Annotated in this window: 63 protein-coding genes and 1 other annotated feature (1 of these 64 running past the window's edge); of the genes, 28 read left to right on the top strand and 35 right to left on the bottom strand. The window is 37.8% G+C overall.

From position 1 onward, the window contains the following. From ACHUE4_RS13360 to ACHUE4_RS13350, 3 genes are all read right to left on the bottom strand, one after another. Window positions 1-197 carry the beginning of an amino acid ABC transporter permease gene (locus ACHUE4_RS13360; protein ID WP_394190846.1) on the bottom strand. It extends 514 nt beyond the left edge of the window, so the window shows 197 of its 711 coding nt (coding positions 1-197); the start codon lies at window positions 195-197; the stop codon falls past the left edge of the window. A gap of 51 nt (window positions 198-248) precedes the next feature. Continuing rightward, a complete protein-coding gene (locus ACHUE4_RS13355; protein ID WP_394190891.1) occupies window positions 249-1,001 on the bottom strand; it encodes a basic amino acid ABC transporter substrate-binding protein in 753 nt (250 codons plus the stop codon). 684 nt (window positions 1,002-1,685) lie between these two features. Further along, window positions 1,686-3,701, bottom strand: a complete 2,016-nt coding sequence (locus ACHUE4_RS13350) for a penicillin-binding transpeptidase domain-containing protein (RefSeq protein ID WP_394190844.1) — start codon at window positions 3,699-3,701, stop codon at window positions 1,686-1,688. A gap of 213 nt (window positions 3,702-3,914) precedes the next feature. Between ACHUE4_RS13350 and cysK the strand changes: the two genes are divergently transcribed. Further along, window positions 3,915-4,832: a cysteine synthase A gene (gene cysK, locus ACHUE4_RS13345; RefSeq protein WP_394190842.1), complete on the top strand. Its 918-nt coding sequence runs from the start codon at window positions 3,915-3,917 to the stop codon at window positions 4,830-4,832. A gap of 85 nt (window positions 4,833-4,917) precedes the next feature. Here the strand turns inward: cysK and ACHUE4_RS13340 are convergent, their stop codons facing one another. From ACHUE4_RS13340 to ACHUE4_RS13325, 4 genes are all read right to left on the bottom strand, one after another. Next, the gene (locus tag ACHUE4_RS13340) at window positions 4,918-5,373 is read right to left on the bottom strand and encodes a GNAT family N-acetyltransferase (protein WP_394190840.1); all 456 of its coding nucleotides are present in this window, start codon (window positions 5,371-5,373) and stop codon (window positions 4,918-4,920) included. A 25-nt stretch (window positions 5,374-5,398) separates the two neighbouring features. Further along, the gene (locus ACHUE4_RS13335; RefSeq protein ID WP_394190838.1) at window positions 5,399-6,670 is read right to left on the bottom strand and encodes an MFS transporter; all 1,272 of its coding nucleotides are present in this window, start codon (window positions 6,668-6,670) and stop codon (window positions 5,399-5,401) included. A gap of 539 nt (window positions 6,671-7,209) precedes the next feature. Next, window positions 7,210-7,503, bottom strand: coding sequence for a DUF2087 domain-containing protein (locus ACHUE4_RS13330; protein ID WP_394190836.1), 294 nt, complete (start codon window positions 7,501-7,503; stop codon window positions 7,210-7,212). A gap of 47 nt (window positions 7,504-7,550) precedes the next feature. After that, window positions 7,551-8,207: an HAD family hydrolase gene (locus ACHUE4_RS13325; protein WP_394190834.1), complete on the bottom strand. Its 657-nt coding sequence runs from the start codon at window positions 8,205-8,207 to the stop codon at window positions 7,551-7,553. A 476-nt stretch (window positions 8,208-8,683) separates the two neighbouring features. Here ACHUE4_RS13325 and ACHUE4_RS13320 point away from each other — a divergent pair, with 476 nt between their 5' ends. From ACHUE4_RS13320 to ACHUE4_RS13290, 7 genes are all read left to right on the top strand, one after another. Beyond that, the gene (locus ACHUE4_RS13320; RefSeq protein ID WP_394190832.1) at window positions 8,684-9,019 is read left to right on the top strand and encodes a DUF378 domain-containing protein; all 336 of its coding nucleotides are present in this window, start codon (window positions 8,684-8,686) and stop codon (window positions 9,017-9,019) included. Window positions 9,020-9,296: 277 nt separating this feature from the next. Continuing rightward, on the top strand, window positions 9,297-10,112 hold the full coding sequence (locus ACHUE4_RS13315; protein ID WP_394190830.1) for a CPBP family intramembrane glutamic endopeptidase: 816 nt from the start codon (window positions 9,297-9,299) through the stop codon (window positions 10,110-10,112). A 62-nt stretch (window positions 10,113-10,174) separates the two neighbouring features. After that, the gene (locus ACHUE4_RS13310) at window positions 10,175-10,411 is read left to right on the top strand and encodes a hypothetical protein (protein WP_394190829.1); all 237 of its coding nucleotides are present in this window, start codon (window positions 10,175-10,177) and stop codon (window positions 10,409-10,411) included. A 12-nt stretch (window positions 10,412-10,423) separates the two neighbouring features. Beyond that, window positions 10,424-10,738: a TIGR04104 family putative zinc finger protein gene (locus ACHUE4_RS13305; protein WP_394190827.1), complete on the top strand. Its 315-nt coding sequence runs from the start codon at window positions 10,424-10,426 to the stop codon at window positions 10,736-10,738. A 203-nt stretch (window positions 10,739-10,941) separates the two neighbouring features. Continuing rightward, window positions 10,942-11,361: an RDD family protein gene (locus tag ACHUE4_RS13300; protein ID WP_394190825.1), complete on the top strand. Its 420-nt coding sequence runs from the start codon at window positions 10,942-10,944 to the stop codon at window positions 11,359-11,361. 595 nt (window positions 11,362-11,956) lie between these two features. Beyond that, window positions 11,957-12,502 carry a hypothetical protein gene (locus ACHUE4_RS13295; protein WP_394190823.1) on the top strand — a complete coding sequence of 182 codons (546 nt, stop codon included), beginning with the start codon at window positions 11,957-11,959 and terminating at the stop codon, window positions 12,500-12,502. 637 nt (window positions 12,503-13,139) lie between these two features. Next, window positions 13,140-13,538, top strand: coding sequence for a hypothetical protein (locus ACHUE4_RS13290; RefSeq protein ID WP_394190821.1), 399 nt, complete (start codon window positions 13,140-13,142; stop codon window positions 13,536-13,538). 394 nt (window positions 13,539-13,932) lie between these two features. On the opposite strand, the gene ACHUE4_RS13285 is transcribed toward ACHUE4_RS13290, so the two are convergent. Beyond that, entirely contained in the window at window positions 13,933-14,388 is a 456-nt protein-coding gene (locus ACHUE4_RS13285; protein ID WP_394190819.1) for a GNAT family N-acetyltransferase, read from the bottom strand. A 206-nt stretch (window positions 14,389-14,594) separates the two neighbouring features. Between ACHUE4_RS13285 and ACHUE4_RS13280 the strand changes: the two genes are divergently transcribed. Beyond that, window positions 14,595-14,933 (top strand): YunG family protein, encoded by a 339-nt coding sequence (locus tag ACHUE4_RS13280; protein WP_394190818.1) that lies wholly within the window; start codon window positions 14,595-14,597, stop codon window positions 14,931-14,933. A 63-nt stretch (window positions 14,934-14,996) separates the two neighbouring features. Further along, complete coding sequence (locus ACHUE4_RS13275) at window positions 14,997-15,347, top strand: hypothetical protein (protein ID WP_394190816.1); 351 nt, start codon at window positions 14,997-14,999, stop codon at window positions 15,345-15,347. Window positions 15,348-15,810: 463 nt separating this feature from the next. On the opposite strand, the gene ACHUE4_RS13270 is transcribed toward ACHUE4_RS13275, so the two are convergent. Further along, entirely contained in the window at window positions 15,811-15,939 is a 129-nt protein-coding gene (locus ACHUE4_RS13270) for a hypothetical protein (RefSeq protein ID WP_394190814.1), read from the bottom strand. Window positions 15,940-15,951: 12 nt separating this feature from the next. Then, entirely contained in the window at window positions 15,952-17,169 is a 1,218-nt protein-coding gene (locus ACHUE4_RS13265; RefSeq protein WP_394190812.1) for a tetratricopeptide repeat protein, read from the bottom strand. 207 nt (window positions 17,170-17,376) lie between these two features. Between ACHUE4_RS13265 and ACHUE4_RS13260 the strand changes: the two genes are divergently transcribed. After that, the gene (locus tag ACHUE4_RS13260) at window positions 17,377-18,639 is read left to right on the top strand and encodes a S8 family peptidase (protein WP_394190810.1); all 1,263 of its coding nucleotides are present in this window, start codon (window positions 17,377-17,379) and stop codon (window positions 18,637-18,639) included. A gap of 309 nt (window positions 18,640-18,948) precedes the next feature. Next, a complete protein-coding gene (locus tag ACHUE4_RS13255) occupies window positions 18,949-20,166 on the top strand; it encodes an MFS transporter (RefSeq protein WP_394190808.1) in 1,218 nt (405 codons plus the stop codon). Window positions 20,167-20,246: 80 nt separating this feature from the next. On the opposite strand, the gene ACHUE4_RS13250 is transcribed toward ACHUE4_RS13255, so the two are convergent. Continuing rightward, window positions 20,247-20,432 carry an aspartyl-phosphate phosphatase Spo0E family protein gene (locus tag ACHUE4_RS13250; protein ID WP_394190806.1) on the bottom strand — a complete coding sequence of 62 codons (186 nt, stop codon included), beginning with the start codon at window positions 20,430-20,432 and terminating at the stop codon, window positions 20,247-20,249. 222 nt (window positions 20,433-20,654) lie between these two features. Continuing rightward, entirely contained in the window at window positions 20,655-22,580 is a 1,926-nt protein-coding gene (locus ACHUE4_RS13245; protein WP_394190804.1) for an endonuclease MutS2, read from the bottom strand. Window positions 22,581-23,152: 572 nt separating this feature from the next. Between ACHUE4_RS13245 and ACHUE4_RS13240 the strand changes: the two genes are divergently transcribed. After that, a complete protein-coding gene (locus ACHUE4_RS13240) occupies window positions 23,153-24,310 on the top strand; it encodes a CapA family protein (RefSeq protein WP_394190802.1) in 1,158 nt (385 codons plus the stop codon). A gap of 3 nt (window positions 24,311-24,313) precedes the next feature. Here ACHUE4_RS13240 and ACHUE4_RS13235 read toward each other — a convergent pair whose 3' ends face one another. The 4 genes from ACHUE4_RS13235 to ACHUE4_RS13220 form a co-directional block, all read right to left on the bottom strand. Beyond that, entirely contained in the window at window positions 24,314-24,601 is a 288-nt protein-coding gene (locus tag ACHUE4_RS13235) for a hypothetical protein (protein WP_394190800.1), read from the bottom strand. Window positions 24,602-24,784: 183 nt separating this feature from the next. Next, window positions 24,785-25,066, bottom strand: a complete 282-nt coding sequence (locus ACHUE4_RS13230) for a DUF6509 family protein (RefSeq protein ID WP_394190798.1) — start codon at window positions 25,064-25,066, stop codon at window positions 24,785-24,787. An 83-nt stretch (window positions 25,067-25,149) separates the two neighbouring features. After that, window positions 25,150-25,479, bottom strand: coding sequence for a VOC family protein (locus ACHUE4_RS13225; protein ID WP_394190796.1), 330 nt, complete (start codon window positions 25,477-25,479; stop codon window positions 25,150-25,152). Window positions 25,480-25,509: 30 nt separating this feature from the next. After that, on the bottom strand, window positions 25,510-27,156 hold the full coding sequence (locus ACHUE4_RS13220) for a M20/M25/M40 family metallo-hydrolase (RefSeq protein ID WP_394190794.1): 1,647 nt from the start codon (window positions 27,154-27,156) through the stop codon (window positions 25,510-25,512). Window positions 27,157-27,265: 109 nt separating this feature from the next. Between ACHUE4_RS13220 and ACHUE4_RS13215 the strand changes: the two genes are divergently transcribed. Beyond that, window positions 27,266-27,562: an MGMT family protein gene (locus tag ACHUE4_RS13215; protein WP_394190792.1), complete on the top strand. Its 297-nt coding sequence runs from the start codon at window positions 27,266-27,268 to the stop codon at window positions 27,560-27,562. A gap of 381 nt (window positions 27,563-27,943) precedes the next feature. Here the strand turns inward: ACHUE4_RS13215 and ACHUE4_RS13210 are convergent, their stop codons facing one another. Next, window positions 27,944-28,510: a M15 family metallopeptidase gene (locus ACHUE4_RS13210; protein ID WP_394190790.1), complete on the bottom strand. Its 567-nt coding sequence runs from the start codon at window positions 28,508-28,510 to the stop codon at window positions 27,944-27,946. A 127-nt stretch (window positions 28,511-28,637) separates the two neighbouring features. Here ACHUE4_RS13210 and ACHUE4_RS13205 point away from each other — a divergent pair, with 127 nt between their 5' ends. Next, window positions 28,638-29,945 (top strand): globin-coupled sensor protein, encoded by a 1,308-nt coding sequence (locus ACHUE4_RS13205; RefSeq protein WP_394190789.1) that lies wholly within the window; start codon window positions 28,638-28,640, stop codon window positions 29,943-29,945. A gap of 204 nt (window positions 29,946-30,149) precedes the next feature. Beyond that, the gene (locus ACHUE4_RS13200; RefSeq protein WP_394190787.1) at window positions 30,150-31,124 is read left to right on the top strand and encodes an NAD(P)-dependent alcohol dehydrogenase; all 975 of its coding nucleotides are present in this window, start codon (window positions 30,150-30,152) and stop codon (window positions 31,122-31,124) included. 55 nt (window positions 31,125-31,179) lie between these two features. On the opposite strand, the gene ACHUE4_RS13195 is transcribed toward ACHUE4_RS13200, so the two are convergent. From ACHUE4_RS13195 to ACHUE4_RS13185, 3 genes are all read right to left on the bottom strand, one after another. Continuing rightward, window positions 31,180-32,136, bottom strand: coding sequence for an ABC transporter permease (locus ACHUE4_RS13195; protein WP_394190785.1), 957 nt, complete (start codon window positions 32,134-32,136; stop codon window positions 31,180-31,182). Beyond that, the gene (locus ACHUE4_RS13190) at window positions 32,105-33,028 is read right to left on the bottom strand and encodes an ABC transporter ATP-binding protein (protein ID WP_394190783.1); all 924 of its coding nucleotides are present in this window, start codon (window positions 33,026-33,028) and stop codon (window positions 32,105-32,107) included. The genes ACHUE4_RS13195 and ACHUE4_RS13190 overlap by 32 nt, the downstream gene beginning before the upstream one ends. 243 nt (window positions 33,029-33,271) lie before the next feature. Next, window positions 33,272-34,009 carry a sulfite exporter TauE/SafE family protein gene (locus tag ACHUE4_RS13185; RefSeq protein WP_394190781.1) on the bottom strand — a complete coding sequence of 246 codons (738 nt, stop codon included), beginning with the start codon at window positions 34,007-34,009 and terminating at the stop codon, window positions 33,272-33,274. A gap of 113 nt (window positions 34,010-34,122) precedes the next feature. Between ACHUE4_RS13185 and ACHUE4_RS13180 the strand changes: the two genes are divergently transcribed. Further along, window positions 34,123-34,644, top strand: coding sequence for a GNAT family N-acetyltransferase (locus ACHUE4_RS13180; protein ID WP_394190779.1), 522 nt, complete (start codon window positions 34,123-34,125; stop codon window positions 34,642-34,644). Between the two features lie 40 nt (window positions 34,645-34,684). Here the strand turns inward: ACHUE4_RS13180 and ACHUE4_RS13175 are convergent, their stop codons facing one another. The 11 genes from ACHUE4_RS13175 to ACHUE4_RS13125 form a co-directional block, all read right to left on the bottom strand. Continuing rightward, window positions 34,685-35,071 (bottom strand): hypothetical protein, encoded by a 387-nt coding sequence (locus ACHUE4_RS13175; RefSeq protein WP_394190777.1) that lies wholly within the window; start codon window positions 35,069-35,071, stop codon window positions 34,685-34,687. 317 nt (window positions 35,072-35,388) lie between these two features. Next, complete coding sequence (locus tag ACHUE4_RS13170; protein ID WP_394190775.1) at window positions 35,389-35,865, bottom strand: acyl-CoA thioesterase; 477 nt, start codon at window positions 35,863-35,865, stop codon at window positions 35,389-35,391. 81 nt (window positions 35,866-35,946) lie between these two features. Then, window positions 35,947-36,909 (bottom strand): ABC transporter ATP-binding protein, encoded by a 963-nt coding sequence (locus ACHUE4_RS13165; RefSeq protein ID WP_394190773.1) that lies wholly within the window; start codon window positions 36,907-36,909, stop codon window positions 35,947-35,949. Continuing rightward, a complete protein-coding gene (locus ACHUE4_RS13160; RefSeq protein ID WP_394190771.1) occupies window positions 36,906-37,847 on the bottom strand; it encodes a C40 family peptidase in 942 nt (313 codons plus the stop codon). The genes ACHUE4_RS13165 and ACHUE4_RS13160 overlap by 4 nt, the downstream gene beginning before the upstream one ends. Before the next feature lie 14 nt (window positions 37,848-37,861). Continuing rightward, the gene (locus tag ACHUE4_RS13155; RefSeq protein ID WP_394190769.1) at window positions 37,862-38,962 is read right to left on the bottom strand and encodes a dipeptide epimerase; all 1,101 of its coding nucleotides are present in this window, start codon (window positions 38,960-38,962) and stop codon (window positions 37,862-37,864) included. A 16-nt stretch (window positions 38,963-38,978) separates the two neighbouring features. After that, window positions 38,979-39,902 (bottom strand): S66 peptidase family protein, encoded by a 924-nt coding sequence (locus ACHUE4_RS13150; protein WP_394190767.1) that lies wholly within the window; start codon window positions 39,900-39,902, stop codon window positions 38,979-38,981. A 231-nt stretch (window positions 39,903-40,133) separates the two neighbouring features. Beyond that, on the bottom strand, window positions 40,134-41,771 hold the full coding sequence (locus ACHUE4_RS13145) for a peptide ABC transporter substrate-binding protein (RefSeq protein WP_394190766.1): 1,638 nt from the start codon (window positions 41,769-41,771) through the stop codon (window positions 40,134-40,136). 123 nt (window positions 41,772-41,894) lie between these two features. Then, window positions 41,895-42,905 carry an ABC transporter ATP-binding protein gene (locus tag ACHUE4_RS13140; protein ID WP_394190889.1) on the bottom strand — a complete coding sequence of 337 codons (1,011 nt, stop codon included), beginning with the start codon at window positions 42,903-42,905 and terminating at the stop codon, window positions 41,895-41,897. 122 nt (window positions 42,906-43,027) lie between these two features. Then, window positions 43,028-43,981, bottom strand: a complete 954-nt coding sequence (locus ACHUE4_RS13135; RefSeq protein WP_394190764.1) for an ABC transporter permease — start codon at window positions 43,979-43,981, stop codon at window positions 43,028-43,030. After that, window positions 43,981-44,916 (bottom strand): ABC transporter permease, encoded by a 936-nt coding sequence (locus ACHUE4_RS13130; RefSeq protein WP_394190762.1) that lies wholly within the window; start codon window positions 44,914-44,916, stop codon window positions 43,981-43,983. The genes ACHUE4_RS13135 and ACHUE4_RS13130 overlap by 1 nt, the downstream gene beginning before the upstream one ends. A 12-nt stretch (window positions 44,917-44,928) precedes the next feature. Beyond that, window positions 44,929-45,753: a M55 family metallopeptidase gene (locus ACHUE4_RS13125; RefSeq protein ID WP_394190760.1), complete on the bottom strand. Its 825-nt coding sequence runs from the start codon at window positions 45,751-45,753 to the stop codon at window positions 44,929-44,931. A gap of 544 nt (window positions 45,754-46,297) precedes the next feature. Then, window positions 46,298-46,509: a binding site (T-box leader), on the top strand. 72 nt (window positions 46,510-46,581) lie between these two features. On the opposite strand from ACHUE4_RS13125, the gene trpE reads away from it, so the two are divergent. The 10 genes from trpE (at window position 46,582) to ACHUE4_RS13075 (ending at window position 54,543) form a co-directional block, all read left to right on the top strand. Further along, window positions 46,582-47,949, top strand: a complete 1,368-nt coding sequence (gene trpE / locus ACHUE4_RS13120; protein WP_394190758.1) for an anthranilate synthase component I — start codon at window positions 46,582-46,584, stop codon at window positions 47,947-47,949. Continuing rightward, window positions 47,946-48,518 carry an anthranilate synthase component II gene (locus tag ACHUE4_RS13115; protein WP_394190756.1) on the top strand — a complete coding sequence of 191 codons (573 nt, stop codon included), beginning with the start codon at window positions 47,946-47,948 and terminating at the stop codon, window positions 48,516-48,518. Before trpE ends, ACHUE4_RS13115 begins: the two co-directional genes overlap by 4 nt. Before the next feature lie 17 nt (window positions 48,519-48,535). Further along, window positions 48,536-49,567: an anthranilate phosphoribosyltransferase gene (gene trpD, locus ACHUE4_RS13110; RefSeq protein ID WP_394190754.1), complete on the top strand. Its 1,032-nt coding sequence runs from the start codon at window positions 48,536-48,538 to the stop codon at window positions 49,565-49,567. Next, the gene (trpC, locus tag ACHUE4_RS13105; protein WP_394190752.1) at window positions 49,564-50,355 is read left to right on the top strand and encodes an indole-3-glycerol phosphate synthase TrpC; all 792 of its coding nucleotides are present in this window, start codon (window positions 49,564-49,566) and stop codon (window positions 50,353-50,355) included. Before trpD ends, trpC begins: the two co-directional genes overlap by 4 nt. Then, entirely contained in the window at window positions 50,352-50,966 is a 615-nt protein-coding gene (locus ACHUE4_RS13100) for a phosphoribosylanthranilate isomerase (RefSeq protein WP_394190750.1), read from the top strand. The genes trpC and ACHUE4_RS13100 overlap by 4 nt, the downstream gene beginning before the upstream one ends. A 2-nt stretch (window positions 50,967-50,968) precedes the next feature. Beyond that, on the top strand, window positions 50,969-52,177 hold the full coding sequence (gene trpB, locus ACHUE4_RS13095; RefSeq protein ID WP_394190748.1) for a tryptophan synthase subunit beta: 1,209 nt from the start codon (window positions 50,969-50,971) through the stop codon (window positions 52,175-52,177). After that, window positions 52,170-52,952 carry a tryptophan synthase subunit alpha gene (gene trpA, locus ACHUE4_RS13090; protein ID WP_394190746.1) on the top strand — a complete coding sequence of 261 codons (783 nt, stop codon included), beginning with the start codon at window positions 52,170-52,172 and terminating at the stop codon, window positions 52,950-52,952. Before trpB ends, trpA begins: the two co-directional genes overlap by 8 nt. 191 nt (window positions 52,953-53,143) lie before the next feature. Further along, on the top strand, window positions 53,144-53,701 hold the full coding sequence (locus ACHUE4_RS13085; RefSeq protein ID WP_394190744.1) for an MEDS domain-containing protein: 558 nt from the start codon (window positions 53,144-53,146) through the stop codon (window positions 53,699-53,701). Between the two features lie 235 nt (window positions 53,702-53,936). Next, window positions 53,937-54,356 (top strand): hypothetical protein, encoded by a 420-nt coding sequence (locus ACHUE4_RS13080; RefSeq protein ID WP_394190743.1) that lies wholly within the window; start codon window positions 53,937-53,939, stop codon window positions 54,354-54,356. Window positions 54,357-54,375: 19 nt separating this feature from the next. Continuing rightward, complete coding sequence (locus tag ACHUE4_RS13075) at window positions 54,376-54,543, top strand: hypothetical protein (RefSeq protein ID WP_394190742.1); 168 nt, start codon at window positions 54,376-54,378, stop codon at window positions 54,541-54,543. A 62-nt stretch (window positions 54,544-54,605) separates the two neighbouring features. Here ACHUE4_RS13075 and ACHUE4_RS13070 read toward each other — a convergent pair whose 3' ends face one another. The 4 genes from ACHUE4_RS13070 to ACHUE4_RS13055 all read right to left on the bottom strand — a co-directional run bounded on the left by ACHUE4_RS13070 (window position 54,606) and on the right by ACHUE4_RS13055 (window position 57,264). Next, the gene (locus ACHUE4_RS13070) at window positions 54,606-54,830 is read right to left on the bottom strand and encodes a hypothetical protein (protein WP_394190740.1); all 225 of its coding nucleotides are present in this window, start codon (window positions 54,828-54,830) and stop codon (window positions 54,606-54,608) included. Window positions 54,831-54,870: 40 nt separating this feature from the next. Continuing rightward, entirely contained in the window at window positions 54,871-55,437 is a 567-nt protein-coding gene (locus tag ACHUE4_RS13065; protein WP_394190738.1) for a hypothetical protein, read from the bottom strand. A 96-nt stretch (window positions 55,438-55,533) separates the two neighbouring features. Further along, complete coding sequence (locus ACHUE4_RS13060) at window positions 55,534-55,692, bottom strand: RNA-binding protein (RefSeq protein WP_394190736.1); 159 nt, start codon at window positions 55,690-55,692, stop codon at window positions 55,534-55,536. A 24-nt stretch (window positions 55,693-55,716) separates the two neighbouring features. Beyond that, window positions 55,717-57,264: a collagenase gene (locus ACHUE4_RS13055; protein ID WP_394190734.1), complete on the bottom strand. Its 1,548-nt coding sequence runs from the start codon at window positions 57,262-57,264 to the stop codon at window positions 55,717-55,719. A 200-nt stretch (window positions 57,265-57,464) separates the two neighbouring features. On the opposite strand from ACHUE4_RS13055, the gene ACHUE4_RS13050 reads away from it, so the two are divergent. Next, complete coding sequence (locus ACHUE4_RS13050; RefSeq protein ID WP_394190732.1) at window positions 57,465-57,614, top strand: hypothetical protein; 150 nt, start codon at window positions 57,465-57,467, stop codon at window positions 57,612-57,614. The last annotated feature ends 57 nt before the right edge of the window (window positions 57,615-57,671 follow it).

The following is a 57,671-nucleotide window of genomic DNA, read 5'->3' as shown; positions in this document are numbered from 1 at the left end:
CTAAAGAAATCTACATAATATTTACTCGGATAATATATCCACTTCTTTTTCGATAGTTTTCCCATTCCTAGAAATAATCCTAAGACAATTCCACCTAGATACCCAACAATGGTAAGACCCAATGTAATCCAGATCCCTCGAATAAATAACTCTCTATAGTTCCAAATAATGTCCCATCTGATATCTGGAAAATCCAACTCCATCACCCCCATTCCCTTGTCAGATGTAAAATGTTTTCTATGAAATTGTTACTCTACATCAAAACCAGTGATTTCTTTTAATTTTCCATTGTCTTTTAATTTTTGAATTCCTTCATTTAATAATTCAATTAGTTCCGTATTTCCTTTTTTGACCATTAATCCATAGTATTCTTTTTCAAAAGCAGAATCTTCGACTGTTTTCAACTTCACTTTTGGATTGTTCTTTTTATATTCATTAATAACGGCGTTATCACCAATTGCCGCATCTGCATTTCCATTAATCATTTCACTAATAGCAAGAGGCATAGTTTCAGTTGCCACAATTTTAGAGCTTGTCATTCCCAGTAACCCTTTAACTACTTCATGTCCCGTTGTATTAATTTGTACGGATACTTTGCTATCTTTTAAATCTTCAAACTTCTCAACCTCTGAATCTTCTGGAACAAGAATTAATTGATTCGCTGCATAGTAAGGCTCTGAGAAATCGAATGTTTGTTTACGTTCATCAGTAATTGTGATTGATGAAACCGCAAAGTCCACTTCCCCATTTTGTACGGCTGTAAATAAAGGTTCCCACCCATAATTTTTGAATTCTACCTCAATATCTAATTCCTCAGCAATCGCATTCACGATATCAATATCAGTACCAACGATGTTACCTTCGTCATCCATATATTCCATTGGAGCATACGTTGCATCAGTTGCAATTACATACTTTTTACTGTCGTCATCTCCACCCGCACCGTTCGATGAATCAGTCCCGCAGCCAAACAACGTTAAACTTGCCAATAATAAAATCATTCCAAATGAAGATAAAGATTTTAATGGTTTCAATGAAATACCCCCTAGATTATTTTTATTCCTAAATGAATGTTCATAATTATCTGAATATACAGGATAATTATCCTTAGTATATAGGAACTACATGTGCCCTACAATAAAAATTTCTGGAGTGAAGGATTGGAGAATCAGCTTTAATTTAAGGAAATTAATAATTACTCCTTATACATGCATATAGTGGTTTAAAGGAGGTTAGTACGTGAAAAACAGAAAATATGATTGGTTTCCTGTCCTTTTCCTTTCCTTAGTCTTTCAATATTTGACGCAACACTTATTACTTTTTATTGAAAACTCCGTCAATCACTCGATATCCTGGGCACTACTTATTAAAATCAACTTTTTTATTATTGCACTTGTGGGTGGGATCATAGCTATGCATTTCTATATGAAACACTCGCCTCATATCGGAGGTATATGCGCCACACTTTACATCATTCTTAGTCAGATATACATCGGTAACATGACCATTACCGTTAATGGGTTTTTCATTTTGTTACTCGCATACTTGGCGGGCTATGGAGGGTGCCTGATCTATTCGAAATATCTTTATAAACGTTTCCGTTGAATGAACAATTCTCACAAAAACTAAAAAAACCATCCATGCGATAGCAATTGCATGGATGGTTTTCACTTTAACTTTTGTTTTTAATAATCATATTTAAAAATATCCGCAACTCGTTCGGCGACATATGCACTGCCGTCATTATCTTCTACACTCTCGATCATCATCGCAATAATAAACTGCGGGTCTTCTGAGTCATAGGTAACAAAAAAACCATTTTGCTTTCCATCTTCTTCTCCAGCAGCTTTCAGTTCGGCTGTACCCGTTTTACCTGCAAGAGGAACGTTCGGAAGATTTGCCGCTTGTGCGAAACCATCTACAACCACATTACGCATACTCTTACGGAGAGTGGTTGCTTGTTCGGCATTAACCAAACCTTCCTTCCATACTTGTGCTTTTTCTTCATCCAAAAATAATGTAGGTTTGTACATGGTCCCATCGTTTAGGAAAACTTCATACATCGAAGCGAGATGAAGAATATTCGTCAACATTTGTCCTTGTCCAAATGAAGTATCAGCTAGCTGACCTTCTGAACTAATCGTTCCTTCATTAGATATTTGCGAAGTCTTCATGCCATAGGCAAATGGAATTTCTTCACCAAAACCAAAGCCTGTTAAACCTTCAACAAGTTGTTCCCTCCCCATATCTAAAGCTTCTTGTGCGAAATAAATGTTATCTGAATAGATCATCGCTTTATTCAAATCAATCGGGTTTGGCGCTTCAGGATGAACACGAGTTACACGATAGTCACCCCAAGAGGCATCCTTTTGCCACGTTTCTCCGTTAATCGTTCTACCTTCAGCCGGATTAAGAGTTCCTGCTGCCAAACCGATCGCAGCGGTTACAGGTTTTATTGTCGAACCTGGCGCATACGAAGCTTTAAAACGATTAAATAAAGGATTTAACGGATTTTCACTTAATTCCTTTAGCTTATCCCCACTCATTCCTAACATAAATTCAGTTGGATTAAATCCTGGCGAGCTAACTAAAGCAAGCGTTTCTCCTGTTTTAGGGTTCACAGCAGCACTAGTTCCCGCTTCCCCTTTCATCGAATCATAGGTTAATTTCTGCAATTCAGCGTCAATCGTCAATCTAACGGTTTCTCCGTGTACAGCTGGTTTCTCTGCAACGGTTATTGGTTCAATCCCTTCAACCGCCTTATCAATATAAATGCGGATTCCATCAGTTCCTCTTAAACGCTTTTCAAGTAGCAACTCTAGCCCTTGTCTTCCAACAATATCACTTTCTGTATAGCCCTCTTTTGCCCATTTTTCTAGTTGTTCACCCGTAATATCGCCAATATATCCTGACAAATGCGACAGAGCTTCGCCATAAGGATATTCACGCATGGCTGTGTCCATCCGTGTAACCCCAGCTAATTGAGCGATTTGGTCTAATAACTCTGTGTTACTTTTCGCTACATAACCAACTGGTACAAATAAGTTCGGTTTGACCCAGCCCTGATTCAGCTGTTTATCTATTGTCTCAGTTGAGATTCCTAGTAAATCAGCTAACTTCACCTTATTGTTCTCGTCTGTAAGTTTCTCAGGAACAATGCCAATCTCATAGCCAGTCCCATTTATCGCAATTGGCAATCCGTTTCGATCTAAGATCTCGCCTCTCAACGATTTTGATGTTTGTATACGAATGGCATCTCCTTTCGCCAGTTCAGGAAAGATGAAGGAAGGATTCCACTCGACATACCAGTTCTCTGAATCTTCACGTGTTTCGTGGACTAACGTGATTTTATGTTCAAATTCAACTGGTCCAGCTATTGTTTCCATTTTCACTTGGATCGGAAACGTTGCAGGTTTTTCAACATCCCATTCGTTATCTTTAGAAGCCTTTTTATAGGAAACTTTCACATCTTTTATCCCTAGGTCGCCATATAACTTCTCTTGACGCTCCACAAAATCTTCTGTTTTGAATGTGTTCTTCGTTTCTTTATTTAAGTAGTTACTATACATTTCTGCGAACTCTGCTTTATTCCAATGCTTCACATATTCCGCTAACCGCTCCTCTGGTGTCACCTTTTCTTGACAACCCGAAAGGAGAACTAGGAACAGCAATACCACTAAAGCCCATATGCCTCTTCTCATTCAAAAAACATCCTTTCTATATCCCTAATGATTTGTATATTAATGGTAACATAGTTTCACTAATCCAATTCAAATATACATCTTCGATCAAACCTTCCTTTGGGTAATAAAGAATAAAGCTGTACCGGTTTCGAAGTTCCGCTGAAGATACAATTCCAACGGTTTTTGCTACAATAGAAAGTACCAGTAAGGAACACGAAAGGTTGTTATATGATGAAACCAGTTAACAATATAACTGATTTGATTGGCAATACGCCTGTCGTCAGATTGAATAAGATTGTGCCAGAGAATGCAGCAGACGTTTATGTGAAGTTAGAAATGTTTAATCCAACGAAGAGTGTAAAAGATCGTGCAGCGAATAATATGATTAAAATGGCGGAAGAACAGGGGTTAATTCAACCCGGCGATACGATTATCGAGCCTACGAGTGGAAATACAGGCATCGGTCTTGCAATGGTAGCCGCCGCAAGAGGTTACCGTGCCATTCTTGTACTCCCAGATAATGCAACTCAGGAACGCATTAATCTCTTGAAAGCTTTTGGCGCAGAAGTCGTGCTAACCCCGAATGAGGAAAAAATGCCTGGAGCTATTAAAAAAGCGCTGGAACTAAAAGCAGAAATCCCAAATAGTTTTATACCACAACAATTCGAAAACACAGCGAATCCTGATGTTCATCGTACGACAACAGCACTTGAGATCTTGGAGCAAATGAATGGTGAATTGGATGCATTCGTTGCTACAGCTGGAACAGGTGGAACGATTACAGGAACGGGAGAAACATTAAAAGAAAAGCTTCCGAATTTGTATATTGCCGTGGTTGAACCAAAAGGGTCTCCCGTATTATCCGGAGGAAAACCTGGTAAACATAAACTCGTTGGTACTAGTCCAGGTTTTATTCCAGATATCTTAAATACAAAAGTTTACGATGAAATCATGCAAATAGAAGATGATGAGGCAGTGGAAATCTTTAAAAAACTGGCTCGCGAAGAAGGCGTTTTTGTCGGTCCTTCAGCAGGCGCAGCTGTTTTTGCTGCTATCGAAATTGCCAAGAGATTAGGCAAAGGGAAAAAAGTATTATGTATTGCCCCTGACACTGGCGAACGCTACTTGAGCATGAATTTGTTTGATTGACCAACTAATCTGATATGTAAATAAAGGCTGTTAAATCCCGTGGGATCTAACAGCCTTTTTGTTGTTCATTTTAAATTAAAGGTTTTTATTCATTCACATTTTTTACTACAGCCATTTCCTTACCGAAACGATCTCCATTATCGATAAAACCTAGACTTGCGTAAAGGTTATGTGCACCCTTGTTCTCAGGATGATATCCGACTACTAATTTTTTAATATTAGGCTGTTTGGCCATCTCAGATATCATTAACTTCGTTGCCGCTTTCCCTATACCTTTGCCTTGATAGTCTTTATCGATCATTATTCGATATATCCAATTCCCTTCAAGCTCCTCTTGAACGGAGTTGTACATTAAAAAACCGACTACTTTTTCTTCAAAACATATGGCATATGGTTTTAATGTTGGTTCAAACTTTGACTGAGCTATTGATACAGCATTTGACTCTATGTATTTTGATTGACTAGGTTCAACTTCTAGTCCACAACAGTCGTACCAGTTTTCCGCATTTAGTTCTTCGATTTTTACATGATCTAAATTCATGAAGAGTCCCCTTTATTGTAAACATTTACTTTGCGTGTTTAATGGATTGAATCACTACTGGTATTAATAATATGGAAAGAAACCCACCAGCAAGTGAAAGTGTGGCGTAACTCGTTTGAGCGACAACCATTCCTGAAAGTCCTGCACCTGACGCTCCCGCTAATGCAACTAATACATCTAGCGTTCCTTGAGTTTTAGCGCGGTTGGATAAATTAGTTGAGTCAACGATTAGCGCTGTCCCACTTATTAATCCAAAGTTCCATCCTAGACCGAGGAGTGCAAGTGACGTAATCATGACGAATAAAGAGCCTCCAGAAGCGAAAGCAGCTACAATCCCTGCTGACATTAATGTAACTCCAGCAGCTATTGTCATCGCCAGTCGACCAAATCGATCCACGAGTACACCAGTAATCAGTGAGGGTAGATACATCGCAGCTACATGGATACTGATAACCATCCCTACAGCATTCAAACCATGTCCATGGTCTCTCATATGTACAGGCGTCATTGTCATAATGGCAACCATCACAACTTGGGTAATGACCATCACAGTTGCTCCTAAAGCTATGCCTGATCTATCGCTAGATGGCGTCCCTTCATAGATCTCCGTACTAGTTCCCTTGTTCTCCTCTTGTGCTTCAGCAATAAATTTAGCAACGATTAAAGGATCTGGGCGAAGTAATAATAAAAGTACAAAACCAGCAACAATGAATGCGAATGCTGCTAAAATGAACGGACCGGCTAAGGTAGGAACGCCGATTGATAAAGCAAAATCGCCCATGACTCCAACCAGATTTGGTCCTGCAACTGCACCAAGGGTAGTTGAAACCATTGCGATACTAATTGCCTTTCCTCGCTGTTTCACATTTGCTAAATCAGTACCTGCATACCGTGCTTGCAAGTTGGTTGAAGTCCCTGCACCATAAATTAATAAAGCCGCAAAAAATAGAAATACGTTATTGTTTACTACTGCGAATATGACACCAATTGCCCCTAATCCCCCTGCAAAAAATCCTGACGCAAGTCCAATTCTTCGACCAAAGCGTTGGGATAAACGGCCAACAGCTAAAGCCGCCCCTGCCGAACCGAGCGTCAGTATTGCAATTGGTAATCCAGCAAATCCATCCGTTCCCAGCATATCTTTTGCAATAAGGGCTCCGACAGTAATTCCTGCTGCAAGACCAGCTCCTCCAAATATTTGGGACATAACCACGATCCACAAAGTTCTTTGATACAGCTGTTGTTGTTTCTCTGGTGAATCTACGTAACTTTGAAAATCATCTGATTGTCGAGACATGATTGAACTCCTTTTTAATTGAAAAAACTATGTATACATCTATTAATCAGTATATCTCTCAATACATTAAAAGAATACGACTTATATTACGCTATGATTTTATGGTACACATTTTAATTCAAACAGAAATGGCTGATTTACGCCGTTTCAGACGGACGCGTTCCGCGGGCATGGCTTCAGTCTCCTCATCACTTCGTTCTTCCGGGGCCTTCAGCTCATGCTATTCCCGCTGGAGTCGCCGTCTTCCACTCCAATCCCTTACCGCAAAAATATAAATTCATAAAAAATGCAGACAAACAACAAAGAGAACCGAATTGACCACCTTTAAAAGAGCTTGTCAGAAAAACAAGTATTACTTTCCAAAACAAGTAGAGAGAATTCGATTATTCCTCACTATATATTTTTTTATTGAATACTTGTTGTAAAGGAATCTTTACCTCAGATTAACAAAACAATGAGTGTATATCTCTCATTCATTGAAAAGTTCCAGAGCACACAAAACGTTGTTTTGGCATTATGGAGTTCATAGCCAATTACATTTATAAAGATTTATTAACCCAATACTCTTTTCCATCTGTGCTTCGTTCGAGTAGTTTAAAATCGATTAAGTATCTTCGTATAGTTGCAAAATCACCATGGATGGCTTTAATTACTTCATTTACCTCTTTCTCACTGTAAATTCTGTTTTCATCAAAAGTCTTAATTAACTCTAAAAAGATGATTACTTTTCGTTTTTCTTTCTTAGGCAACTTCACTAATTGACCATCTTGAAAAAACGTTTCGAGCGTATGTTTTTTCTCTTCTTCAGTAAATTCGATTGAGTTTATGTACATGTTCATCAATTCCTTTGTTTAAATTGATTTTGTTTAGAAATTCATACTTAACTCTTTTCTATCAACTCAATTACCTCACTCAAACTTTTTTCTGACATTGATTTCAATCGTAGAGAGTAGTTTTCGAAAGCTGATAATTCGGTCACGGGATTTGGAACAATTACACATTTTAGCCCTGCAGTCATTGCCGCTATTGACCCATTTAAAGAATCTTCGAATGCTATTGCTTCAGAAGAATTTATATTCAAATCTTTAATAGCTTTTAAATAAAGATCTGGAGAAGGTTTCACTTTTTTGACATCATCACGCGTGACAATTACTTCAAAATAATTTATCAATCCAAGTTCTTCTAGATATTTTGTAACCCATTCTTTTGAGGAGCTCGAAGCAAGTCCAATTTTGTATCCAGTTTTATTAGCTTCTTGCAAATAATCTAATACACCAATACGTGCTTCAGGAGAACTCATTTTAGTTTTATAGATATCAAAGGCACGCGTTTCAATTTCGTCAACATTGCAACTTTCTCCTAAATTCTTTTTAAAATATGTATTTAGGACAGTTTCATCGGATCCGATACATTCTCCAAATTCCGCAAGTGGTAGGTCAAACTGATAACTTTGTAGAGTTTCTTTATAAGATTCATACCAAACGCTCTCTGTATCTATAATTAATCCATCAAAATCAAATATGATTGCTTTTATCAAAGTGTTTACCTCTTCTCATTTTAAATTCGGACCATCATTTGTTGAATAAATTCTTATAAGAACACCAGATTCTATGTAAAATCATTCATTTTCCCTATATATCCAAGATGAAAAACTTTAACTCACGCTTCTCCATTAATGGTAACATATTACACCTATCTGTTTTATGTAATTAATTATACGGTTTCATAATTTCTCTTTTACCAAAAGATTCTAGAGAAGTTTTTACATTTGAATTCATTCAACAACCTCTTTAAGAAGTCCGCAAAAAAAGTGATTAAAAAGAAGTATCCGAAGTATTAAATAGACGTTTTGGTAAAAGATAAGTACGAATCAATAAGCAATTACCGATAAGGTTTTTGGGTGTTGCATCGTACCTATTCAGAGGTTGATATACCTGATTTAAAGTATTGGTACTAATCTTTTTTAGGTAATTACGGATTCAATTAAATTCTAATTCAAGGAGGAATTAATGTATGAGTGGGCTTTCACGAATCGCGCTAGCTCTAGTTATTATCGGTGCACTTAACTGGGGGTTGATCGGACTTTTTCAATTTGATTTAGTTGCAACGTTATTTGGTGGTCAAGATGCATTCTTGTCTAGGGTGGTCTATGGTCTTGTGGGGATTGGAGGCCTTCTATGTCTTGGTTTATTATTTAAACCAAGTGAAGAGATCGACACGGTTAGAGACCGACATTCATCTTTATCCAATCCTACTTTAAGGACAGAATTCGGCGAGGAACCGGATTTTACAAAAGAGCAGGACGTTAAATTGAAAAAGAAGAATAGTGGTATGAATAATGTAAATTAATTGCAACAGGAATACAGCTCTCTGTTTCAGGTGGCTGAGTGCCAAATAGAAAATAAGTTAGAAGAGTCTAATTCGATTATGAATTAAACTCTTCTTTTTCAATTCCAAATAGTTGACTATGTAGGACGGGATTAGGAACATGCATGATTAACGAAAAATAGAATTTTAAAGATAATTGCAATCGTGGACATCGTTGGACTAATTATTCTATTTTCTCACTGTAAACGAAACCATTTCTTACCAATAAACGTATTACTGAGTAGATAGGAGTGGTGAAATGTTTGAAGAAATGAAAAATCGGCATTTCTTCAGTATCACTATATTGTTTATCATCTTGTTCATAGTAGTAGCGACTTTATTTTCTGAAAGTGAGGATGTTTCTGGTCTTGCATTCCAATTTGCTTTGTATATCGCTGCACCCGTTGTTTACTTTCGATACCAATTTAATAAACATAGAGTTTCTTTAAGTGATGTAGTTTTTATAAAGGGTTCAAAACAATGGGTTCCTTCCGTTTTAGTTTTTGTCGCGATTTCCATTCTCTTTTCACTTAGCATTTCTTGGCTAGAATTTATCACTCTTAATTCTTTTGCTCCAAGGTTAGTAGACCTGGTCTTTGAACCCTTTCTTCTCCCTGAAAATCCAGTCTTCTTAGCCCTTACAATTCTTTTCATATGTATTATTGGTCCTATTGCGGAAGAGTTTATTTTTCGAGGATTGTTACTAAAACGAATGATTTCGAAAACCTCGGTATGGGGCGGCATTATGATCTCAAGTTTTTTATTTGGAATCTTACATATGGATATCATTGGCTCAACTATTTTCGGAATCATAGCTGCATTATTGTATTTAATAACGAACAATTTAGCTATCCCTATATTATTTCATATAGCTAATAATTCCTTTGCGATGATTATGGCTTACTTAAATCCTACATGGCCTGAATGGCTCTTATTAAACACCAAAGCGGATTTATACACTCAAATCCCTTTGAAAATTGGAGCGCTTATCATCGGTACGACGTTAATTTGGTTTGTAATTCGTCATTTGAGAATTGTACTAAGAAATTCTACCGTTAAAGAATTAGGCTTGTAGGAATTCACTTAAATAATTATCCTTTTTCACAACAGTTAACGATAATTTAGGGGGACCATTGAATGAGAAAATTTTCATTTTCTATACTAGGTGGAATCATAATCGGTTTGATCTTATCTTTTGTTCTTATGGATTATGAAGTAATCAAGTATGAAATAAGAGATCAAGCGGGTATTGAGTCACGTTGGGTTTCAGAGATGGATTTCAATTTCGTGTTCAACGCATCTATGTTGGTATTCGGAGTGGTTATTTTAATCTTCATTGTATGGAGTTTTGTTGAAAGAAAAATTGCAGATTAGGGGCGGTGTCTTATGGGATTACCAAAATGTGATCAATGTCGAACTACGTTTTCTTGGGGTCAAGTAAGTAAATCATTGAGTTTGTTCTATCGACCAATTATTTGTCCTATGTGTAAAACAGAAAACCGAATTACATTCCGTTCAAGATTATTAGGATCAGTGATAATTATGCCGATAATTATCATCGGTTCTATATCGACTATTATTTCATTATCACTTCCAGTAACCATCACGTTAATTGTCGTAACAGGTCTCATTGCAATACTGATTCAACCGTACTTTATGAAATATAGTTCTGATGAAACTGAAACTAATATAGCGATTTAAAGCTATGAGAATTCTGTTGGTTTTCATTTGTTGATTTATAGCAAAATCGCAAATTATTATTTAAAAAGGCTATGTTAAAATTAACGGTTGCTTTTTCGTAAGGTGGGATTGTTTGTGAAATTTTACACTTAAACTAACGCAGCAGGTTATTTCAATGAAAAAAATGGTATAATTTATAAAAAAAGTATATTTGGAGGAGTTAGATGGATTCAAAAAAACCAGCAGGATTTGGTATAAGGTTTTTAGCAAGTATTATATATTTTTTAATTATTTCGACAATACCTGGAATTGTATATTATATCATTAACGGTAATTACTCTATTGAATGGACAAAAGGATTTACTTTTCGATTTTTTTATACTTTTTACTTGACTGTAACTCCTATTCTGTGGGTCGGATACATAATCGGTAAGCGGATTTTCAAGATTAAAATAAAACGTTTTAAAGATGATGAAAATTTAACGATACTCAATATGGTTATGAGAGAAGTGGTTGGTAACTATATCGTTGTTTTAGCTACCTTTGGAATATCAGTATTGGTTAGTGGACTACTGGTTATATTTCGAAAAGACAAGAGAGGCATTCATGATTTCATTGGTGGGACCTATGTTAGTAGGGAATAAATTTTTCTTCATCTACCGGGTGCTTTAGTGACTTTAGTTGAACAACGTTTATAGCACTAACTAGGCAGGTTAGTTCAATAAGAAAAAGAGTTATGGTTAGAATACGGGTAAGGAGTTGACATTGGATGTTTAATATCGATGATGAAACCAACTTTGTGATGGCAATTCTCTTTATCCAAACAATATAGATAAAAAATAAGGTAGGAGTTCAAACTCCTGCCTTTTCACTTGGAGGTTTTTGGATGTATTACCAATACTATTATAGTTTTTTTGTAGAGAATCCACCAGAAAGGAAGGATTTTGATCTATTATTTCAAAAATATAATGTTCCAAATAACCCTAAAGAATATGAATTATTCCCAGTCGTTTATTATGAATTTTTTTAAGTGAAAAAATTCCAAATGTACTTGAATTCAATAAGGATTTAATTAGATTAATAAAACGTCTGAACATCGCAGATGATTTTGAACCCGAGCCTAGATTATTCTTTGAAGAGAAAGATTATGACTCCTCCCCTTTCTTTGTGTTGCGGGCAACTGGAAATACTCAAAAGGCCTTTTTAGAAAGTAAAGGGAGTAAACAAGAAAAGGTCTATATGTGTGATGAATGTGGCGTTCACTATAATAAATTATTATCTCCACTGGTAGTCAATACTTCAAAAATCGGAAAACGAAAAATGGTAAATGTAAACCAAGAACATTGGGTTATTACGGAAAATTTTGCTGAAATGTTGTATAAGTGGGGATTAACTGGCTATTCCTTAGAAGAAGTTATTTCGAAAAGTAGTATGAAAGACAATGAAATTGTATATAGGCTGATTCCAACAACTACTATGCCTCCCTGGAATGGAAAAATGAAATTTTTTAATCGACATCCATTCAATCCGTGTACTAAATGTCAATTAAGAAATTGGGTACCCCTTCCGTATCATTATGAAGCGGATGTTATAAACCTGGAAACAGACTTTGCAAATACAAATGAGTGGGTGATATCTGGTGACCTGGCTTACAAACCCCTCTTAGTAAGTGCAAAGTTTAGAGAATTATTGATTGAAAATAAGATTACAAGGGAAGTTATTAACGCTTCCGATTCCAATTATCGCTCGAATGATTGGTTATTTGAACCAGTTTTTATCTCCTAACCTGTAGTAGAACATTAAATTGCCAGACTCCCATTAATGCATAGGCACATGCAACATTATTGTTGGAGTTCTAAATCGAGTAAAAAACATTTTGATATACCAATTTATAAAGGAGGTTTTTTTATGAAGTTTTGGGTGAAAAACAATTGTCAGAGAAGGTCGGTCTTTTTTATTTGCCTAAAGCCTAAATAATTAAATCTATGTTATAAGCGAAATCGCCAAATGCCCGTTAGCTAAACGATGTATTTTGGGTGAATAAACGAACGGTATGGCTTTATCCTTCTAGGTGTTTTTTGGATAATTTTGTTAATGTCACTATGCACTATGAAGAATGAGGTAAAAAGAGATATGGCAACATTCTTAACCGAAAAAGATAAAAAGTTAACTGACTAATATGATCTATCCCTAGAATATTGTTCAATTAAAGGGCGCAATTGTTTAATAAGCGTCTCTTTTCTTATTCAACTCCCATGAAAGAACGTAATATTCTTTCATTATCTGTGGTGTAGATATTATTTTTGAGATACATGGATGGCTAACGGGTGCTTTTATTTCAAGAAGGAGTAAAGCATTTTTCTTATTAAACTAACGAAGCAGGTTAGTTGAATAACGAAATAATTTAAATGGAGGGAAAATGATGGGTAGAATTTCAGCTAAATTGGAAGTTGCGGTGGGAATATTAACTTTTTTAACAGGGCTACTTTATTTATTTCGAGTATTTGGTCCATCGGAATCAGAAGTTGTTACCTGGGGAATATTAGCGGTCTTGTTAGGTGGGGTTTTAATTTTATTGAGAACTAACAAATATAAACTCACAAATTTTATAAAAATGATCTTTGTATTTTTACTTGTGTTACTTCAAATTCCAGCAATTATTTTATGGTTTTCATTTAATGGCAACGGAATATCTGATGGTACACCACAAAGTAATTTTGTAGCTCATTGGATATTCGCTTTTCCACATATGATGATTGTATTCTTAGGAATACTTTTAATTGTTTCTTTATTTAAAAGAAATACAGCCCTATTAAACTAAAGGGTGTTTGAGTTGAAGATCTTTGGGCTGTGTATGTAGCTCTGTTTCTAATTGAACTAACGCAGCATTTAGTAAAAAATATGTTTTAGTGTTGTTCAACAATCTGGCCATATTATTGAATAACATTTTTTGGGGGTAGCGTCAGAAAAGATTCAGATTTCGCTGATAAGAAATAGAAATTAATGAACATGGCCAGCAAGTATAAAAGCTACTGCATCAACTATTAGTGCAATTTGTATGAAAGCTGTATAAACAATATTACTTGCGAAAAGGCACGAACGTTTATTTAAGAACGTTTGCGCCTTTCTGGTGTATTCCCGAACTCTTATTTGGGAAAGTTAATTAAGTTTATTTTTTATGTTTATACAAAAATGAAATTCCTTTTAAATCACATTTATAAGTCAATTTCCATAAACACACTGTTTGGGTCATCCGTATAGTCGTAAAAAGGGTTACAGTATTTGAATCCAAAACTTTCGTATAGACGATGAGCTGGTTTGAATGCATCCATTGAGCCTGTTTCTAGACTTAATTTTGTGTAACCCCGTATTTTTGCTTCATTTATAATATGTTTTAAAATATCTCTAGCTACACCTTTTCTCAAATGCGTCTTTGCAGTTCTCATGGACTTTACTTCTCCATGCTTTGGTGTTAATTCTTTTAAAGCTCCACACCCCATAATGTCATTAATATTCCACGCACTATAAAAAGTAACATTATCTTGTTTTAGTGCTGCAACATTTAAAGCATGTATACTCTCAACAGGCGAGTTTTCAGCCATACCAGCTAAGTGTGTATTAATAAGTTCCTGTGTGCGAATATCTGTTAAGTTATCTATTTTTATTTCCATAATCATCCTCCTTTATTTGATTATAAATAAAAAAGATAAATAAGAAACGAACAGTTTAAATAAGCAGGTTATGTTCCTAAAGTGTCATTTGGGATCGTTATTCGCTAGCCCTCCAAGATCGGGCGCGATTGTTCAACATGACTAGTCGCTGCTCTCCATATAAGGTAAGGGAAGTATATTAAGTGTTTTATGGAAGGAGAAACAATATGGAAATAGATAGAATAGTGAATGCTTTGTCTAAATCCTGGTCTGTAAAATCAAGTACAAAATGGCGCAAGGATAATCCCTTGGCGGGGCAATGTGGAGTTACTGCATTAGTTGTAAATGATTTATTGGGCGGTGAAATAAAAAAAACTAAACTACCTGATGGGTGGCACTTTTATAATTTCATTAAAAACAAAAGATATGATTTTACAGCTTCTCAATTTAGAGAAGAAATTTTATATATGGACATTCCCTCTAATAGAGATGAAGCATATGCAGATACTAATGAAAGTCAGTACACCTATTTAAAACAAAAATTTTTAGATTTTTTGTTCAACTAACGCAGCAGGTTAGTTGAACAAGATTCGAGATTTTATATCTACGTTAACTTATAGGAGGGAATTATGAAGCATTTTATTAATATAATCCTAGTGATAAGTTTCTTCTCCCTAATAGCAGGTTGTACTGGTATTCCAGGTGCAGATACGCCAGGTTATTTATCTAAAGAACAAGTGTTGAAGGCAGAACCCGAAGCAGATTATTTCGAACTCAATAATAAAATTTATGTAAAAGAAACCGGCTGGGTAGAGGATGTAAAACTAACCAAAGATGAGGTTGTTGGAGAAATAGAAGATGGTATGGCAAGTCATTTACCTTTAGGAACAAAAATTATTGCACCAAAAGAGAGAAGAGATATTCTCATAGCAGATAATAGAGGAGTAGAAGTAAGATATTTACTTCAAATCGGAGAGTAAAATACTTCTTCTTAAACTAACGAGTGCTTTAGTAAAAAAGAATAACCAAATACAATGGGTTTGGAGATGGATCTCCAAGCTCATTTTTTATGCGATTTTTCCCTTTATCTTTAACATAGCCCTTTATAAAACAATTTAAGTTGCTTGGAGTGAAGGCGCGAGAAAAATATCTGCTCCTGCATCGCTACGCTAGCTTCGTCGCAAAGAATACACCAAATTATCTTTGGTAGTATTCTTTCCTGCGGGAACAGCGCGAGCTGAAGACCCTGCAGTGAGCGAAGCGAATGAAGCGGCTGAGGCCGTACCCGCGGAAAGCGAGCACCGAAACGAAAGACACTAGGCTCACAGCATTGCACCAAGTGTATTATAAAAAATCACACACAATGTAAATCTATTTATTTATCTACAAACAAAAACTCCCAAGAGTAATATTCTCGGGAGTTTTACCATTAAAATTATGAGATCAAACTGGCGGACGAATTGCTACTGTATCTTGAGTTTCAACAGGTTCTACGGCTAAAACTGCACTCACATCGTTACTAACCAAACTTGCAAATCCGATAATTAATAATAAAATCAATGTTTTTTTCATCATTAACACTCCTTATAAAATGTATTTAACTGCTTTTTCATATTTACCTTCGTTTTTATAATACTCAGCAAGAATCTTACTGAAGTATCGATAAAACTCTTTTTGTTCGTCAGCCTTTTCTATAGAAGGAAGTATCTTTTCTTCTAAGAAAGTCATGGCTTTTTGTTTTTTATCATTTAAAAGAAACAAATAATACGATGAATATAGTTGGTAAGGCGAGACTTTCATTTCTTTTGCTTCTTTATTTAATAAAGTGAAGCTGATTTTACTATCATCCCATTTTTCTAGTTTGAACTCGGTCAAAGCTAAATTGTATAAACAGAGAAGATAGTTTTCGGTTCTTTCTTGGAAGATGACCGCGCTTTTCTTGAAATAATGCAAAGCTTGTTCATAATCACCCATACGATGTCTTAAGTCACCAATGTTGTGATAAATATGAGGCAATAGGGCGGTCTCTTTCAGCATTTCTGTGTTCCTTACGAGATGTTGATAATTGTCCAAAGCCTCATCATAGATTTTGGATTGCGAGTAATTGATGGCTAAAGACATTTGAACATGGAGAATTCTTTTGAAATTGAAGTGATCTTTGAAAAAATTCAATGCTTTCTTTCCATAATTAATCGCATGACCGGATTGATTCATATACCCTTTAACCAGTGCAAGATGATAATAGATTTCTCCTTCAAATGTATTTGTTTCATAATACTCTTGAAGTATTGCTGAGATTTTCTCATCCGCTTCCTCATATTTCCCCCTTAAGATTAAAAATATCCCAGTAAAATAGGAAAGTAAATAGCTTTCATGTTGGGAAAAATTTTGCCGTTGAGCATTGAGCCATTTTATCTGTTCATCGGCAGAATCTAGGTCTTTAGTGAACAAGTAATATCTTAATTTGTAAATTTCGTATAGGTAGATGTGTTTGGTGAAAGGTACCATTTCTTTATACATCTGTAGCTCTAGAAAAGTACTCGCTGCTTTTTCTGTTTCAAGGTAGAGCATATTTTGAAGCAGCTGATTAAGTAAAACCTCAACTTTCACTTCACTTTCTTCCACATCGTGCAGGTCAATTTCTAGACGATCGAGCACCAGTCTGATGGTCTCAACATTGGCTTCCTTGCTATTGTTCTCTATCTTACTCAGATGTGGCACCGAGCATATTCCTTCAGCAAGTTCACTTTGTGTCATCTTTTGCTTTGTCCGATGATATTTAATTAATGAGCCTATTTGCATATCTTCACCTACTCACAAAGTTTGTAGACTCATTATACGTAGAGATGTCTATTTTCTCAATTTTTAATAAATTAGCAGAAATTCACAATTCAGCAATTCTCTTAAGTTTTCATTTGATTTCGAATTAATTTTCCCAATAATCAAAATATACTTTGTGTGCTAGATTTGGTTTAGTAAGAAAAATACACAAGAAAAAGGAGCACACAAATGAACAAGTCGAAAAAAATCTTGATGAGCTTTTTACTTACAGCAAGTCTAGCAATGCCAACTGTTGGTGCAAATGCAGCAACGACAACTAGCAATGGTGACGAGAAATTCCGAGTTTATGTGGAAGCTTCCGATTCATCAACTAAATCTTCACTTAAAAGTAAATACAAAGCACGCTGGGAATTAACCGAAAATGGTTTCTCAACAGAAATGAACGAAAAACAATTTGTCGCACTACAAAAGAACAAAAATATTACGGTGACTAAAGTTCAGCAAGTTTCACTTGATACGGATATTCGAGCAAACCAGTTCGAAGTAACAGCAGGTGAATACCCTTCTCATCAAACACCTTGGGGAATTAAAGCAATCTATAACAATAGTAGCCAAACAACAACTTCTGGTGGACAAGGCATTAACATCGCTGTCCTTGATACTGGCGTTAACGTAAATCATTATGATTTAGAAAATACAGTTGAACAATGTAAAGACTTCACGCAAGCCACTTCACTAGTCAATGGGGTATGTAATGATGCCCACGGACATGGTACGCATGTTGCAGGATCAGCATTAGCTGACGGTGGTAGTGACGGTGCTGGAATTTATGGTGTTGCGCCAGATTCAGATTTATGGGCATATAAAGTTCTTGGTGATAATGGATCAGGATACTCAGATGATATTGCAGCAGCAATTCGCCATGCAGCAGATCAAGCTACTTCAACAGGAACTAAAACGGTCATTAACATGTCTTTAGGTTCTGCTAGTAGCGATAGTTTAATTGCAAGCGCTGTAACGTACGCATACAACAAAGGTGTTTTAGTTGTAGCGGCGGCAGGAAATGAAGGTCCTTATCAAGGATCGATTGGTTACCCAGGAGCTCTAGTAAATGCAGTAGCAGTTGCGGCACTTGAAAATGTTCAACAAAACGGTACCTACCGAGTTGCTGACTTCTCTTCTCGTGGTTATGCTTCTACAGATGGAGACTATTATATTAACCAAGGAGATGTAGAAATTTCTGCACCTGGTGCGTCGATTTATTCAACTTGGAATAATGGTGGGTATAACACTATTAGCGGTACTTCTATGGCAACACCTCACGTTGCCGGTTTAGCTTCCAAGCTTTGGTCTCAAAATCCTAGCTGGTCAAATGCAACATTACGTGCCAACTTACAAAATCGTGCGAAGAATTACGATATTAAAGGAGGTTATGGAGCAACAACTGGCGACGACTATGCGTCAGGTTTCGGATTTGCACGTGTTCAATAATTAATAAACACATATTAAAAAGAGTTATCGATTGCCTTTTTAAAAGGGAATTGATAACTCTTTTTCCTATTGGTAAATGGATTTTTATTAGCAATAAAAGTGAATGATACGGTTCTGAATACCCCCTCTATGTCAGGATTTTCACGGACTAAATGATGGAACATGACTTTTGCCCAAAATGGTTCTAGGTCCATTCAACCCAATTTTTCCATTACGAATATTTCGTGTCACAAAGGACTTGTATTCTTTTTGAACAGGTATATAATTCAAAGCGTAACATCAAATTTATGAAATTATGCGGAGATTAATATGCGTCCATATAACGAAAAAATAAGTATCTATAATGGCATGGCATCGACTGTGGCAATGAATTTTTCAAATAACTTTTTCCCAATATTTGCGATTACCATTTTAAGCGCAACGAATTATCAAGTCGGGTTAATTAGTTCTCTTCCCCCTCTAATGGCATTGCTTATGACGATACCGGCTGCCATCTTACTTAATCGGGCTCACGAACATAAGAAGCTTGTCGCCCTTTCCATTCTGTTAGCGAGAATCATGTTTTTATTTATCGTTGTTGTCGTTTATATCCCTTCCGAATCGATGCAAGCGTGGGCATTTCTGATTATTGTCGCTTTAATGAGTGTACCGAATACTGTCGCCAATATTGGGTGGCAAACATTAATTAGTGGGATGATTAGTGAATCGAGACGCGGGGAATTCTTTAGTGATCGAAATCGTTTATTAACAATGGTTGGATTAGTTTCAACCTTAGTTATTGGGATTGTGATGAAAGATCAATCTAATAATGTAACGGCATACCAGATTTTATTTGCCATCGCATTTGGTTTTGGATTACTAGAAGCTTTCATTTTGATGAAGCATGATGAGCCCCGCACTTCTGGAAGCGGTCCATTGGTTAAAAAGAAATTGATGGAGTGGTCCATTTTTAAACACTCAAGTTTTGTGTGGTTTTTAGCGGCTGCGTTATTCTTTAATTTTGCCTGGCAAATGGCGTGGGGAATTTTCAACATCTACCATGTTCGGGTTGTCGGTGCGACTATCTTTTGGATTAGTATGTTTTCGGTGGGAAATATGCTTATGCAAATTTTGACGTTCCCTTTGTGGAAAAAATGGGCTGAGCGGAAATCCAACGTTCGAGTATTTGTTTATGCAGCAATCGGCATGGCGAGCACGCCATTTTTGACCGTGTTATCGACCAATTTGTATTACTTAACAATCGTACAAACAATGTCTGGTTTCTTCCTATCTGGCGTGGTGTTGCTATTGTTTAACCTTTTACTTGAACAGTCTCCTGAGGCGTCACGTACCTACTGTATTACAACGTACAATGTATTGTTGGCACTCGTTGCTTTCCTTGCTCCTCAAGTTGGCATCTGGCTATTGAACTCTTGGGGTGTTGAAACTGCGATGTACATAAATTCAGGGTTGCGTTTGCTCAGTGCTGGCTTGTTCTTTTTAGTGTATATGCTCTATGCTCGAGAACCGAAAGAATCTTTATTATAAGTAATTACAGTGAATATAGAAAAAGGCAGAAGATTAGGCGTGGAGCCCATTCTTCTGCCTTTTTAATTAGAGGTATTGGATTAAACAACATCTTTGTATAAATGAATCCCTTGATACTGATTTAGTAACACATCTAATTGTTGGCTACACTTCACAACTGTAGGATGTGTTCGACCATACCGTTTTGCTTTCAAGATCATTTCTTTCTTTTTAATGTTTATGAGCATCAATGTCACGCTTCTCTTACTCAATGACTTCATTTTCATATTCCCATCCCCCATACCCATATGATTTTGTGATGCACATATTTAAAGGAAATAAAAACTGGGTTACATATTGCAGAGAAGTGTTTCACTAAGAAGTATTTAGTACTGAAACGAAGAACTTTATATCTTGTATTTATTATATGATTGCAGCCCTTAAAAATCAATATATAGTGTGTTAATTTTATATCGACACAATATGTTGTATTATTCCTTATTTTGCACTTAATCTTCTTCTAGAGTTAGACCTTCTACAGACTTTCGATCCAACTGATTTTTCACTTTACGATATTCTTTGGATTTAAATACAATATCAAAATCATAATCCTCTGGATATAGTTCACTTTTTTTAATATGAAGTTTAAGACGTTTATGGTTAAACTCTTTCTTTTCACCTTTCACTTGAACAATATAATTCCCGTTGCTACTTGGCCCTTTATAAACAATTCCGGTTTCATTCGTAGCAGTTATTTTCACATTGTCTCCTTGTTCAAATAACGGAACTTTATCCTCTACGATCTCTTTGCGAAGTTTTCGATCATGTTTAAAGGTGGTTATTTGTTTTACATAATGAAGATCCTTCAAGTTTTCACTTGGAATCGAGTTTGAAAATGGATGCGCGTTTTTGTACGAAATGACATGTGCTTTTCTGATTAAATCTGGATGTAACCCAAGCTTCAAAGCAATATCAAATGCTTGGCTCTTCCCGCTTTGTCCTAATAATAGACGATAAGTAGGACGCAAAGTTTCCAGATCGAATTCCATGGAACCATTTAAAAAGCCTTCTTTTGCATCGGCAAAGTCCTTCATTTCACTGTAATGAGTGGTTGCAAAAAGCGTTGCTCCTTTCTCAAAGAGTTGTTCAAGTATGACGATTGCTAAAGCCATGCCTTCACTAGGGTCTGTTCCAGACCCCAATTCATCGAGCAGCACGAGTGAGCGTTGATCCGTTGACTTTAAAATCTCAATAATATTGACGAGGCGTGAGCTGAATGTGCTCAGATTTGCTTCTATGCTTTGACCATCGCCAATATCTACGAAAATCTTTTGGAAAATGTGAAGTGTACTCCCTTTTTCAGCTGGAATAAATAAGCCCGTTTGAGCCATCATGGTCAGTAAGCCGATTGTTTTAAGTGTTACCGTCTTCCCGCCTGTATTCGGTCCTGTAATAACAAGAGCGCGATCGTGCTCACCAAATTGTAAAGAAAGCGGAACCGCATTCCCTTTTAACATGGGGTGTCTAGCTCCTTTTAAATGAATGAGGTATTCTTCATTTAAAATAGGACATTGCCCTTCAATTAGTTTGCTGTGTTTGGCTTTTGCAAAAATAACATCGTAATGATGCATCGTGTCCATCGCAATATTCATAGACATTTCATGTTCAAGGAATTGTTCGGTCAGTTCATATAAGATTTTCTCGACTTCATGCTCTTCTGCAATTTTTAATAAGTCGATTTCTCCCTGCATGACTTCCAATTCTTTTGGTTCCATGAATAATGTCGCTCCTGAAGCTGATGTATCGAGAACATTGCCGTTCACTTTGTTTCGGTACTCTCTTTTAACAGCAAAGACAAATCGTCCATTTCTTTCTGAAACCATACTTTCCTGCAAATAAGGTGCGAAGGTTTTAGACTTCACCATCGTTTGAGCTCTATCTTTTACCTTAGCAAGAAGCATACCTAATTGTCTTCGAATCGTTGAGAGTTCCTTCGTCGCATAATCGTCAACTTGGCCATGCTTTAAACAGCGGATGATTTCAGTTTCCAATTCGCTTAAATCACCAATAGATTCTGCATATAAATGAATAGTAGGCGCAGCATATTGTTTATCTTTCATGAAGCGTTTTAACTTATGGCAATGATCCAAGAAAGATACGATACGCGTAAATTGGTCGGCTCGTATATACAAACCTTTTTTTGCTTGTTCAATATATTGTTCCATGTCACTGAGTGTGTGAATCGGTACACTTGAACTTATTCGCATAATCTCTAGTGCCTCTTGTACTTCGTTTAATGCATGTTCAATCGTTTTTTTATTGGTTGAAGGTCGCATTCCCTCAATTGTATTCTTCGCACGATCGGTGATGGCATAACTCCCTACCTCTTGTAAAATTTCTTGATATCCTAATACGTCAATGGTTTGTTGATTCATTTATTTTCCTCCTTTTTCAAATAAAAAAAGCCACCATGAAAACACTCATGATGGCTTTGAAGATTGACCTACTTATGCTGGATAGTCTTTTCCTTCATTCATAAAGAATTCAACTTGAGTTTTAAGGCCACCTCAAAATAAATTCCCATTAGAAAATCACGTTACACCAAAATGGTGAAAGCGATGTATTTTCTTATACTGATTTCCGAAAACTTCACTCACTAATCAGCATAAAAAAAAGCGATGACAAATACATGCCATAGCTGGAAATTACATATCCATTCTTCATTGCTATGATGCTTGTTCTTAACATTCTTGAAAAGCGCATACTAAATAACCCAATCAATTTATGGGTTTTGGCTTTATTCAAGACCGTATTCAATTAACGGGTTAGTTAAGAACATTCACACTCATAAAATAATCTCCTCTTTCGAGCACATTTACTTTCATAGTTAGAATATGCGAATGACTGAATTTTGTCAATTATGACTTTTTCATAATAACACCCGCTTATTGGACATACATTTAAGCAATGCTAACATGCATGTATTTCTCAAAAAGGTGGGTATGTCTTGAAAAAATATATCATTCTATTTGCCCTGTTTGTTTTCCTCGGTGGTTGTGAGGAGTCCTCTTCTATTGATTTTAATGTTGAAGTTGAACCAGTCACCCATGCCATGGAAATTGAACCGATACAGCCTAAAAAATTGGACAAACCTATCGTCAAAAGAGCCAAGTTAGTGGCTATTGGTGATATCCTTCTCCATCAACCTGTGTACAAAGATGCGGCAACCCCTGAAGGCACTTATGATTTCTCTCCTATGTTTACCCAAGTAAAACCTTTGTTAGAAAGTGCAGATATTGCAGTGGCAAACCAAGAAACGATGATTGGTGGAAAAGAGTTAGGACTCTCTAGCTATCCGCTTTTTAATAGTCCTTTTGAAATTGGCGATGCTTTGAAGGATGCGGGGATCGACATTGTGACACTAGCGAATAACCATACGATGGATAAGGGTGAACAAGCCATTCAAAATGCCTTATCCTATTGGAATCAAATTCAAATGCCATATACAGGCGCATTTCAGTCATTTGAAGATCGAGAAGAAATTCGAACTTTGACGAAAAACGATATTACGTTTTCATTTTTAGCCTATAGCTACGGAACGAATGGCATGCCGGTTCCAGAAGATAAACCGTATTTAATTAACCTAATTGACTTACCGCTCATTCAACAAGATGTTCGTAAAGCCAAGGAATCATCAGATGTTGTAGTGGTCTCGATGCATTGGGGAAATGAGTACGAAAGTTTACCAAGTACCTCCCAACTTGAACTCGCTCGCGAACTATCAACTATGGGAGTGGATATCATTATTGGCCACCATCCACATGTATTGCAGCCAATGGATTGGATTGAAAGGCCAGATGGTTCTAAAACGTTTATTATGTATAGTTTAGGGAACTTTTTGTCCGGTCAAATAGGGTTAGATAGACGAATTGGTGGAATTGGGGGCATTGAAGTAACTAAAACGATCTTTCAAGGGAAATCTACCATCACATTAAACGAACCAAACTTCATATCCACTTACACCCATCATACAAATAATCGTGACTTTGAAATCATTCCAATGGATGTGTTAACAGATGCCCATTTAATTGATCACAAACAATATTCCGAGTCGACTCAGCATCATATGGCAACCTTTATCGATGAACTTTTGATTGTAGAATAGGCTTTATTTAAATAAACGAAAAGTCTCAATAAAGGTAGAAGGATTTGAGTGAATATGAAATGGAAAAACACCTTGGTTGGTATGGAGATACAGGATCCCTGCTTCTGATGAAAATGGCTTGTAGGAGACATCTAGCACTTGGTGTAAACCGAAGGCAGTTGTAGCCGTGATCACTTCATCTCTAGTCACAACTAATTCATGCTTGGTTGCAATTTTTTGGAGTTGGTAATGATAATCGATTTTACGTTCAACAAGTGTATATTGAATTTTTGCGTGATGGTCATCCTTCAATTGGCAGCCCTCCTTTTCCTCTACATGGTACAAGAGTTTTACAGGTAAATGAAAGTGATAAGGTGTGGAAATTAGAAAATTGCGCACCCATTATAGTGCTAGGTAAGACTTTTCTTATTCAGATATCCATAAATAAAAAATAATCCTTTTAAACCTGATGAATTGGTTTAAAAGGATTATTAATTATGCCATTTTTTCTTTACAAAATGCTAAAATTTCAGCTTCTTCATCATCTTCAAGAGCGAAATCCATTGTCGTTTTCGTTCCTTTATCTGTGAAGTAATACTGGACAATACGCAAACCATTGTCATCTGAAGCTATAATGACACGTAGGTCGACGCCACCTTCTGTGAATAACTCATCTTCCTCATCAATTTCAAGGTCTAATAAGAATTCGTAACGGTCACCTTCAATAATTCCAGTAGGGTCATTAATTTTATCAAATAAATGATTTGTAATTTTCATGTAGTTTGCTCCTTCGTTTATACGCTATCTCCATCTTACCATGAGAAGACTAAATAATGCCCAATTCTTTATTGAATGCTAAATCATGACTCTTCCCAAACATTAAATATCATCCCAAAAGGATCTTTAATGTAACAGTCTTTCCCTTTGCCATTCCACCTAACGACTTCACAACCATTTTCGACAAAGTGCTTCTTTGCTTCATCTAAATCGCTGACGACCACTTCCATTATGGGGCCGAGATTTTCAATTCCACCCATTAAGTAAATCGAATTGTTCTTTGTTCTAAATTCTACCTCATCCACATCTTTTTGATCAGGTTCCTTCATTCCAAAAATGGTCGAGTAAAATTCTTTAGCCTTTTCAACATCATGTACTTGAAAACCTATATTTTTCGACATTCTAATGTTCATCAATATGCCCCCTCAGTAGGTCAAGTTTGTTTATCCAATTAATTCTATTATAACCTGATTAGTTAAATTCGGAACGATATCAAGTGTAAAGCTACGTTCCATTCGTTCGTATTGTTTGTGCGCATCGTGTCCATATGGACCTATATTAATAACCGGAACATTGATATCGCGAATGGCTTGGTAATTGACGTAATGCTTCGTACCCCATCCTGGGTTGTTCGCAGATACAGCGGATATTCCAACTTCATCATCACTTATTGCGACGAAACTCATATCCGAGATGTAAGGAAAGAAGTTCTTTGTCACGATCGGATGTTGATAATGCGGTTGTACAGTCTCGACAGCTATTTCGAGTGCATCTAATAAGTTTCTTTCGTGTTCTGTTTTACCAGATAGCTCTATTCTTGGCGAATAAAGCGACGAATAGAACACGATAATCGCTGGGTTTTTATCTGGCATCCACTTCCACGCTTCTTCGACAACTCGGGCTGCAAACATGCGGGTATCTAGTTCCGTTTGTAACATCAGTTGTCCCTTGAATTCATCCATATGTTGTATATACGCTTCTCCATGTTCATCAACTAAATGTTCATCCATCTCTTCATAAGTCATAACTCTTGGTTCCCATAGAATTTCATTCATTGGCTCCCCGCTTGCTTGCGTGAAAGCTTGATAATGCGTCTTGAATTCATGTAAAGCTGTTGCAAACGCCGTTGCAGCTTCCACTTTCAACAATTCGAGCACTTCTTTCGGTGACCATGAATGAATGAAGAAATTGAAATACACATATGCCGATAATGCGGTCTGCACGGTATAGGTTGGTTTTAAGTCCATTTGTTTCAATGAAACCGGTGGTACCGTCGTCTCACCTAGTGCTTCATTACAAAGAGAAGGATTATAACTAATTTGTCTCGTCAAATGAGCGGCGATGAAATTAGGATCGATTCCTTCAAAACATGAACCCACATGCGTTTCCGATCCGGTAATAAAGAATGATGGCAATAACTTACCGACTGTCCCCTTGTATATGTACCGATTAGGATCCCCGTTATACCGTGGAGATACAAAGTCAGCATTAATCGCCGCTACATATTCAAAACCATGCGTGTCTCGAAGATTTTTAAGTTCAGTTAAAGAAGAAATGATTCCATGAGAGCCATCTTCCTCGTCACATTCAAAGACCACGAGCAAATTCCCTTCCATTTCTTCAGGATGTTCTGAATAGTATTTTAATAAATACAGATGACTCGAAACACCTGATTTCATATCGAGCACGCCGCGTCCAAATTCGTATTCGCCAGACTCCAGATCGGCACGAACAGCTGGAGGTAATTCTTCATTGTGAAGCGCTTGTGCTAAGGCATCAGGATCTAATGCATATTCTTTTAATTGAAAATCATCAATACCAACTGTATCGACATGCCCCATCAATATGACAGTTTTATTAGAAGGACTTTTTGTCCCTTTCACAAAAGCGATGACATTGTATCGTTCTTGGTCATCGTCTTCAGTTGGCTGATAGATGACGTTATCCGTATGTTCTTGGAAATATGGATAGGACGAAATAAGGGTATGAATAGCTTGTGAGACAACCTTTTCCCCGCCCTCATTCACAATACTTTCAATTCGCACAAGTTGCTTCGTTAAAGCCAACACTTCTTCTCGACAATCAAACATCTATCAACACCCCTTTATAAAATAATTATTCGTTACCCGTAATATATCATATTGTATCGACACGAGGAACTCGGTTTGATTACAATGAAGGAAGTGAGGAGTGAGCAAATTGCAACCATTTACGGCAGAAGTTGTCCGCATTTTAAAAGAGATACCACCAGGCAGAGTCGTCACCTATGGACAAGTTGCCAGATTAGCAGGGAGCCCTCGTGCTGCTCGCCAAGTTGTTCGTATTTTACATACAATGAGCGAAAAACATCAATTGCAATGGCATCGTGTCGTCAATGCAAAAGGAGAAATTGCTGTTCCTGACGATGAATCACGCGAGGTGCAACGCATGTTACTAGAAAGTGAAGATGTTGAGTTTTTAAGTGATGGTCGTGTGGATTTGAGTGTGTTTGAATAGATAGAATGAAAGCAAGCTCCTGTTTATAGTGTAAAAACAGGAGCTTGCTCTTTCATGTTTCAAAAATAAAAAGGTTATTATAGCAACACCACAAACAGTAAATAAATAAAAATGTTGATTTCCATTGCTGCGGACGCTTTCCTCGGGCAAGAATTCAGCCGCTTCCCTCGCGATGCTCAGTCCAGGGTCTTCAGTTCTTGCACCTGCCGCTTCGCTTTCGGTGCACAAATCATCTGCTGATTCCGCCGGAGTCGCCGCCTCCATTACAATCAACAAAAATCTCTGTAAAATATAGATATAAAATTTCATTTCTATCGGTATATATACATTTGATATTATTAGTTTTGCAACCTATGGAGGCTCCTACACTAGCCTAAATACTTATCGTTTATTTTCTTCTATTCTATCTTCGAGTCTCCAACCATTTTGCAGTTCACGTATAGATAACCCTAAAGTATATTCAAAGTGAGGATAGTCTTTAAAGCCACGCCAGTCGCCACCCCATGTAAAACCAAGTTCTTTTCCTATACGGGCAACTTCAAACCAGTCTGCTTTTCCATTTCCATTTGAGTCTCTTTGTAAATCATAAGAAATGGAGTTGTCTTGATTGAGTAAGGCAAAATCAATCGCAAGTCCGTAATTATGATAACTTTCGCCTCCTTTTGCATAGGAAACAATAGCACCACTATTTGTTCTACCCTGTTCGTATATTTCATTTTGTGATTCTATCGATCTAAATCCGTCTGTAATGAGGATAGGAATTCCTATTACATTCGCTTGTTCGACTAATTCCACACTTTTTTCTTCTACTATTGTATGCAAACCGCTAGGCAATGGTCTTGCCTCTCTAATTCGCTTATTTTCGATTTCTCTCTCAATCCAAACAAAAAGGAGTCCGCCTAAAACTAGTAAAAATAAGATATTTACTATAGATAGAAATTTTTTCACATTCGCGTCTCCTTTTCATAAAATCTAATCTTTATTGTCGACATATTCTCAAAAAAATAGTAATCATGTCGATATATAGGTACGTAGGGACTATTTTAGTTATTGTAAAAGGAAGAGGGACACGTGCATGGTGACTATGTTTAAAAGCAAAAAAGCTACAAATAAATCAATTGTGTTAGATCCACAAACTTGGCAAGAGCAGGTTATTCTAGACCTATCTCATAATAAGGAACTAGAGAAGCAGATTCAAATGATAGACTTAACCAAAAATGATTTGGCTGTTATTCGACAACTTCAACCACATATTCAACCTCATCTCGAGGATTTAGTAACTCATTTTTACCAAGCACTTGAATATGGCTCAGGCTTAAATGAAATCATTCAAAAAAATAGTTCGGTAGATCGCTTAAAAGTAACTTTACGTCGTCATTTAGACGAAATGTTTGAAGGACAAATTAATCAAGCATACATAAACCAACGTCATACCATTGCTCATGTACATGTTCGAATCGGTCTTGGAACGAAGTGGTATATGGGTTCATTCCAAAGCTTTGTTTCTGGATTAACTGATATTATTTTCTTATTAAATATGTCTACAGCTGACAACATTTTGGCAATTAAAGCGATCACAAAAGTGCTTAATTTCGAGCAACAGTTAGTTATCGAGGCGTACGATGCACAGCATGAACGCATACGCCAAGAAGCAGCTGATACCAAGGAGAGTTTAATTTCTACCGTTCGCACAACTGCTGAAGAATTAGGTGCAATTAGTGAAGAAACCAATGCGTCGATTCAACAATTATCTGCTGAATCTGACGAAATTGCGAGCTTTACAAAACAAGGGTTATTCTTCGTTAATTCTACTGAAGAAAAATCACAATCTGGTAAATTATTATTAGATCAACAAAGCAATCAAATGAAATCGATTTTGGACAGCGTGACAACACTTGAAGAAACGATGACAAAATTACGAATTTCTTCTCAAAAAATCAGCGAAATCGTTGGACTTGTAACATCGATCGCAGACCAGACGAACTTACTAGCGCTTAATGCTTCAATTGAAGCTGCACGAGCTGGTGAACACGGACGTGGTTTCGCAGTCGTGGCTGACGAGGTTCGAAAGTTAGCTGAGGAAACAAAATCTGCAGTCCAAAGTGTCTCGTCTTTAATTCAGCAAACTGAATTAAGCATCACGAACATGGAATCATCTGTCCAGCATGTAGACACACAAATTAACGAATCGGTTGATACTCAACAACAATTATCGTTATCGTTTAACACAATTGTTGACGCAATGTCTGGTATTAAAGATCAAAGCGAACGTACAACTGAACAAATCGTCACGATGGCTACCGTTTTAGACGAACTGACCAATGCAACGACACAGGTTGCAAGTTCTTCTGACCGACTTATTTCTACCATTCATGATATTTAATACGAGAATGACATCGCTCCCACTATCGGATTGCGATGTCTTTTTCATTAAGTAAAGGCATATAATTTGATAATGCTTACATAAAAACACAGTGTTTAATTGCATTTAAATTCAAATTTAAAGGCTTATGATAATTCTTGTCGAATTAGATGATAAGAAAATCATGTAAGTTAGTGCTTAAAATGAATATAAGGGGACCTACCTATGAAAGCGATTGTCTATACAAATTATGGATCGTCTAATATCCTCCAACTTAAAGAACTAGAAAAACCTATTCCTAAAGACGATGAAGTCCTTTTAAAAGTTCACACTGCTTCCGTTAACCCCTTGGACTGGCACTTTATGAGAGGCACCCCATACGTGCTGCGCATACAAGCGGGGTTGCGAAAACCAAAGAACAATCGTTTAGGTGTAGATGTGGCTGGTACGGTTGAATCTGTGGGTAAAGACGTAACGGAATTCAAACCAGGAGATGAGGTATTCGGTGGCTGCGATGGTGCGTTTGCTGAGTATGTTTGTGCTAATGAAAAGGCATTCGTGATTAAACCAAATAATGTGACCTTTAAGCAAGCAGCTGCTGTACCTATTGCTGCTTTTACAGCTTTGCAGGGACTTCGCGATCGAGGACAGATTCAGCCAGGTCAAAAGGTTTTGATTAATGGTGCGGCTGGAGGTGTTGGTACGTTTGCTATTCAGATTGCCAAATCGTTCGGTGCGATCGTTACTGGTGTTTGTAGTACTCGAAATGTAGAAATGGTCCGTTCAATTGGAGCAGACCATGTCATTGATTACACGCTAGAGGACTTCACTCGCAGTGACCGACAATATGACCTCATTTTTGATGCTGTAGGAAATCATTCGCTGACAGATTGTAGACGAGTATTGGACTCAAATGGAATTCTCGTCCTAGTTGGCGGTCCTGATAAGGGACGTTTTCTCGGCCCATTAAGTCGTTCACTCAGAGCTCTAGTCTTATCTCGTTTCGTAAAGCAGAAAATGGTGATGCTCTTTGCAGTGCGTAAAAAAGCCGACCTGCACATAATACAAGAGCTACTGAGTGCCGGCAAAATAACCCCGGTTATTGACAAATGTTACACTTTAAACGATGTACCCGAAGCGATTCGATATTTAGAAGAAGGTCATGCTCAAGGTAAAGTAGTCATAAATGTTATAGGATAACAAAACTATAAAAGACATCGTACCCACGAAAGAATGGGCAACGATGTCTTTTTCATTAAGCTGTTATATCTCGTTTTGTAAATGACCAGTAACTGATGAATAAAAACAGCAACATATACATCAACAATACTGCTACTGAAAACGGCCATGTGATATCTTGAACGAACATATTGCCGGTAATATACCCCGTTAAATCAATATGAGCGAATAAAATATACTTAGTAAATTCATATTCTCTTAAGAAGAACACAATATTTGGTCCCATGAATAAAAGGAAAATCGATAATCCGATAGCTAATGAGCTTGTTCGGAATACACTACCAATCGCAAAAGCAAAGGTAGTAAATACAATGACACCAACAAATTGTAGCGCATATAAGGCGATTACTCGACCCCAATAAGATATCTCAACAACTTTTCCATCCTGCACGTCCAGCAATACGCCACTTCCTGAATCGTAGAAAATGAATCCAGCGATGACCGCTGAAATTATTGCAATCACTGTTAAAACGAACGCATACAGTATAGTTGTTACATATTTAGACGTTAGGATCTTCCAACGTTTCACTGGTCTGCTCAATAACATTTTAATTGTGCCTTGAGAGAATTCGGCAGCTACAATACTTGCAGCAGCTATTACCGCAAACATCAATACTAACGACAACATCGTATGGGAATCTAGAATATGTTGTTCACGACTACCTTGGTCGATTGGTGGTTCATTTTGCGTCAACCGATAGTCAATAATCGCCAAATCTTCTTCCAGTTGCTCTTTATATTCCTTATCAATGTTTGGCTCAGCAAGTTGAGCTTTCATGAATGCTTGATTTTCAGTCAAATTCTGTTCCCACGTTTGTTGATTTTCGGGTTGCATCATATTTGATTGAGCCCATTTTCCAATACCGGATGCACCTATCAAGATGAGGACTAACAATCCTGCCATGATCCAAGTGGCTTTTTTATGCCATAATTTCATCCATTCATTTCTTATGAGATTCAGCAATTTGGCCACCTCCTGTCATTTCTAAGAATTGATCTTCTAATGTTTTACGGAATGGTTGAACAGCGAACACTTCCATATTCGCAGCCACAAGTGCTTGAATAATTGAAGGAATTTGAGTTTGTTCCACTTTAGTAATAAATCCGGATCCACTAACTTCAGGAACAAGTCCTTGTGCAATTAGTAGTTCGCGCGTTTGTTCTGCAGGTTGCGCTTCAATATAATAATGAGCTTCCTCTACTTGATTCATTTCTCTAAGGTCAATCAGCTGACCATTTTGAATGATGGCAATACGGTCACACATGAGTTCAATTTCAGATAATAAATGACTTGAAACAAATACTGACACACCATCTTCGACAGCAATTTTTCTTAAATATGTACGAAACTCGCGTATCCCTGCTGGGTCTAAACCATTTGTCGGTTCATCTAAAATAAGAAACTTCGGACGATGAAGCAACGCTTGAGCTAACCCTAATCTTTGACGCATCCCTAGGGAATAAGAAGATACCTTCTCATGGATACGATTTTGCATTCCTACCTGTTCAACTACTTGAGTGATACGTTCTTTCGTAATCGTTTTATCCATTCGCGCAAAATGCAACAGGTTTTTCCATCCAGACATATATTTATACATCTCTGGATTTTCAACAATTACACCCACTTTACTCATCGTCTCTTCAAAGTGATTGTTTAATGTTTGCCCTTCAACAACGACTTCTCCGCTTGTCGGTTTCATTAGCCCTGACATCATTCGGATGGTTGTCGTCTTCCCAGCACCATTTGGTCCTAAAAACCCTGTGATTTGACCGGGAAATAAAGACAGATTTAAATTATCAATAATTTTCTTTTTCCCAATAGTCTTCGAAAGTTGTCTCAATTCTACGATTGGTTGTTGCTCCACACTTTTCACCTTCCCTATCTAAAGTAGTATTTTTATAAGACGAAATTTAGCCAATAAAGTTCAATTTCCGCATCGCCAATATTTTTATTTACGAAACAAATCGAGTAAAGTTTCAAATTTAGCTTTTTATTCCAAAAGAATATCTTGAAAACACAGAATTTCCCGGGAAATATGCATTCTGCTTTTTTCAATGAACGAATTTATTTTTCCAATAAAAAAGAGAGACCTAAAATCAGTCCCTCCTTAAAAAACGAGATTTTCCAGTATTAATTGAACAATTAAAATAGTTGTAATGACTCGAAGAATGGGTTTCACAAAACGAGGGTTTAGCTTTTCAGCAATTCGAACACCAACTTGAGCACCGGTGATGGATCCCGCCATAAGAGCAAGAGTCAATGGCCAAATGATGACACCTGAAGCAATGTAACTAATTGCTGCACCAAAACAACTGGAGAACGTTGCAAGTCTAACGAGACCAACAGATTTAATATATGCGACATTTAAATAACTAAATAAATACAACATTAAAGTTCCTTGACCAGGGCCAAACAAGCCATCATAAATCCCAATTCCGTATAGTCCAGGTCCACTAACCTTATTCAGAGTTAATTCTTTATTCCCCGTGAAATTATCTTTTCCAATGAAAGATGTTAGAAAGCCCAGTACTAATAAGACGATAGCGACAATGAATAAATATTTGGATGATAAAAGCGAGGCAATCCACCCACCTGTAAGTCCGCCAATTAAACTGAACGGAATAATCCAGTAGGAATCTTTAAATGAAATTTGTTTTCTTTTATATAAAGTGAAAAAACTACTGAAGGAACTCACTGTATTCGAGACTTTATTGGCACCAATCGCAGAGTGTATTGGCATGCCTAACAAAAGCATTGTTGGCAAATTAATAAAACCGCCACCACCTGCAAGTGTACCAATCGTTGTAGCCACGACTCCAATGACATATAGTAGAATTAAATCCATTAACTTCACCGCCTTCTCTTCTATACTTAAATTGTACTTCGAGAGGCGTAATAAGAAAATGACATGGAATGAATAAAACTTTATAAGAAAAACTTATGACAGGGGAATACCTAATGTTTACAGGCAAAAAAATTCGCTTAACATCAATTAAAAAAGGGGATTTATCGACCTATCGAGTATGGAACGGTGTTGAAGCTTTTGGTCGATATTATAATGCATTTCCTATCAGAGAAGAGTCAGAAAAAAATGCAGAAAAACTAATAGAAGAGCATTCTGATAAAACTTTCCGCTTTGCGATTCGTCCCGTCGGTAGCGAAGATTTTTTAGGAGTATGTGCGATCGAGGATATCATTTGGCCACACCGTATCGGTTGGGTGTCCATTGCCCTTGGACCGGACTACCATAGCAAAGGTTACGGAAAAGAAACGATGCAATTATTATTAAATTATGCGTTTAATGAAGTGAATTTACATCGCGTACAATTAAGTGTTTTCAGTTACAATGCAGGTGCCATTAAATTATACGAATCACTTGGCTTTAAGCACGAAGGCACGTTCAGAGAGTGGATGCAACGCGACGGCAGACGACATGATATGCATTTATACGGCATGTTAGCCTCTGAATATCGAAAATAACGATAACGAAAAGGATGCCATCTTTTGATGACATCCTTTTTTATGCTCTACTTTGAGTGAATCGGAGATATAATTTGTGAATTCCTGTCGTTAAAGGCAGTAAAAATAGCACGATTAATGTAATTTGGATAATAAACATGGAAGTGTCGGAAAATGAAATGACTCCGGTGCTATCTAAATGGTTAAGCCACATAAACACGAAGACGAGAAGAGTGATTGTCCCAATGAAAATCATAATCATTATTCCAATTTGCATTAAAGATAACTTTTGAATGTTTTTTCGAAGTCTCAAAAACTGAAACAAAACAAACAACACAAAAAGAATAATTGAAAACAGATTCGATTGGATAAAGACCGTATTTAATATGTATAACAGCAATACGCCTATAATCAGTACGTTTTGGTACTTGTCGAAAGATAACAACATGATAGTTTCTCCCCTTTTTTAATATTACGATTTTAATGTAGAAAAGTTTCAAGTTTGGTAATAAAAGAGAGAATTTAAGTCGTAATTAAGTATGTTGAATACTTTTCTTGTCGGAACTTCTGGTTTTTTTGCTCAACGACACTCCACTGCTAGCGATTCCTTCAGAAGCGAAGCGTAAAAGAACTAATTAGGGCTGCGAATGCAGCCTTTTTTGTTAACATATCCAGGGATTTCTGATCTAAATACAATCCCACTTTGCATCAAAGCCCCACCAATTCCAATCAAAAAGCGAGCAACAACTAGCTGCTCGCCAAAAATTAGTATTTCATTTTAATACGTTGCTTACGATGTTCTCGTCTGGCTGGTCCCGATTCAAACAATCGTGTTTCCGATTCTGTTTTAGGCGAAATTCCTGGCACTGGAATTGGTTTTCCTGCCTGGTCTATTGCGACAAATGTTAGGAATGACTCAGTTGTTAACTTCGTTTCACCTGTTATTAAGTTCATCGATTGAACCCGAACGTAAATTTCCATTGATGTCCGTCCTGTTGAGCTGACGACTGCTTCAAGCTCTAACACATCGCCTACTCTTGCAGAAGAAAGAAAATCGACGGAGTCGATCGAAGCTGTGACGACTCCACTTTTGCAATGTTTCATCGCTGTGATGGCGGCGATTTCATCTATGTAAGATAAAACCTTACCACCAAAAATCGTTTCATGATGATTGGTGTCTGGTGGTAAAACTAAGTGAGTTTGTATTGTTCTCGAGTCGCTCATAGGTATCGTATTTGTCATGATCTCTCTCCTTATAAAAGGTTTAGATTCATCATACAAAACGAATTATGGAAAGAAAAGCTTCAATGCCTCCACTCAGCTTTATTGATACAAATGACATGCGACAAAGTGGCCTGGCTCTTGTTCTTGCCAAGCTGGTTTGACTTGAGCACATACTTCCATTGCATGAGGGCAACGTGTTCTGAACACACATCCTGATGGTGGATTGATTGGACTCGGCAATTCCCCTTCAAGCAACATTCGCTCGCGAGATTCCTCAATATCCGGATCTGGTATAGGGATCGCTGATAACAATGCTTGCGTATACGGATGCAATGGGTTTGCATAGAGTTGGTCACTCGTTGTTAACTCCACCATATGCCCTAAGTACATGACGCCAATTCGATCGGAAATGTATTTAACCATCGACAAATCATGCGCGATGAAAAGATAAGTCAATCCTTTGTCTTTTTGGAGTTTTTGTAGAAGTTTGACTACCTGCGCTTGAACGGACACATCTAATGCCGAAATAGGTTCATCTGCAATAATGAAATCCGGATCTAACGCTAATGCACGTGCAATCCCAATTCGTTGACGTTGACCTCCTGAGAACTCATGTGGATAGCGGTTGGCATGGTCACGGTTTAGTCCAACGTCTTCAAGCAATTGATACACTCGCCTTTGCATAGCTTCTTTTTTCTTATGTAAACCATGAACTTCCATCGGTTCTGCAATGATTTCAAACACGGTCGAGCGTGGATTTAGTGACGCATATGGATCTTGGAAAATCATTTGCATATTGCGCAGAAATTCATATCTCTCTTTTTCGCCCATTTCATGCACATTACGATCACCATACGACACTTCTCCGTCAGTACGATTGTATAATCCCATGATGGTACGTCCTGCTGTCGATTTCCCGCACCCAGATTCTCCGACAAGTCCAAACGTTTCTCCTTGATAAATTTCAAAACTTATCCCGTCTACCGCTTTGAGGATTTGGTTTTTACCTAGATCGAAATGTCTTTTTAGGTCTTTTACTTCCAATAAAACCTTATCAGTCATTGCGCATCCTCCTCTAATCGAGCATATCGTCTCACTCCAACTAATTCATCCACGTATTTTGTGCCTTCTAATTCGATGATTTCTACGGATAGACCCGTTGATGGCGAATGAATCATTTGACCATTTCCATAATAAATCCCAACATGTCGAACGAAATCCTTACCTACTGTTGCAAAAAAGAGTAAATCGCCTAGTTCCCAGTTCGATTTATCGTTCATATCCACTTCGATACCGTTTGTAGCTTGATCACCAGCATCTCGCGGAATAAAGTAACCATGAGCTTTGAACATATTGTAGGTGAGCCCCGAACAATCAAATCCGTACGGTGACATGCCTCCCCAAAAATAAGGTAACTCTAAAAACGTACTTGCACAGGAAACGATTTCCGCTCCAGAGCGTTCGATAAAGGATTCAATACCTGGGGAAATTTCAACATGCTCGCTCCATACTAGTAAATCACCAAGTGGTGTATGAACCATCGTAAAGGAAGAATTGCTGTCGATTACAGGTAAAATCGTATTAAATGGAACAACCAGTTTTGGTTTTCGATCTAATGTCCATAATTGAACTTTTGGAATACGCACCTTGGCGTAACCAAAATCCGAGATTCTCGGAAGCTCCTTTAATTGCGAAACCGGTACCCACCCTGGATACCCACTCTCATGTTTTTTAGATGTCTGCCATGTGCAAATTACTTTTGCCCAGTCACCGACTATTTCTTCTACAATCACAGGTTCACCAAATAATAATTGAGTTTGGACACGATTTTCGTCGCACAAGTCTAGTAATTCTTTATTGGTCATAGCTTCAATCCATTTGTTCATGCGAACTGGAATGTCTATTCCTGGTTGATCGATTTCTCTTACTGATTCTGGTGTTGTCCATACGGTTGCAACCGCGACCGAACAAACCCAAGTTGTTGATGTTTGAACTAACATGTGAAATCCCCCTACTATTTACGCATGAATCGTTCATCCATACGTACTTTATCTATACCTAAACCATTCGCAATTGAAAATCGTATAATACGTCCTTCATAAATTACGCCGCCTTCAACAATGTCCTCCGCTAACATAAGAGGAGCATCAAAATCGTAACGAGTAATGTTTGGCTGGCTCGCAGCAATGTGAGCTGCAGCAGTGATACCAAGTTTCGTTTCAATCATGCTTCCCGTCATACATTCTATGCCATAACTTTCAGCAAGAGCATTGATCTTCAATGCTTTATATATGCCCCCAGCTTTCATCAGTTTAATGTTGATTAAATCAGCTGCACGTAATTGTAGTACTCGTAAGGCGTCTTTTGGCGAGAAAACACTTTCGTCAGCCATAATTGGCGTATATGTATGGGTGGTTACATGCTTTAACCCTTCTATATCATGAGACTTAACCGGTTGTTCAATCAGCTCGATTTGTAGACCTGCATCTTCCATCTGCCCAATTGCACGAACAGCTTCCTTTGCTTCCCAACCTTGGTTGGCATCAAGACGCAATTTTGTTTCAAAACCAATTTCTGCTCGAATCGCTCGAATCCGATCAATATCCTTTTCAATATCGTCGATCCCAACTTTAACCTTCAGTACATTAAAACCACTTTTCACATAGCGCAGAGCGTCTTCCGCCATTTCTTCCGCATCATTCACACTAACGGTGAAGTCTGTTTCAAGTGTATCTCGATACCCACCAAGGAAGGTCACGAGAGGCATTCCTGCATGCTGTCCAAGCAAATCGTAAATAGCCATATCTAGAGCCGCTTTTGCACTCGAATTGCCTATCATACAGCTGTGTAATTTTTGAAAAACCCGCTCCGAATGTCGTAAATCCAGACCGATTAGCTGTGGCCCAATTACTTGTTCGATAGCAAATTTTATACTACCTAGTGAATCACCAGTAATGACATGTGTAGGCGGGGCTTCTCCCCAACCAACCATGCCACTGTCTGTCGTTATTTTCACAAAAACTGATTCAGCGACAGTCACAGTGCGAAGTGCCGTTTTAAAAGGTTTTGTTAGCGGAACAGCGACTTGAACTGTTTCAATTGAAAGGATGTTCACGTTCGGACACCTCCATTTATTCGACGCCTGGTAAAATTGTAAGTGTTTTCGAATCTCCATCTAATCGTGCTTCTACACCTAGAGGAATAGCAAAATGCGGTTCACAGTGTCCGATTTTGAATCCTGTAACAACCGGTTTACTTAAATCTCCCAAGTAATGTTGTAATACCTCTTCTAGTGAAAGGGTTTCTTTACGTTTTTTCGGTTCTGCACGAGCAAAATCGCCAACGACGATTCCAGCTGCCTCATTTAACTTTCCAGCTAAACGCAATTGGTTTAACATGCTATCAATTTGATATGGCTCTTCATCCACATCTTCTATTAATAACAGCTTCCCTCGTGTATCAATTTCAAACTTAGTACCGAGTGCACTAACGAGTAACGAGAGATTCCCTCCTACCAATTCTCCTTGAGCAACACCGCCACCCAATGAAGTAAGTGGTGAAATCGCTTCTGAATAATGAAGTTCGATCGGTTCAAACAATTGATTGAACATTTTTGCAGACAAGTCTTGGAATGTGTCCAATCCAACATCTGAAGCGAGCATTGGTCCATGGAAAGTAACGACATTCGCATACTGACCAATTGTCGTGTGTAAATAGGTGATATCGCTGTATCCCCACAATATTTTCGGTTGTTCAGCCATTAATTGCACATCAATTCGATCTGCATACCTTCCCGCTCCGTAACCGCCTCCAGCACAAATGATGCCTTTGATTTCAGGGTCTGCAAGCATTTCATGTAAATCTGATAATCGGTCCTCATCAGTACCCGCAAGATAGCCATGTTTGCTTTCAACATGTTTGCCCATTTTGACGTTTAAGCCAAGTCTTTCTAAAAACGACAAGGATCGTTGCAAGCTTTCTAAATTAGGTGGACTCGAAGGAGAGATGATTCCGATTGTGTCCCCTTTTTGTAATCTCGGTGGTCTAATGCGCATATGAATTACCCCTCTTTTTTGTTTGGTTTTGTTAAACGTTACTGATGATTTTCTTTCAAGTTAGTCGGTTTCAATTACATTCGATATTTAAGTGAAGCGACCACTAAGCCCAGCACGCCAACTGCTTTGGAGTCCTGTCTTCTATTAATAAAACAAGATATACCTCCTAGTATAACTTCTTTTATTAACAGAAGTGTGCGGCGCGCTAGTGCAACGCCGCAACCTCTTGTACTATTCAGCAGATTTATCTGCCCATTTCAACTCTAAGTAACCCACTGGGTGACGAACAATCCCGCTCAAACCTGGCTTTTGTAAAGCCACTTGGTTATAGAAGTGAATTGGGAAAATAGGAGCTTCTTCCATTAATAATTTCTCAGCATCCATCAAATGCTTCCAACGTACAGCTGGATCTGTTTCAGCTTTTGCATCAGCAATCAACTTATCAAATTCAGCATTTGACCAGCCTGTACGGTTCATGGATGAACCTGTGATAAAGCTTTCAATTGCGTTCACTGGATCCGCATAATCATGTAAGAAAGATGAACGTGATAATTGATACTTCAATTCTTTTTGTTCAGAAGCAAACACACTTGATTCCACATTCGCAAGCTCCACATCTACACCTAAAGCTTCTTTAAATTGTGCTTGTAAAGCGACTGCAATGTTTTGATGTGTATCTGAAGTAGCATATGTTAGAGTCACAGTTGGTAATGTTTCGTAGCCTTCTTCAGCCATACCCTCTTCTAACAATTTCTTCGCTTCTTCTGCGTTAAACTCAACTAAATTTCCAACAGCATCACGGAAGTCTTTTCCGTCCGGACCTTGGAATCCGTAAGATACGAAACCGTGTGCTGGTTTTTCACCATTTTTCGTTACGAATTCAACGATTTGCTCTTGATTCACAGCAAGTGCAAATGCTTTTCTAATCTTAGCGTTTGTAAATGGCTCCATCGTTGTATTGAAACGATAGAAGTACGTTCCTGCTTGATCTTGAACAGATACTTCCTCGCTATCCATTAGTTGCTCCGATAGTTCTGCTGGAACATCTGATACATCAAGCTCGTTAGCTTGGTACATTTGGTATTCCGTATTCGAGTCATTTACCATAGCCCACTCGACTTTATCTAACTTAACTGTTTCTGCATCCCAGTACTCAGCATTCTTTTCGAATACCATTTTCACATCATGTTCCCATTTAGCTAATTGGAATGGTCCGTTACCCACGAATGAGTCCGCTTCCGTGAACCATTCTGGATTTTCAGTTGCCACTTTTTCATTAACTGGGAAAAAGCTTGGGTTTGTAATAATGTTTAAAAATGCATCAGTTGGAGCTGTTAATTTTACTTCAAATGTTTTTTCATCTACAACTTTCATTCCTACATCTTCAATCCTACCTTCACCCGTATTGAACGCTTCCGCTCCTTCGATGAAGTAGCCTAAAAATGCCGCTGGTGAAGCTGTATTCGGATCTAACATACGTGTCCATCCATATAAGAAATCATTTGCTGTTACAGCATCGCCATTTGACCATTTTGCATCTTCACGAATGTTGAATGTATACGTCAATCCATCTTCTGAAACATCAATTGTTTCAGCTGTTGCTTCTTTTGGTAAATGATCTTCACCTAAACGAGTTAGGCCTTCCATCAAGTTATTCAATGCATTCCATGAAACCGCATCAAATCCAACTGATGGATCAAACGTAGTTGGTTCATTTCCATTATTTAAGTAAAGAACTTTCTCTTCCGTTTTTTCTTCCCCTTTGTCGCTATCACCTGATGGTTTCTCACCTGCATCATTATTCGCCGTACAAGCTGCCAATACTGTAACTAGCAACGCTGTCAGCACTAATAGTAACCACTTCTTCATGTTTGTTCCCCCTTGGTTAATTGTTTGAACTATATCATTTTGCACATAAGTGCGTTCAACCGGTTTTTGAGTTGTTGCTCAATAGTTGGTGCAAGTTCTATTCATGTACTGAAATCCACAAACTCATACTTTTAATTCATCACGAAAAGCTTGTGCTCGTTCATCTTGTAACCAACAATCTACTTGGTGTGACGAAGACTTCTCCGTTGTAGGTGGATGAATATGCTCACACACTTCCATCGCAAACGGACACCTCGCTGTAAATGGACAGCCCGTTGGTGGTGAGAATAAATCTGGTGGTGTGCCTTCAATCGGTTGAAGCTCTTCCTCAAGTAAATCAAGACGAGGAACCGATTTAAGTAATCCTTGTGTATACGGATGTTGAGGTGTGTAGAAAATTTCTCGCTTCGTGCCAAGCTCAATGATTTTTCCTGCGTACATAACCGCAATCCGATCAGCAATTTTGGCGACTACACCTAAATCATGCGTAATCAACACAATCGAAACACCTGTCTTTTGTTGAATCTCTTCGAACAATTCTAGGATTTGTGCTTGAATTGTTACATCCAGAGCAGTAGTTGGTTCATCCGCAATCAATAATTCCGGCTCACAAATGAGTGCCATCGCAATCACAATACGCTGTCTCATTCCTCCTGAAAATTGATGGGGGTATTGCTTGAGACGTTCTTGTGGATTTGGAATTCCTACTAAGCGAAGCATATCCAGCGCTTTTGCCTTTGCTTCTGATTTGCTCGCATTGGTATGTGTTCGGACACCTTCCGTTAACTGTTCTCCAATCGTTAACGTTGGGTTTAACGCCGTCATTGGATCTTGGAAGATCATAGAAATGTCGACCCCCTGCACTTTTCGCATCTGTTTCTTCGTCATCTTGGTCAGTTCTTGATTTTTGAACATGACACGACCTTCAGAAATTCGTCCTGGCGGCTGAGGAATGAGTCCCATAATGGCATTTGACGTAACCGATTTCCCACAACCTGATTCACCAACTATCGCGAGTGTTTCGCCTTTCCGAAGATTGAATGACACTCCTCGAACTGCGTGAACACTTCCACCAAAAGTACTGAATTGAACATGTAAATTATCAACTTCTAAAATGACTTCTTCTGAAATCATTTTCTGTTTCTTTGTTTTATAACTAGGAACAGATTGACTCTGTTTCTTCATTCTACTGAGCTCATCTCTCTTTTCTTTTTCCATTTCTTTCGCTAGATATAATTGATGTTCATTCATGTGTGTCACCCCCTCAACTTCGGATCGAGCGCATCTTGCAAACCGTCACCTAAGACATTAAATGCGAACATCGTAAATGAAATAAAGAACGCTGGGAAGAATAGACGCCACCAATGACCCGACAAAATAACAGGAAGTGCATCATTCGCCATAACTCCCCAACTCGCAAACGGAGCTTGAATACCTAAGCCTAAGAAACTCAAGAATGCCTCAGCGAAAATAGCACTTGGTACAGTCAAAGTCATTTGGACAATAATTGGACCCATTGTATTTGGCAATAAATTCTTTCGAATTATACGTGGTGTCTTAGCTCCGAATGATTTCGACGCAGTTACAAATTCGTAATTCTTAATTTGCAACACTTGTCCGCGCACAATCCGCGCCATTCCTACCCATCCGGTAATCGTCAACGCAATAATAATGGTTGTTAAACTTGGTCCCATTACAACCATCAATAAGATCACAACCAATAAATGTGGCAAGCCATATAGTACTTCGATGACTCTCATCATAATCCCATCAGCTCGGCCACCTTTATAGCCACTAATGCCGCCATATATGATGCCAATAAAGAAATCAATTAGTGCTGCAGCTAGTGCGACAAACAATGAAATGCGTGCACCATACCAAGTTCGAGTAAAGACATCTCGTCCCATTTCATCCGTTCCAAATAAATGCTCAGCACTTGGTGGCTGATTTTGATTAGGCAAGTCCATTCCATCTACCGCATGAGGCGAAAAAACCGGACCAAATATGGCAAGTAACGCTAATATCACAAGGAATATTAACCCTGTCATGGCCAATTTATTTTGTTTTAGTCGTCGCCAAGCATCTTTCCAATAAGAGAGCGATGGTCGTACGACAGCTTCTGCTTCGATTAAATCTTTGTCTTTTTTACGAAACCACTCGTCTGGTATTTGGTTGGGTGATACGGTTGTTGATTCGTGGTTGTTTGTCATCACGCATCCCCCGCTTTCTTATGTAACTTAATCCGAGGATCTAGTAATCCGTAAACGATATCAACGACAAATAACATGAATACGAGGAACGTACTGTAAAAAACGGTCGTGCCCATGATAACTGGATAGTCTCGGTTATTTATGCTTTCAACAAAATATTTACCCATCCCAGGAATGGCAAAGATTTTTTCAATTACGAATGTCCCGGTTAATATCCCTGCAAGCATCGTTCCCATAATCGTCACAACAGGCATTAGTGCATTTCGAAGCGCATGTCGTGCCACAATTCGAAATGGTGATAGCCCTTTTGCTTTCGCCATTCGAATATAGTCTTGTGTAAGCACCTCTAACATAGACGAGCGAGTCAAACGGGCAATAATCGCCATTGGTCCCGTTGCCAACGCGAGTACCGGCAGCACCATATGCATAGGGCTCGACCAGGTCGCAGGAGGGAATATATTATAATCGACCGCTAGCTTTTGGATCAGCAATGTAGCAAGTACAAAGTTTGGAACAGATATCCCTACAACCGCAAACGTCATGGCGAAATAATCGATGAAACCATTATGTCTAAGTGCTGCAAAGGTTCCAAGTAATATACCAGAAATCACCGCAACTAAAATTGTCGTCATTCCAAGTTCAAATGATATCGGGAAACCTCTTGCTAGTAATTCATTGACCGTTTCATTTGGCTTTTTAATAGATGGTCCAAAATCAAACGTGACAATTGATTTTAAGTAATATAAGTACTGAACTGGTAAAGGCTCATCTAACTTATAGAATTTCTCTAAATTCGCTTGAATTGTTTCATTGGTTGTCCGTTCTTCATTGAAAGGTGAGCCTGGAATTGAATGCATTAAAATAAATGTCAAAGTCGAAATAATTAAGATTGTCACGATCATCATGAAAAATCGCTTAATTGTATATGCGAGCACTAGCGATCCCCCCTAACAGAACGTCGTTTGCATAGCTAGCTCAACTTGCACTAGCATCGCACGATACGCTTCCAAAATGTCTATTGCTTCAAACTTCACAATCGTCGTTCCATTTTCAATTTCTGTTCCAGGCATTAACGCTGCCCACTCTGCCTGGCCATAGTTATTAAACTCAATTCTTAAGGTCGGATTTTCCGGCGGAGTTAATGGTTTCACCAAATGGCGGTTATCAACTGCTTTTTGAACATGTTCTTTTAATAAAGCTTGAGATTTTTTTGGATGAAGTGTCTTTACAGCTTGTCGCGTAATTGACTCTTTTACGGCGACTGTTGTGATATTTGGAATAAGAGCTTCCGCTTCGCGGCAAGCACCATCATCCCCAGCAACTAATATAACGGGTACTCCAAAATGCCCCGCAACATAAGCATTGAAACCGAGTTCTCCAATGACCACATCATTTATGTACATATTTCGAACACCAAACGTCATAGAATGGCTCATTACCCCGGGCTGCCCAGCGCGAGAATGATAACCAGCAAAAATAGCACCTTCATATGTATGATCTAACGATTGAACCATGGAATAAGGCTTGACCGCTCCTGTAATCAAAGTCGCTTCAGTATGTAAGTCTTCTACTAATAAATTATTCATCTTTGAATGACTATCATTCACAAGGATGTCTTTTGCGCCTTTTAAAAGGAGTCCTTCGATAATTACATTCGCTTCTTCCGTCATGATTCGGCGGGCTCTCTCATAATTGTGTTTAGATGAATCAACAAAAGTGTAATCAGCTAATCCTGTGATTCCTTCCATGTCTATTGAAATGAAATACTTCATAAATCGTAGTGTTCCCCCTCGCTTTTTGGAGATATTGTTTAATTATCCTATGATTCCCTGCAAATGATTATTAAACTCTAACAATATTATTTGAATATTACAATATCTAATTCGATTTATTTTTCGATTACCGAAATGATTATATAGTTGTGATAGTGACGTAATTAGAATGTATTTTGAGAGCTCTTGAGGGTAGTTTGTCCTTATGCATCCAGCGTTTTCTGAGGTTCCATCAAACATTTCTTTAAATTGTTGAAGAAATCTCGGAAATAGAACTTGCTTAAATACTCATGACCTTTCACGCTCAAGTGACAATCTTGCTCTTTCAACTGGGTATCTTACTTTTTCAAAGCCAAACCTTTCACTCTCAATGGATTTCTACGCGCGAAAGTCCAGGAGTTTCCAAAAAACGTGTTTATGATTGACAGATCCTACTAGACATAATAAGATGAGAACAACTTTTTTGTTCGGGATTTAAGGCAGAAGGTGTCGGGAGCGACATCGCCATTTAGAACAGATGAGCTGAGTACAGAAGAGAAGAGCCGAGAAATCAACGACAAAGAGAAGTAGCGTAAGGTCGTTCTTTTAGAGAGTCAGCGGTTGGTGGAAGCTGATAGAAACGAATTGCGTGAATGGACTTTGGAGAGTTTCCCAGAATCTGAGTATGGGAAAACGTCTGATCTACGTTACAGATCCTAAAGTGAAAGCCCGATAGGCTTTTAAATGAGGTGGCACCGCGGTCATTCCGTCCTCTGCAGATGAACTTTATTGTTCACTTGCAGGGGACTTTTTTGCGTTCTGCGGTGCCTGAGCAGAGGAGAGTTGAGCATGAGTAGTGTAGTAAATGAAACAAATCGTCTCCGGATAAATGGCGACACATTAACACCAATCTCTATTTTTCATCGATTAAAGGGAGATCGAAAATTTTTATTGGAAAGTTCATTAAAGCATGAGGAATCTGGCAGGTATTCGTTTATCGGTTCCAATCCAATGAAAGAATATAGAGGGTTTGAAAAGGAACTTTTGGAAACCGATTTACGAACAAAAGAAATCCAAAGGCATTTTGGAAAACCTCTTGATGTATTGAAAACATTACTGACATTCACAGTAGATGACGATGATGACTTCCCTTTTACTGGCGGTGCCGTTGGCTATATTGGATATGACGTAATTGCGCAGTACGAGTCCATAGGAAATCAGTTGCTGGACGATCGTGACATGCCAGACATCCATTTGCTTGTCTACGAAACTATTATTGTTTATGACCATTTAAAGCAAGATGTAACGATTATACACAGAGGGACAGACCCCTCAGAACTTACAAACATTCAGAGACAATTAGAAATAAAAGAAAACGCGTCGGATGACACTTTAACTGCTGTTGTTTTTACACCAAACGTTACGAAAGAACATTATGTTGACCAAGTGAAAAAAGCAAAAGAACATATTCGCGCAGGTGATATTTTTCAAATTGTCTTATCCCAAAGACTCGAAGCACCCTTTACAGAAAATTCATTTACCTTGTATCGGAAATTACGGAAGGAAAACCCTTCACCTTATATGTTTTACGTGGATTTTGATGACCATGTCATACTTGGGTCTTCGCCCGAGAGTTTATTGAACATTAAAGGCAATCGAGTGACAACGAATCCAATCGCTGGTACCCGAAAACGTGGTGCTACTAAAGAAGATGACTCTGCACTTCAAACCGAGTTACAAAACGATCCGAAAGAACAAGCAGAACATCGAATGCTGGTCGATTTAGGGAGAAATGATTTAGGCCGCATTAGTGAAATTGGGTCCATTCATCTCACGAAATATATGACAGTTGAAAAATATCAGCATGTGATGCATCTTGTGTCTGAAGTGTGTGGCACACTCAAACCAAATCTCCATCCACTCGATGCTTTAATCGCTTGTCTCCCAGCGGGCACCGTATCTGGAGCACCGAAAATACGTGCGATGCAGCTGATACAGGAATTCGAAACTGTTAAACGAGGTGTATATGGCGGAGCCGTTGGTTACATTGGATTCAACGGAAATCTAGACATCGCTTTAGCTATTCGAACTTTTGTGGTAAAAAATCAAACCGCTTATGTTCAAGCTGGGGCAGGCATTGTTTACGACTCCAATCCAGTGGCTGAATATGAAGAAACTTTGCATAAAGCAAAGTCATTGCTCGAGGTGTTGTCATGATTTTACTAATTGACCACTATGATTCGTTTACGTATAACTTGTTCCAAAGCCTATCCATGCTCGGTGAAGAGGTGCATGTGGCTCGGTATGATGAGATATCTATTGAGGAAATTGAGTCAATGCATGTAAAAGCCATTGTTCTTTCACCTGGTCCTGGTTCACCACTTGAAAAGAATCATTCGTTATCCATCATTCATCAATTCCATCAGACCATTCCGATACTTGGTGTGTGCTTAGGACATCAATTACTAGGTGTAGCATTTGGCGGGAAAATAAAACAAGCAAATCAAGTCATGCACGGGAAAATCTCGGTTGTTCGCCATTCAAATGGAGGAATGTTCGCTTATTTACCTCAGCCCCTCCCTGTTATGCGTTATCATTCGTTGCTATTAGACGAATCTTGTTTGCCCACATGCATAAAGACAACTGCTCAATCTATGGACGACAACTCGATCATGGCCATTCAACATGTCGATTACCCGTTATACGGTGTACAGTTCCACCCAGAATCCATTGGCACTAAAGATGGACAGAAAATTCTACAAGCTTTTTTAAATGAAATAGCCTAGGCAGAGGAGAGATTGAGATGAGAACGTATCTAGAGAAGGTTCAGCAAGGGGTTTCTCTTAATGAACTTGAGATGAGAGGAGTAGCAGAACAGTTACTGTCTGCAGAAGCTTCTAAAGATGACATTGCCCAATTTATTCAAGCTTTATCTATTAAAGGTGAAACGATTGAAGAAATCACAGGCTTAGTCAGTGTGTTAAAAGAAAAAGCTATTCAAGTGCCACTCCCACTTGGAGATGTATTTGATAATTGTGGTACAGGTGGAGATGGTGCCAACACCTTCAATATTAGCACCACAGCCTCTTTCATTTTAGCTGGAGCAGGATTAAAGGTGGCGAAGCATGGAAATCGAAGAATTTCGAGCACAACAGGTAGCGCTGACGTGTTAGAAGAGCTTGACATCGCACTCGATTTTCGACCTGATGAAATCACTGAGTTGCTCGAACACACAAATATCGCCTTTTTATTTGCACCGTTCATGCATCCAAATATGAAGCAAATCCAAGAAGTAAGAAGGTCAATTGGTAAGCCCAGTATTTTTAATCTAATAGGTCCTTTAACAAATCCAGTTGAGCTGACTTCACAGTTAATTGGCGTTTATGATCAAACCCGATTAATGGATTTAGCTGCGGTATCGCACCGACTTGGCAGAAAAAGGAGTGTCGTCCTAACAGGTCCTAACGGAATGGACGAAGCTTCTTTAGCAGGTGAAAATCATCTTGTTTTAATGGATCAAGGCGATTTAATCCCTTTCACCTTAAATCCCGAAGAAGTCGGCTTATCCCCCGCTCCTCTTGAAGCCATTCAAGGTGGCGATGCACGTGAAAACGTCCGAATTTTAACGAGCGTTTTACAAGGTGAACCGTCCCCCTACCTCGATACGGTTTTACTAAATGCAGGAATTGGATTATTTGCAGCAGGGGTCACTAGCACGATTCAAGAAGGAATTCACAAAGCACGAGAAAGTGTGAATTCTGGTCGAGCACAAAACTCACTTCACCAAGTAATCGCCTACAGCAAAAAACGACAATTATCCGAGGTGAGACGATGACGATTTTAGAGCAAATTCTTGAAATAAAGCGACAAGAAGTGAAAGAACTATTAGCTTCCAATCCAATGCTTAAAAACTCAAGGATACATTCTGCCAAACCTTCTTTATTTAACACATTAAAAAACGCGACACAGTTACAAGTCATTTCAGAAATAAAGCGGGCATCTCCTTCTAAGGGGATTATCAATGCCAACGTAAACCCTATCAGACAAGCTCGATTATATGAACAATCTGGAGCAGCTTCTATTTCTGTCCTAACAGATGAAGTCTTTTTCAAAGGATCAATTGAGGATTTGAGAGATGTTGCTCAAACCGTATCCATTCCAGTGTTATGTAAGGATTTTATCATTGATTCGTCCCAAATAGATCGTGCTTATGAAGCGGGTGCCTCCGTTATTTTGCTCATCGTTGCAGCACTCAGTCAACAAACGTTAAGCAAGCTTCATGACTATGCTTCTTCTTTAAAACTAGAAGTATTAGTCGAGGTTCATAATGTAGAAGAATTAGAGCGTGCCTTGGCTATCCCATCCAAACTCATTGGGGTTAATAACCGAGATTTAAAAACCTTTAAAGTCGATTTAAGTGAAACCGAAAAGATTGCGGCTAAGTTCCCTTTCCATGAAGAACGTGTGCTTATTAGTGAAAGTGGCATTGAAACTCCGGGAGATGCAAAAAGGGTTGCAAAAGCGGGAGCAAGTGCAATCTTAGTTGGAGAAACATTAATGAAATCAACTGACGTCGAACATACCCTAAATTCATTTCAAGTAAAGCTTGGTGAAGCGCAATGACTTTGGTTAAAATTTGCGGTCTTCAGGAAGTTGAACATGTTCGAGCAGCTGTAGATGCTGGCGCTGATGCAATCGGGTTTGTATTTGCCAAAAGTAGACGTCAAGTAACTCTCTCTCATGCACAGAGAATGACTGCCGTAGTTCCACAAGATGTGTTAAAGGTTGGTGTGTTTGTGAATGAAACCATTGAGTACATCGAGAAATACGCAAAAGAAGTGCCACTAGATTATGTACAACTTCACGGAGATGAATCAATTGAATATGTAAATTCTATTAGTGTTCCTGTCATTAAAGCTTTTTCCATATCTTCAAAAGAAGATGTTCAATACGCTTTAACATATGATGTGGACCTGTATTTATTTGATACCCCAAGCATCGAGTTTCGAGGCGGTTCAGGAAAAACCTTCGATTGGGGACTATTAAATAGTGAAATTCCCCTTAAAGAAAAAGTGATTTTAGCCGGCGGACTGAATGCAGAAAATGTTCGAGTTGCGATACAAACGGTACGTCCTTATATGGTGGATGTATCAAGTGGAGTTGAAACAGATCAGCGGAAAGATGCAAGCAAAATTCACGCCTTTATTCGCGAAGTAAGAGATGAGGAGAGATGAGCATGTTGACAACATACAATCAACCAGATGAAAAAGGACATTTCGGCAAATATGGTGGGCGGTTTATTCCAGAAACTTTAATGCAAGCAGTTATTGAATTAGAACAGGCTTATGATGAAGCGATAATTGATGAAAGGTTTCAGAAAGACCTGCGATATTATTTAAAAGATTATATAGGGCGTGAAAACCCTCTTTACTATGCAGAGCGTTTAACGAAAAAAATGGGTGGCGCTAAAATTTACTTGAAACGAGAAGATCTAAACCACACAGGTGCTCACAAAATCAATAACACGATTGGTCAGGCATTGCTCGCCGTTCGAATGGGTAAGAAAAAAATCGTCGCAGAAACAGGTGCTGGTCAACATGGGGTCGCAACGGCAACGGTTTGTGCTCTACTCGATTTAGAATGTGTCGTTTTCATGGGTGAAGAAGATGTTCGTCGTCAACAGCTTAACGTGTTTCGCATGGAGTTACTTGGTGCCAAAGTGATTAGCGTGAAACAAGGAAGCGGCACATTGAAAGATGCTGTGAATGAAGCCTTACGATACTGGGTCACAAATGTTGGCGATACCCACTACATTATGGGTTCTGTATTAGGTCCTCACCCCTTCCCTAAAATGGTTCGTGACTTTCAACGTGTGATTGGGGATGAGACTCGTAAACAAATCGCGGAAAAAGAAGGTCGTTTACCGGACGCAATTGTCGCATGTATTGGCGGCGGAAGTAATGCAATGGGCATGTTTTATCCTTTCATTGAGGATACGGATGTGAAGTTATTTGGTGTAGAGGCGGCTGGTAAAGGACTCGATACTGCAAAGCATGCGGCAACATTAACGAAAGGTTCCGTTGGTGTATTGCATGGAGCACTGATGCATCTCTTGCAGGATGAGGCAGGTCAAATTCAAGAAGCGCATTCCATTTCTGCAGGTCTAGATTACCCTGGAATTGGACCCGAACATAGTTTTTTACAAGAAATCGGACGCGTTTCTTATACGTCAGTAACAGACAAAGAAGCGTTAGAAGGAGTGCAATTACTGGCTCGCACAGAAGGAATTATTCCAGCATTGGAAACCGCACATGCCATTCACTATGCTAGTCAGCTCGCTACTCAAATGGAAGCAGATCAAATCATCGTCGTTTGCTTATCAGGAAGAGGTGACAAAGACGTCGTAACAGTTCGCGACGCACTTGGGGGTGGAAACCATGAGTAAGCAATTCTTGCAAACAACGATTGAAGATTGTGTAACTAAAGGTGACCGAGCTTTTATTCCTTATATTATGGCTGGTGACGGAGGACTGGATCGTTTAGGTGAGCAACTTATTTTATTACAAGAAGCGGGAGCTACTGCCGTTGAGTTAGGCATCCCTTTTTCAGATCCAGTCGCAGATGGACCCACGATTCAAGAAGCGGGAAAACGTGCTCTTGCACATGGCGTTAGTTTAAAAGACGTTTTACATGAAGTAGGTCGGTTGCGTAATGAAATACAGATTCCTATTGTATTAATGACGTATTTAAATCCAATCTTTCAATATGGAATCCCAGAGTTTGCTGCGGATTGTCAAACAGTTGGAGTTAGCGGGGTTATTGTACCTGACCTCCCATTAGAAGAGTGCCAAATTCTAAAAACAGACTTAACGAAACATAATGTTGCATTGATACAACTTGTTAGTTTAACGAGTCCAATTGACCGTATTCAACAAATTGCTAAAGCATCTGAAGGATTCCTATATGCAGTCACTGTCACAGGTATAACTGGTTTTCAAAATGAATTCGCAGATAATCTAAAGGAACATTTAGCTTTATTAAAAAAATATAGTATGGTTCCTGTAATGGCTGGTTTCGGAATTTCAACACCCTCCCAAGTTCAAGAATTGAGTCAACTTGCTGATGGGGTAATTGTCGGTAGTAGAATCGTCGAGGCTCTGCATTCAGGTAATCACAAGTTAATCCGTGAATTAATTGGAGCTTCAAAAAAACACCGATGAAAATGAATAAGGATTGCTTCTAAACGTAAGAATAGTCAGATTATGGTTAAACCGATGTACTGTACTACCTTTAAATGACATGTTACTCTTACATATAGAAATTAAATCCAAAAATCATTTGGGGCCACTTAGACTATTCTAAGTCATCAATAGAATCAAGACTGAGTCCTAAAATTTCATAGAGGTGAAATATGGACGTACTTAATACGATTGATTTAGAAGAAATGAAAGCAGGTCATGTTTTTTATCGATTCCAATGCCATGAGGCTTATTTAAATAATCTATCTCATTTTATTAAAACGGGTTTAGATAATAATCAACAAGTTTTGATTATTGAAAGCATGCGAAATCTCCCTAAAGTTCAAGCATTGATTGAAAAAGTGATTAGTGAGGAAAAAAAGTCGTCTATTCGCTTAGTAAATAACTTTGAATATTACCTAGCTAAAGGCGATTTTCAAACACAAACCATTCTTCACCATTTTCAAAAAGACCTATCTACTTTTAATAATCCTGATTCTTCGATTCGCACATGGGCTCACGTGGAATGGGCATCTTCCAAACCGGATGCAGATTTATTAAAAGAATTTGAATCCACTGCTGACGACGTAGTAATGAATGCAAAACTACTTTCAGTTTGTGCCTATTCAAATGACCATTTATCACCTGTCTTAAATACTGTACTTGAACAAGTTCATAATTTTGTCATGACAGATGAAACACTATTAGAATCTGCACTATATGATAAATGATAATTTTATAACTTAAGATATTATATAAATTCGCTAGGAAGATTCTATTCTTCCTAGCTTTTTTTGTTCTATAAGTTATTACCTTTTCATATGATGAATTTTTATGGAGAATAAAGATTTTAGAAATAATTGCCATCAAAATGTAATTTGTTTGTCTCCAAATTTTAGGTGTGTGAATTCAAAATTAGGGTATACCTAGAATATGACTTAAATTTGATTGTTGGAGGGATTTTTTATGAGAAAAAAAGGAAATAGTGGTTCATTACTTTTTGCAGCACTAGCAGCAGGTGCTTATGCTTACTTACAAAAACCAGAAAACCGTGACAAAGCGATGGTAGCATTCAATAACTTAAAAACCAAAGCAAACGCATATATGTCGAATCAAAACGTGAAACCTTCACAAATGACAAAGACAGGTCATTCAGACCCTACGGATCCGGATGATAACCGTATGGTAGAAGAAGGCGCCATGACAAGTGTTCAATATTATAATGAAGGCGTTCAAGGTGCTGAGAAGAAGAAGGAAGCAAAAGCTGCTTTCCCGAAATCACAAAAGAAAAAATTGCCTGAAACGGCAGAGTCATTGCCTTCAGACAATAACGATTCTCCTGCGAAACAAGAAAATGCAGCAAGAGACACATTCGGTCAACAATAAATCTATGAGGTGAAAACCGATGAATTTATTTAAAAGAGACGAGAAACATGAAGAAGAAAAAGAAAATCGTAAAAAAAAGAACGAACATTCAAAGTTAAAATTATCTTCGAATGACATTTCATCTGAAAAAAATGAAAATACCGAAACAATTGCGACTGAAAATCGCATTAATACTGAAGGTTTATAAAAGAAACGCACGCACATTAGATTCTTCTAATGTGCGTGCGCTTTTTTCAATTCATTTTCATTTTATCGATGCATCAAAATATACATATAAAGATTATAAATTGCTGGTATTAATAACGCTAACGCAATACATATAGTGGCCACTAATTTAGTTTGCTTGGTTACCCGCTCATCACCTTTACGTAATGACTCAAAAAAAGTAAGAGTAAAATAAAAACAAGCTATCATGAGAATTGGTGTAAGCACACCAAGCCAATTTCCTGTATTCAGGATTTCTAAATTCGACATCTAATCTGCCCCTCTTTATGTTTGTCTAAGTTGTGATGAACTACTTTTGCTGAATGACTTCTACCGGAGTTTTAAGACTTCGTAGTTTCTGATCAATCCTAATTTTAGTTTTGACATCTAAAATTCCACCTTGAACCAGTTTCAACTGCTTATTATCTTGAAAATAGATGACGTAGTAGGGCTTAAGGTCAAAATTGTCTTCATTATCAAAGTATTGAACGCTTTTTACATCTGCCCATGAATACGTTTGCTTTTCTTTATCGAACGGCAAACGATGTGTAATGGTATCGTCCGTTAGAGATGTAAAAGATAGGGACGCACCATAAAATAGTACACCTGATGCGACTGTCAATAAAAGAGCGATCGCAATTGTGATTGGTTTAATGTGTTTCAGCCAAAGTATTAACAATCCTAAAAGAAGCGAAAGTAGTGATAAACCTACTAAAATAAAATTAATTCCCGGTAAGTAAATGACCCAATTCGAACGATCAAAGTACACTGTTTCCCCCACCACCAATGGTGCAAAAAGAATTAAAAGTGGTGAAAATACAACCAAACATATCGCGAACACCATAAAGATATGGCGTGGTTCCCCTCTGTTATTCAACATAATTCCCCCATATAAGATCGAGTCCTACTAGTACATACGTTTACAATATGTCATTGGTTTCGATACTTGGAAAATTTTGTGCGAGGTAATCTTTCAATCTTGATTGGTGTCTGGAGAAATTATAGGTTCTTCTCTTTTCAACTCACTATATCGTTTACCAATAACTGAGTTATTGATCCCCAACCTCACTGCATTTTCAATAATGATAAATAATACAAATGCACCAATGAAAAACATTATAAGCATTTCCATATAATAACCTCCGTCTTAAATAGGCTAAAATTCATTCGGGTATTTAGCATTTAATTGTTTGAGTAAGTCTTTTTCAATATATTCATTGGTAATTAACTCTTCTTCAATCAGCTTTTTATACCCTGGCATTGGATTGTTAGAATTTATTTGTGCATAAGCAGCTAATGCTGAGTCTATTTCCCCTTTATAGCGATGAATAGTTTTTCTCTCATTTAAATCTATCTCGACTTCTTTAATGGTCTCAAAGGCTTTTACAATATTTCCAAGGACAAGGTAACTTTCCGTTAGTGTTAAAAGGTCATTGGTTTTACTACCATAATTCCCCTTCATGATTTTTACTTCAACCAAATCAATTACATCCTCATACAAACCTTGTTCTAAGTATATTTGGACCATTAAATACTCAGCATCATCAATATCATTTTTATTACCAATTTCTTTAATGGCAGTTAAAATAATTTCAGCTTCACCGTAATTCATATCTTCAATCGCATCATACGCTAATGCAAACTGTTTTCTTATTTCTTCTTGTTCATCTAAAAAATCACTAACGAGTGTTTCCTGATATTCATCTAAACTCTTCCCAGTGATATTTTCTAGATTAAGATAAAACTCATCTATCGTTTCAGACATCATTAACTCAGGAATAATTTCGACTCCATGGTTATTAACGAGAGAATTTACAGCTAGAAAACTTTGTTCATATGGATTAAATTGACCTACCATTGTTTCGTGATAAGACGTATTCGAATCAAGCAAATGGAAATCTACCGTTTCTAACGAATCTAAATTTATATCAAAACTTTTTTTATTACCAAAATATTCTCCTGTTCCTTCTTGAAACCATATGGGAAGCCGATCACTCTGTAAATTATATTTCTTTGAAAACTGGTGAATTCGATAATGTGTATATTCATGAAGAACCAAACTTTCTAGATAATCCTCATTTGCAATTACATGAATGGATTTATTAATAAAATTGTAATGGCCTTCAGCATGTTCCGGTAATAAAAAATTAGCTTCAAAAACTTTCGAATCGTTATGGATTTCAATCATGATCGGCTCTAATTGCCCATCGCCAAAAATAATATCAAAACTCTCTTTTTCTTTTTGAATATAAGTATCAATTATGCCGATAAATTGTTCTTGTTCCTTTGCGTAATAATAAGTAACTCCATTCTTATTTTCATGTAACATGTTTTTTTGAGATGGTACTTGTGCAACCATACTCGCAAGATACCTCGTCTTTTCCTCGAGTGTATAATTTTTATCTTTCATTTCATAATCAAGCACAGCATTAATGAATAAAACTCCCGATAGACCAATTCCAAGCAAAATGGATAATAGCATTAATACAGTCACTTCAAATCGATTCCTAAGTTTAATAAAGTTTAAATGCCCCATCACTAGCCCAAAAATCCCTGTGCAAAAAATTAAAAAGCATAAGATGATAAACAATAACCAAACTACAACACTAACAACAACATCCAAACTAAAAATCAACACGTACCCAACTATTAAAAATAATACAAAGATGGCACTATACAAAAACCATTTAAATAAAAAATTCATGTAATCCTCCCAGCCTAAAACCGCTCCCATTAGGGCACATTATTGTTATATTCTACAAATTATACCAATAACCCTGTATGTCGGTGTCAATTTCTTGCAAAAAATAAAAGAGCTGCAGCTGCAACTCTCAGAATGTTAACCAAAATATTAAGTTTAGTATTGTAAATATTCGATTTCTTATTGTTTTACAATTATGGAGGTTGATTTTTTCGCTTTTCGTCGAGCGTCTTAAGAGATTTATATTGATTGGAATGAAGGCGGCGACTCCAGCGGAATCAGCACGAACTGAAGACCCTGGACTGAGCATCGCGAAGGAAGCGGCTGAAGTTGTGCCCGCGGAAACATACTAACATTAGTAGTACAAACCAAGGCCACGGTTTGTGCTACTATTTTTTTGTAGAAGTGAA

This window comes from Paenisporosarcina quisquiliarum (assembly GCF_043641925.1).
Classification (GTDB): Bacteria; Bacillota; Bacilli; order Bacillales_A; family Planococcaceae; genus Paenisporosarcina; species Paenisporosarcina quisquiliarum_A.
Note: the sequence above shows the minus strand (reverse complement) of the source record. Positions and strands in the feature narration are given on the sequence as shown.

Coding starts and splice junctions, on each gene's coding strand:
- ACHUE4_RS13355 (WP_394190891.1), bottom strand. CDS start 1,001: ATGATTTTATTATTGGCAAGTTTAACGTTGTTTGGCTGCGGGACTGAT.
- ACHUE4_RS13350 (WP_394190844.1), bottom strand. CDS start 3,701: ATGAGAAGAGGCATATGGGCTTTAGTGGTATTGCTGTTCCTAGTTCTC.
- cysK (WP_394190842.1), top strand. CDS start 3,915: ATGAAACCAGTTAACAATATAACTGATTTGATTGGCAATACGCCTGTC.
- ACHUE4_RS13340 (WP_394190840.1), bottom strand. CDS start 5,373: ATGAATTTAGATCATGTAAAAATCGAAGAACTAAATGCGGAAAACTGG.
- ACHUE4_RS13335 (WP_394190838.1), bottom strand. CDS start 6,670: ATGTCTCGACAATCAGATGATTTTCAAAGTTACGTAGATTCACCAGAG.
- ACHUE4_RS13330 (WP_394190836.1), bottom strand. CDS start 7,503: ATGTACATAAACTCAATCGAATTTACTGAAGAAGAGAAAAAACATACG.
- ACHUE4_RS13320 (WP_394190832.1), top strand. CDS start 8,684: ATGAGTGGGCTTTCACGAATCGCGCTAGCTCTAGTTATTATCGGTGCA.
- ACHUE4_RS13315 (WP_394190830.1), top strand. CDS start 9,297: ATGTTTGAAGAAATGAAAAATCGGCATTTCTTCAGTATCACTATATTG.
- ACHUE4_RS13310 (WP_394190829.1), top strand. CDS start 10,175: ATGAGAAAATTTTCATTTTCTATACTAGGTGGAATCATAATCGGTTTG.
- ACHUE4_RS13305 (WP_394190827.1), top strand. CDS start 10,424: ATGGGATTACCAAAATGTGATCAATGTCGAACTACGTTTTCTTGGGGT.
- ACHUE4_RS13300 (WP_394190825.1), top strand. CDS start 10,942: ATGGATTCAAAAAAACCAGCAGGATTTGGTATAAGGTTTTTAGCAAGT.
- ACHUE4_RS13295 (WP_394190823.1), top strand. CDS start 11,957: ATGTGTGATGAATGTGGCGTTCACTATAATAAATTATTATCTCCACTG.
- ACHUE4_RS13290 (WP_394190821.1), top strand. CDS start 13,140: ATGGGTAGAATTTCAGCTAAATTGGAAGTTGCGGTGGGAATATTAACT.
- ACHUE4_RS13285 (WP_394190819.1), bottom strand. CDS start 14,388: ATGGAAATAAAAATAGATAACTTAACAGATATTCGCACACAGGAACTT.
- ACHUE4_RS13280 (WP_394190818.1), top strand. CDS start 14,595: ATGGAAATAGATAGAATAGTGAATGCTTTGTCTAAATCCTGGTCTGTA.
- ACHUE4_RS13275 (WP_394190816.1), top strand. CDS start 14,997: ATGAAGCATTTTATTAATATAATCCTAGTGATAAGTTTCTTCTCCCTA.
- ACHUE4_RS13270 (WP_394190814.1), bottom strand. CDS start 15,939: ATGAAAAAAACATTGATTTTATTATTAATTATCGGATTTGCAAGTTTG.
- ACHUE4_RS13265 (WP_394190812.1), bottom strand. CDS start 17,169: ATGCAAATAGGCTCATTAATTAAATATCATCGGACAAAGCAAAAGATG.
- ACHUE4_RS13260 (WP_394190810.1), top strand. CDS start 17,377: ATGAACAAGTCGAAAAAAATCTTGATGAGCTTTTTACTTACAGCAAGT.
- ACHUE4_RS13255 (WP_394190808.1), top strand. CDS start 18,949: ATGCGTCCATATAACGAAAAAATAAGTATCTATAATGGCATGGCATCG.
- ACHUE4_RS13250 (WP_394190806.1), bottom strand. CDS start 20,432: ATGAAAATGAAGTCATTGAGTAAGAGAAGCGTGACATTGATGCTCATA.
- ACHUE4_RS13245 (WP_394190804.1), bottom strand. CDS start 22,580: ATGAATCAACAAACCATTGACGTATTAGGATATCAAGAAATTTTACAA.
- ACHUE4_RS13230 (WP_394190798.1), bottom strand. CDS start 25,066: ATGAAAATTACAAATCATTTATTTGATAAAATTAATGACCCTACTGGA.
- ACHUE4_RS13225 (WP_394190796.1), bottom strand. CDS start 25,479: ATGAACATTAGAATGTCGAAAAATATAGGTTTTCAAGTACATGATGTT.
- ACHUE4_RS13220 (WP_394190794.1), bottom strand. CDS start 27,156: ATGTTTGATTGTCGAGAAGAAGTGTTGGCTTTAACGAAGCAACTTGTG.
- ACHUE4_RS13205 (WP_394190789.1), top strand. CDS start 28,638: ATGGTGACTATGTTTAAAAGCAAAAAAGCTACAAATAAATCAATTGTG.
- ACHUE4_RS13200 (WP_394190787.1), top strand. CDS start 30,150: ATGAAAGCGATTGTCTATACAAATTATGGATCGTCTAATATCCTCCAA.
- ACHUE4_RS13185 (WP_394190781.1), bottom strand. CDS start 34,009: ATGGATTTAATTCTACTATATGTCATTGGAGTCGTGGCTACAACGATT.
- ACHUE4_RS13180 (WP_394190779.1), top strand. CDS start 34,123: ATGTTTACAGGCAAAAAAATTCGCTTAACATCAATTAAAAAAGGGGAT.
- ACHUE4_RS13175 (WP_394190777.1), bottom strand. CDS start 35,071: ATGTTGTTATCTTTCGACAAGTACCAAAACGTACTGATTATAGGCGTA.
- ACHUE4_RS13170 (WP_394190775.1), bottom strand. CDS start 35,865: ATGACAAATACGATACCTATGAGCGACTCGAGAACAATACAAACTCAC.
- ACHUE4_RS13165 (WP_394190773.1), bottom strand. CDS start 36,909: ATGACTGATAAGGTTTTATTGGAAGTAAAAGACCTAAAAAGACATTTC.
- ACHUE4_RS13160 (WP_394190771.1), bottom strand. CDS start 37,847: ATGTTAGTTCAAACATCAACAACTTGGGTTTGTTCGGTCGCGGTTGCA.
- ACHUE4_RS13150 (WP_394190767.1), bottom strand. CDS start 39,902: ATGCGCATTAGACCACCGAGATTACAAAAAGGGGACACAATCGGAATC.
- ACHUE4_RS13145 (WP_394190766.1), bottom strand. CDS start 41,771: ATGAAGAAGTGGTTACTATTAGTGCTGACAGCGTTGCTAGTTACAGTA.
- ACHUE4_RS13140 (WP_394190889.1), bottom strand. CDS start 42,905: ATGATTTCAGAAGAAGTCATTTTAGAAGTTGATAATTTACATGTTCAA.
- ACHUE4_RS13135 (WP_394190764.1), bottom strand. CDS start 43,981: ATGACAAACAACCACGAATCAACAACCGTATCACCCAACCAAATACCA.
- ACHUE4_RS13125 (WP_394190760.1), bottom strand. CDS start 45,753: ATGAAGTATTTCATTTCAATAGACATGGAAGGAATCACAGGATTAGCT.
- trpE (WP_394190758.1), top strand. CDS start 46,582: ATGAGTAGTGTAGTAAATGAAACAAATCGTCTCCGGATAAATGGCGAC.
- ACHUE4_RS13115 (WP_394190756.1), top strand. CDS start 47,946: ATGATTTTACTAATTGACCACTATGATTCGTTTACGTATAACTTGTTC.
- trpD (WP_394190754.1), top strand. CDS start 48,536: ATGAGAACGTATCTAGAGAAGGTTCAGCAAGGGGTTTCTCTTAATGAA.
- trpC (WP_394190752.1), top strand. CDS start 49,564: ATGACGATTTTAGAGCAAATTCTTGAAATAAAGCGACAAGAAGTGAAA.
- ACHUE4_RS13100 (WP_394190750.1), top strand. CDS start 50,352: ATGACTTTGGTTAAAATTTGCGGTCTTCAGGAAGTTGAACATGTTCGA.
- trpB (WP_394190748.1), top strand. CDS start 50,969: ATGTTGACAACATACAATCAACCAGATGAAAAAGGACATTTCGGCAAA.
- trpA (WP_394190746.1), top strand. CDS start 52,170: ATGAGTAAGCAATTCTTGCAAACAACGATTGAAGATTGTGTAACTAAA.
- ACHUE4_RS13085 (WP_394190744.1), top strand. CDS start 53,144: ATGGACGTACTTAATACGATTGATTTAGAAGAAATGAAAGCAGGTCAT.
- ACHUE4_RS13080 (WP_394190743.1), top strand. CDS start 53,937: ATGAGAAAAAAAGGAAATAGTGGTTCATTACTTTTTGCAGCACTAGCA.
- ACHUE4_RS13075 (WP_394190742.1), top strand. CDS start 54,376: ATGAATTTATTTAAAAGAGACGAGAAACATGAAGAAGAAAAAGAAAAT.
- ACHUE4_RS13070 (WP_394190740.1), bottom strand. CDS start 54,830: ATGTCGAATTTAGAAATCCTGAATACAGGAAATTGGCTTGGTGTGCTT.
- ACHUE4_RS13060 (WP_394190736.1), bottom strand. CDS start 55,692: ATGGAAATGCTTATAATGTTTTTCATTGGTGCATTTGTATTATTTATC.
- ACHUE4_RS13055 (WP_394190734.1), bottom strand. CDS start 57,264: ATGAATTTTTTATTTAAATGGTTTTTGTATAGTGCCATCTTTGTATTA.